The sequence below is a fragment of the Pseudarthrobacter sp. WHRI 8279 genome (assembly GCF_040224115.2).
In the GTDB taxonomy this organism is placed as follows: Bacteria; Actinomycetota; Actinomycetes; order Actinomycetales; family Micrococcaceae; genus Arthrobacter.
Map to the genome: position 1 here is coordinate 801,216 of NZ_CP168162.1, position 57,671 is coordinate 858,886.

General features: G+C 67.0%; 44 protein-coding genes (2 of these 44 cut by a window edge). 24 read left to right on the forward strand and 20 right to left on the reverse strand.

The features are described 5' to 3' along the window. A protein-coding gene (locus ABRP28_RS03595; protein ID WP_350002214.1) for a bifunctional [glutamine synthetase] adenylyltransferase/[glutamine synthetase]-adenylyl-L-tyrosine phosphorylase crosses the window boundary here: on the forward strand, positions 1–1,545 show its 3' portion. The gene continues 1,467 nt to the left of window position 1, outside the view; only the last 1,545 of its 3,012 coding nucleotides appear in the window; its start codon lies off the left edge, out of view; it ends in the stop codon at positions 1,543–1,545. A gap of 21 nt (positions 1,546–1,566) precedes the next feature. Then, complete coding sequence (locus ABRP28_RS03600; protein ID WP_350002215.1) at positions 1,567–2,091, forward strand: GNAT family N-acetyltransferase; 525 nt, start codon at positions 1,567–1,569, stop codon at positions 2,089–2,091. 242 nt (positions 2,092–2,333) lie between these two features. Here the strand turns inward: ABRP28_RS03600 and glnA are convergent, their stop codons facing one another. Further along, positions 2,334–3,758: a type I glutamate--ammonia ligase gene (gene glnA / locus ABRP28_RS03605; protein WP_350002216.1), complete on the reverse strand. Its 1,425-nt coding sequence runs from the start codon at positions 3,756–3,758 to the stop codon at positions 2,334–2,336. A gap of 301 nt (positions 3,759–4,059) precedes the next feature. Between glnA and ABRP28_RS03610 the strand changes: the two genes are divergently transcribed. After that, positions 4,060–4,497: an RDD family protein gene (locus ABRP28_RS03610; RefSeq protein WP_104188642.1), complete on the forward strand. Its 438-nt coding sequence runs from the start codon at positions 4,060–4,062 to the stop codon at positions 4,495–4,497. Here the strand turns inward: ABRP28_RS03610 and ABRP28_RS03615 are convergent. The 4 genes from ABRP28_RS03615 to lipB form a co-directional block, all read right to left on the reverse strand. Further along, positions 4,494–4,853 (reverse strand): DUF3817 domain-containing protein, encoded by a 360-nt coding sequence (locus tag ABRP28_RS03615; RefSeq protein ID WP_350002217.1) that lies wholly within the window; start codon positions 4,851–4,853, stop codon positions 4,494–4,496. The two genes, ABRP28_RS03610 and ABRP28_RS03615, sit on opposite strands and share 4 nt — an antisense overlap. Before the next feature lie 82 nt (positions 4,854–4,935). Continuing rightward, on the reverse strand, positions 4,936–5,688 hold the full coding sequence (locus ABRP28_RS03620) for a DUF4191 domain-containing protein (RefSeq protein WP_188813212.1): 753 nt from the start codon (positions 5,686–5,688) through the stop codon (positions 4,936–4,938). Positions 5,689–5,785: 97 nt separating this feature from the next. Next, positions 5,786–6,793, reverse strand: a complete 1,008-nt coding sequence (gene lipA / locus ABRP28_RS03625; RefSeq protein ID WP_350002218.1) for a lipoyl synthase — start codon at positions 6,791–6,793, stop codon at positions 5,786–5,788. After that, positions 6,790–7,458 (reverse strand): lipoyl(octanoyl) transferase LipB, encoded by a 669-nt coding sequence (gene lipB / locus ABRP28_RS03630; protein ID WP_374152918.1) that lies wholly within the window; start codon positions 7,456–7,458, stop codon positions 6,790–6,792. The genes lipA and lipB overlap by 4 nt, the downstream gene beginning before the upstream one ends. 160 nt (positions 7,459–7,618) lie before the next feature. Between lipB and ABRP28_RS03635 the strand changes: the two genes are divergently transcribed. Further along, on the forward strand, positions 7,619–9,574 hold the full coding sequence (locus tag ABRP28_RS03635; RefSeq protein ID WP_350002219.1) for a serine/threonine-protein kinase: 1,956 nt from the start codon (positions 7,619–7,621) through the stop codon (positions 9,572–9,574). A 108-nt stretch (positions 9,575–9,682) separates the two neighbouring features. Here ABRP28_RS03635 and ABRP28_RS03640 read toward each other — a convergent pair whose 3' ends face one another. Beyond that, a complete protein-coding gene (locus ABRP28_RS03640) occupies positions 9,683–10,576 on the reverse strand; it encodes a TIGR01777 family oxidoreductase (RefSeq protein ID WP_350002220.1) in 894 nt (297 codons plus the stop codon). A 73-nt stretch (positions 10,577–10,649) separates the two neighbouring features. On the opposite strand from ABRP28_RS03640, the gene ABRP28_RS03645 reads away from it, so the two are divergent. Next, entirely contained in the window at positions 10,650–14,177 is a 3,528-nt protein-coding gene (locus ABRP28_RS03645) for a S41 family peptidase (protein ID WP_350002221.1), read from the forward strand. Between the two features lie 77 nt (positions 14,178–14,254). On the opposite strand, the gene ABRP28_RS03650 is transcribed toward ABRP28_RS03645, so the two are convergent. The 5 genes from ABRP28_RS03650 to ABRP28_RS03670 form a co-directional block, all read right to left on the reverse strand. Beyond that, positions 14,255–14,683, reverse strand: a complete 429-nt coding sequence (locus tag ABRP28_RS03650) for an OsmC family protein (RefSeq protein ID WP_350002222.1) — start codon at positions 14,681–14,683, stop codon at positions 14,255–14,257. 190 nt (positions 14,684–14,873) lie between these two features. Beyond that, positions 14,874–15,224: a hypothetical protein gene (locus ABRP28_RS03655; protein ID WP_066275205.1), complete on the reverse strand. Its 351-nt coding sequence runs from the start codon at positions 15,222–15,224 to the stop codon at positions 14,874–14,876. Positions 15,225–15,401: 177 nt separating this feature from the next. After that, positions 15,402–17,144, reverse strand: coding sequence for a 2-oxoglutarate dehydrogenase, E2 component, dihydrolipoamide succinyltransferase (gene sucB / locus ABRP28_RS03660; protein WP_350002223.1), 1,743 nt, complete (start codon positions 17,142–17,144; stop codon positions 15,402–15,404). A 114-nt stretch (positions 17,145–17,258) separates the two neighbouring features. Beyond that, positions 17,259–18,641, reverse strand: coding sequence for a dihydrolipoyl dehydrogenase (gene lpdA, locus ABRP28_RS03665; protein WP_350002224.1), 1,383 nt, complete (start codon positions 18,639–18,641; stop codon positions 17,259–17,261). A 261-nt stretch (positions 18,642–18,902) separates the two neighbouring features. Further along, positions 18,903–20,426, reverse strand: coding sequence for a leucyl aminopeptidase (locus ABRP28_RS03670; protein ID WP_350002225.1), 1,524 nt, complete (start codon positions 20,424–20,426; stop codon positions 18,903–18,905). Positions 20,427–20,684: 258 nt separating this feature from the next. On the opposite strand from ABRP28_RS03670, the gene ABRP28_RS03675 reads away from it, so the two are divergent. The 4 genes from ABRP28_RS03675 to ABRP28_RS03690 all read left to right on the forward strand — a co-directional run bounded on the left by ABRP28_RS03675 (position 20,685) and on the right by ABRP28_RS03690 (position 25,991). Next, positions 20,685–21,623 (forward strand): PAC2 family protein, encoded by a 939-nt coding sequence (locus ABRP28_RS03675; protein ID WP_350002226.1) that lies wholly within the window; start codon positions 20,685–20,687, stop codon positions 21,621–21,623. A gap of 49 nt (positions 21,624–21,672) precedes the next feature. Continuing rightward, positions 21,673–23,019, forward strand: coding sequence for an MFS transporter (locus ABRP28_RS03680; protein WP_350002227.1), 1,347 nt, complete (start codon positions 21,673–21,675; stop codon positions 23,017–23,019). Between the two features lie 92 nt (positions 23,020–23,111). Next, positions 23,112–24,383 carry a DUF4192 family protein gene (locus ABRP28_RS03685; RefSeq protein ID WP_350002228.1) on the forward strand — a complete coding sequence of 424 codons (1,272 nt, stop codon included), beginning with the start codon at positions 23,112–23,114 and terminating at the stop codon, positions 24,381–24,383. Between the two features lie 303 nt (positions 24,384–24,686). Further along, complete coding sequence (locus tag ABRP28_RS03690) at positions 24,687–25,991, forward strand: RNA polymerase sigma factor (protein ID WP_350002229.1); 1,305 nt, start codon at positions 24,687–24,689, stop codon at positions 25,989–25,991. A 203-nt stretch (positions 25,992–26,194) separates the two neighbouring features. On the opposite strand, the gene ABRP28_RS03695 is transcribed toward ABRP28_RS03690, so the two are convergent. Continuing rightward, positions 26,195–26,416: a hypothetical protein gene (locus tag ABRP28_RS03695; RefSeq protein ID WP_013600696.1), complete on the reverse strand. Its 222-nt coding sequence runs from the start codon at positions 26,414–26,416 to the stop codon at positions 26,195–26,197. Positions 26,417–26,672: 256 nt separating this feature from the next. On the opposite strand from ABRP28_RS03695, the gene ABRP28_RS03700 reads away from it, so the two are divergent. Further along, complete coding sequence (locus ABRP28_RS03700) at positions 26,673–28,781, forward strand: DNA topoisomerase IV subunit B (RefSeq protein ID WP_350002230.1); 2,109 nt, start codon at positions 26,673–26,675, stop codon at positions 28,779–28,781. Positions 28,782–28,861: 80 nt separating this feature from the next. Here the strand turns inward: ABRP28_RS03700 and ABRP28_RS03705 are convergent, their stop codons facing one another. Both ABRP28_RS03705 and ABRP28_RS03710 read right to left on the reverse strand, forming a co-directional pair. Beyond that, the gene (locus tag ABRP28_RS03705) at positions 28,862–29,854 is read right to left on the reverse strand and encodes a M56 family metallopeptidase (RefSeq protein ID WP_350002231.1); all 993 of its coding nucleotides are present in this window, start codon (positions 29,852–29,854) and stop codon (positions 28,862–28,864) included. Positions 29,855–29,860: 6 nt separating this feature from the next. Then, positions 29,861–30,247 carry a BlaI/MecI/CopY family transcriptional regulator gene (locus ABRP28_RS03710; protein WP_013600699.1) on the reverse strand — a complete coding sequence of 129 codons (387 nt, stop codon included), beginning with the start codon at positions 30,245–30,247 and terminating at the stop codon, positions 29,861–29,863. Between the two features lie 272 nt (positions 30,248–30,519). Between ABRP28_RS03710 and ABRP28_RS03715 the strand changes: the two genes are divergently transcribed. From ABRP28_RS03715 to cydD, 3 genes are read left to right on the forward strand one after another with little or no spacing between them, the layout of a single operon-like run. Then, positions 30,520–32,124, forward strand: a complete 1,605-nt coding sequence (locus tag ABRP28_RS03715; protein WP_350002392.1) for a cytochrome ubiquinol oxidase subunit I — start codon at positions 30,520–30,522, stop codon at positions 32,122–32,124. Between the two features lie 32 nt (positions 32,125–32,156). Then, entirely contained in the window at positions 32,157–33,206 is a 1,050-nt protein-coding gene (gene cydB, locus ABRP28_RS03720) for a cytochrome d ubiquinol oxidase subunit II (RefSeq protein WP_350002232.1), read from the forward strand. A gap of 1 nt (position 33,207) precedes the next feature. Then, positions 33,208–36,804, forward strand: coding sequence for a thiol reductant ABC exporter subunit CydD (gene cydD / locus ABRP28_RS03725; protein WP_350002233.1), 3,597 nt, complete (start codon positions 33,208–33,210; stop codon positions 36,802–36,804). Here the strand turns inward: cydD and ABRP28_RS03730 are convergent. After that, the gene (locus ABRP28_RS03730; RefSeq protein ID WP_350002234.1) at positions 36,786–37,304 is read right to left on the reverse strand and encodes a DinB family protein; all 519 of its coding nucleotides are present in this window, start codon (positions 37,302–37,304) and stop codon (positions 36,786–36,788) included. The genes cydD and ABRP28_RS03730 overlap by 19 nt on opposite strands. 20 nt (positions 37,305–37,324) lie before the next feature. Beyond that, on the reverse strand, positions 37,325–39,841 hold the full coding sequence (locus ABRP28_RS03735; protein WP_350002235.1) for a DNA topoisomerase IV subunit A: 2,517 nt from the start codon (positions 39,839–39,841) through the stop codon (positions 37,325–37,327). An 89-nt stretch (positions 39,842–39,930) separates the two neighbouring features. Between ABRP28_RS03735 and ABRP28_RS03740 the strand changes: the two genes are divergently transcribed. From ABRP28_RS03740 to ABRP28_RS03755, 4 genes are read left to right on the forward strand one after another with little or no spacing between them, the layout of a single operon-like run. Then, complete coding sequence (locus ABRP28_RS03740) at positions 39,931–42,615, forward strand: GNAT family N-acetyltransferase (protein ID WP_350002236.1); 2,685 nt, start codon at positions 39,931–39,933, stop codon at positions 42,613–42,615. A gap of 42 nt (positions 42,616–42,657) precedes the next feature. Beyond that, positions 42,658–43,398, forward strand: coding sequence for a DUF5998 family protein (locus tag ABRP28_RS03745; protein ID WP_350002237.1), 741 nt, complete (start codon positions 42,658–42,660; stop codon positions 43,396–43,398). 1 nt (position 43,399) lies between these two features. Then, positions 43,400–44,692, forward strand: coding sequence for a nucleotide pyrophosphatase/phosphodiesterase family protein (locus ABRP28_RS03750; RefSeq protein WP_350002238.1), 1,293 nt, complete (start codon positions 43,400–43,402; stop codon positions 44,690–44,692). Further along, positions 44,685–45,410, forward strand: coding sequence for a thymidine kinase (locus ABRP28_RS03755; protein ID WP_350002239.1), 726 nt, complete (start codon positions 44,685–44,687; stop codon positions 45,408–45,410). Before ABRP28_RS03750 ends, ABRP28_RS03755 begins: the two co-directional genes overlap by 8 nt. Before the next feature lie 39 nt (positions 45,411–45,449). Here ABRP28_RS03755 and sepH read toward each other — a convergent pair whose 3' ends face one another. Both sepH and ABRP28_RS03765 read right to left on the reverse strand, forming a co-directional pair. Then, complete coding sequence (gene sepH / locus ABRP28_RS03760; RefSeq protein WP_350002240.1) at positions 45,450–46,787, reverse strand: septation protein SepH; 1,338 nt, start codon at positions 46,785–46,787, stop codon at positions 45,450–45,452. Positions 46,788–46,911: 124 nt separating this feature from the next. Then, on the reverse strand, positions 46,912–47,400 hold the full coding sequence (locus ABRP28_RS03765; RefSeq protein WP_350002241.1) for a DUF3093 domain-containing protein: 489 nt from the start codon (positions 47,398–47,400) through the stop codon (positions 46,912–46,914). A gap of 116 nt (positions 47,401–47,516) precedes the next feature. On the opposite strand from ABRP28_RS03765, the gene dut reads away from it, so the two are divergent. From dut to ABRP28_RS03785, 4 genes are all read left to right on the forward strand, one after another. Beyond that, entirely contained in the window at positions 47,517–48,047 is a 531-nt protein-coding gene (gene dut, locus ABRP28_RS03770; protein WP_350002242.1) for a dUTP diphosphatase, read from the forward strand. A gap of 108 nt (positions 48,048–48,155) precedes the next feature. Further along, complete coding sequence (locus tag ABRP28_RS03775) at positions 48,156–48,884, forward strand: DUF3710 domain-containing protein (RefSeq protein WP_350002243.1); 729 nt, start codon at positions 48,156–48,158, stop codon at positions 48,882–48,884. Beyond that, positions 48,877–49,236 (forward strand): hypothetical protein, encoded by a 360-nt coding sequence (locus ABRP28_RS03780; RefSeq protein WP_350002244.1) that lies wholly within the window; start codon positions 48,877–48,879, stop codon positions 49,234–49,236. The genes ABRP28_RS03775 and ABRP28_RS03780 overlap by 8 nt, the downstream gene beginning before the upstream one ends. Continuing rightward, positions 49,233–50,012, forward strand: a complete 780-nt coding sequence (locus ABRP28_RS03785; RefSeq protein WP_350002245.1) for a DUF3159 domain-containing protein — start codon at positions 49,233–49,235, stop codon at positions 50,010–50,012. Before ABRP28_RS03780 ends, ABRP28_RS03785 begins: the two co-directional genes overlap by 4 nt. Here the strand turns inward: ABRP28_RS03785 and ABRP28_RS03790 are convergent. Together ABRP28_RS03790 and ABRP28_RS03795 are read right to left on the reverse strand one after the other, a co-directional pair. Then, a complete protein-coding gene (locus tag ABRP28_RS03790; RefSeq protein WP_350002246.1) occupies positions 50,009–50,752 on the reverse strand; it encodes a TrkA family potassium uptake protein in 744 nt (247 codons plus the stop codon). The genes ABRP28_RS03785 and ABRP28_RS03790 overlap by 4 nt on opposite strands. Next, positions 50,749–51,423 (reverse strand): TrkA family potassium uptake protein, encoded by a 675-nt coding sequence (locus tag ABRP28_RS03795; RefSeq protein ID WP_350002247.1) that lies wholly within the window; start codon positions 51,421–51,423, stop codon positions 50,749–50,751. Before ABRP28_RS03795 ends, ABRP28_RS03790 begins: the two co-directional genes overlap by 4 nt. A 120-nt stretch (positions 51,424–51,543) precedes the next feature. On the opposite strand from ABRP28_RS03795, the gene ABRP28_RS03800 reads away from it, so the two are divergent. The 3 genes from ABRP28_RS03800 to ABRP28_RS03810 form a co-directional block, all read left to right on the forward strand. Beyond that, positions 51,544–53,520, forward strand: coding sequence for an APC family permease (locus ABRP28_RS03800; protein ID WP_350002248.1), 1,977 nt, complete (start codon positions 51,544–51,546; stop codon positions 53,518–53,520). Then, complete coding sequence (locus ABRP28_RS03805) at positions 53,517–54,902, forward strand: TRAM domain-containing protein (RefSeq protein WP_350002249.1); 1,386 nt, start codon at positions 53,517–53,519, stop codon at positions 54,900–54,902. The genes ABRP28_RS03800 and ABRP28_RS03805 overlap by 4 nt, the downstream gene beginning before the upstream one ends. 179 nt (positions 54,903–55,081) lie before the next feature. Beyond that, positions 55,082–57,671, forward strand: partial view of an aconitate hydratase gene (locus ABRP28_RS03810; RefSeq protein WP_350002250.1) — the 5' portion only. 236 nt of this gene lie beyond the right edge of the window; the window shows 2,590 of its 2,826 coding nt (coding positions 1–2,590); the start codon lies at positions 55,082–55,084; its stop codon lies off the right edge, out of view.

Here is a 57,671-nt window from a genome sequence, read left to right on the forward strand (position 1 = left end):
CGCATTTTCTACCGGCCGCTGCTCAACACGGCTGCCAAACTCAGCAGTGAAGACGCCAAGCTGACCCCGGAAGCCGCAGAGGGGCGGCTGGCTGCCCTCGGGTACCGGGACCCGAAGGGCGCCATGCGCCATATCGAGGCACTGACGGCGGGGGTCAGCCGCCGCGCTGCCCTGCAGCGGCAGCTGCTGCCCATCCTGCTCGACTGGCTGGCCGAAGGCGTGGACGCGGACGCCGGGCTGCTCGCGTTCCGGCGCGTCAGTGAGGCCCTGGGAACCACGCACTGGTACCTGGGGATGCTCCGGGACTCCAACGCGGCCGCAGAGCGGCTGTGCCACATGCTCTCCAATTCACGGCTGATCGCGGATCTGCTGGAGGTCTCTCCTGAGTCGGTGGCCTGGCTGGGCCAGGACAAGGACCTGGCGCCCGTGGGTTTCGACGCCCAATGGCAGGAAATCACCTCCAAGATGTCGCGGCACGCTGATCCGGAAAGCGCCATGCGCCTCATTCGCCTGATCCGGCGCCGGGAGATCCTCCGGATCGCCATTGCCGATTCAGCCGGCCTGCTGGACCAGGACCGGGTGGGGAGGGCCCTGGCGGACACGGACAGGGCCGCAGTGCTGGGCGCCTTGCGCGTGGCTGAAGGCATCGTCTCCGCCAACGGACCGCTGAAGACGACCGTGCTGGTGGTTGCCATGGGGCGCCAGGGCGGCCGCGAGATCGGCTACGGTTCGGACGCGGACGTCATGTACGTGCACAGGGCCCTGCCGGGTTTCAGTCCCGAGGAAGCGCAGGAGCAGGCCGCCCGGATCGTCACCAAGGTCTCCACCCTGCTGACCCAGCCCTTGAAGCCGGCCATTATGGCTGAGCGGGTGCTCCAGATGGACGCCGACCTGCGCCCCGAGGGGAAGAACGGTGCCATGGTCCGTTCCCTCGACTCCTTTGCCGAATACTACCGGCGCTGGTCGCTGATCTGGGAGGCGCAGGCGCTGCTCAGGGCCCGGCCCATGGCCGGAAACGACGACCTGGCCAAGGATTTCCTGGAACTCATCGACCCCATCAGGTACCCGGAATCTGTGGCGGAAACCGACGTCCGGGAGATCAGGCGGATCAAGGCACGCGTGGAGTCTGAACGACTGCCCCGCGGAGCCGACCCCGCACGCCACCTCAAGCTGGGCCGCGGCGGACTGAGCGACGTCGAATGGCTCGTCCAGCTCCTGCAGCTCCAGCACGCCGGCAGCCACCCGGAGTTGCGCACCACGTCCACGCTGGAAGCGCTGGACGCGTCCGCCCGGCTCGGCCTGCTCACGCAGGACGACGCCGGCCTGCTGGCTGCTGCCTGGCGCCTTGCGAGCCGGATCCGGTCTGCGAACGTCATCTGGAGCGGCAAGGCCTCGGACCTTCTGCCCTCATCCCGGCGCGACCTGGAAGCCGTTGCCCGCTGGTGCGGATATGAACCGGGACAGGCAGCGGCGCTGGAGGAGGACTACCTTCGGGTCAGCCGCCGGGCCCGGGCGGTCTTCGAGCGGGTCTTCTACGGCCAGTAGCCCATGGCCAATAACAGCGGCATGAACCAGAGCATCTGGCTGATTTCACTCCAGGACCTCGACGACGATGCCCGCGCCATCCACCTCGAGGCGGTGGCGGGACTCGAAACAGGGCCCGGGCAGGACAGGTTTGTTGGCGATCCGCTCCGCATGGCCCTCGCCGGGCTGGCTGAGGAATCACGCCGGCCCTACGTGATCGAGTCCGCCGGCCGGGCCGTGGGTGTACTCACCTTGCAGGCCGGGGCGGCGCGCCTGGCAGGCTGGCCGGACGACCAGTCCGCGTGGCTCCTGAGGGGCTTCCTGATCGACAGGCGTGAACAGGGGAGGGGGCTGGGTCGGCTAGCGGCGGCCGCCGCTGTGTCCGCCGCGGAAAAACTTACGGTCAGGGACCATACGGGTGAGGCCGGCGTCGTTCTTTCCGTCAATGAAGCGAATGCGGCGGGCCTGTCCGCCTACCGCAGTGCCGGGTTCGTGGACCGGGGCCGGTACACCGGCGGGCAATCAGGTCCCCAGCGGATCATGTTCCGCAGTTTTAGACCACAATGACGTAACGGGCGGCGGGCCGCATTGCGCTGAGAAAGCGATTGCCCGATTATGTGGAATGGCGGTGTTCTTCAACCTTGTTGGGGGGAGGGCTGAAACTGGTCTTCGTCCCGGGGGGCATTCGTCAGGGGGTCCGGCTCCCGGTCTCAGCACGTCTGGAGCCGGGCTCCCACCTTCGGGCCGCACGCAAAAGGCGGCCACCGGATAACCGGTGGCCGCCTTTGGTGTCCCAAGAGACTGTGATGCTAGACGCCGTAGTAGAGCTCGAACTCGTAGGGGTTCGGGCGCAGGGACAGCGGGCGGATCTCGTTCTCGTACTTGTACTCGATCCAGGTGTCGATCAGGTCCTGGGTGAACACGCCGCCGGCCTGCAGGAACTCGTTGTCCTCGCGCAGGGCCTCCAGCGCTTCCTCGAGCGTGCCCGGAGCCTTCGGGATGTCCTTGGCCTCTTCGGCGGGGAGCTCGTAGAGGTCCTTGTCGATCGGGGCCGGGGGTTCAATGCGGTTGCGGATGCCGTCGATGCCGGCCATCAGTTGGGCAGCGAACGCCAGGTACGGGTTGGAGGAGGGGTCCGGAGCGCGGAACTCGATCCGCTTGGCCTTGGGGTTGGAGCCCGTGATGGGGATACGGATACCGGCGGAGCGGTTGCCCTGCGAGTAGACCATGTTGACCGGAGCTTCGAAGCCCTTGACCAGGCGGCGGTAGGAGTTCACCGTCGGGTTGGTGAAGGCCAGGACAGCGTCAGCGTGCTTCAGCAGGCCGCCGATGTACCAGCGGGCGGTGTCGGACAGGCCGGCGTAGCCCTTCTCGTCGTAAAACAGCGGCTCGCCGTTGCTCCACAGGGACTGGTGGCAGTGCATGCCGGAGCCGTTGTCACCGAAGACAGGCTTGGGCATGAAGGTCACGGACTTGCCCCACGCGTCTGCGGTGTTCTTGATGACGTACTTGAACTTCTGCAGGTCATCGGCAGCGTGGGTCAACGTGGTGAACTTGTAGTTGATTTCAGCCTGGCCGGCGGATCCAACTTCGTGGTGGCTGCGCTCGACCTCGAGGCCGGCCTCATCCAGGGCGACACACATGGCGTCGCGCAGGTCAGCCTGCTTGTCGGTGGGGGAAACCGGGAAGTAGCCGCCCTTGACGGGGGTCTTGTAGCCGAGGTTTCCGCCTTCTTCCTCGCGGCCCGTGTTCCAGTGGGCTTCTTCGGAGTCGATCTTGTAGAAGCTGCCCTGCGGGGAGGACTGGTACTGCACGTTGTCGAACACGAAGAACTCAGCTTCGGGAGCGAAGAACGCGGTGTCGGCGATGCCCGTGGAGGCCAGGTAGGCTTCAGCCTTCTCGGCAACGCCGCGGGGGTCGCGGTGGTAGGGATCGCCCGTACGCGGGTTGACGATGGAGAAGTTCAGCGCCAGCGTCTTCTCCATGCGGAAGGTGTCCAGGAACGCGGTGGTGACGTCCGGGATCAGCTGCATGTCAGACTCGGCAATGCCCTGGAAGCCGCGGATGGAAGACCCGTCGAAGAGTTGGCCGTTGACGAAGAAGTCTGCGTCAACGCTCTTGGCCGGCACGTTGAAGTGCTGCTGGACGCCCGGGAGGTCGGTGAAGCGGATATCGACGAATTTAATATCTTCGTCCTTGATGAACTTGAGGACTTCGTCCGCAGTCTTGAACATCTATGCTCCTAACGCATATGTAAATATCTGGCTGGCAAGCCAGCTGATCCAGCGCAATCCGACGGGCAGGGAAACGCAGTTTCCCTGCTGTGAGTACCTGCTGTGTAAACCCTGCCCCGTACTGCGTGGCGGCGGATTGCTTGAAACTGGTAACAGCCTATGGACGCGGCATTTCCCGTCCGTGTCCGCATTGTTTCGGGCAGGTTACATAATGCCCTGATATGGCAACGCTATCTTCCGTCCACTCTGTGGTCTAACCCCATCCACAGTGTGGTCGGCGGGAAGTCGCTAAGCTTGGACCGTGGTAGATCGTAAAGACATCGGCTCGTGGCTCTCCGGCCCCGACACTTCGGGCATCTCGAAATATCCGGGGGAGCGGCTGGGACTGCCGGAATCGGGGCCGGGCTCCATTGCGCGCGCCGGCCGCAGGATCGCCGCCATCATGATCGACTGGGGCATCGCGCTCCTGATCAGCAACTTTGCTTTCGGGGGCGATCCGTGGGCAACCCTGGCGATCTTCGCCGTCGAGCAGACCCTCCTGATCGGAACCCTTGGCTACAGCATCGGACACCGGGCCATGGGCATCCACGTGGTGAAGGCCGGCGGCGGCCCGGCGGGCCCGCTGGCCGCGCTGGTGAGGTCCCTGCTGCTCTGCCTTGTCATCCCTGCGGTCATCTTCGACCCCGACCACAGGGGCCTCCACGACAAGGCTATGGACACGCTGCTGGTGCGCCGCTAGACGGAGCTGCGTTCCCGGACTTCCCCGGCGCCACGCGATGCCGGCGTGCCGTCCAGGTAGTTACGCTTGTCCGCCCAGCGCTCGAAAAGGACAGTGGCGAACGGGAAGACGGCGGAGACGCCTGCGAACAGCGCCACGACGAACGGCCAGCGCTGCAGCCTCCAGAGTGCCAGGGCGGCAACGCCATAGCCCACGAACAGTGCGCCGTGGATGGGGCCTGCAACCTGGACGCCTAATTCAGTGGTGCCGGCGATCCATTTGAAGTACATGCCGATGAGGAGCGCTGCCCAGCTGAAGGCTTCGGCGACTGCCAGGATCCGGAATGCGCGGATCACCGCTGTTTTCTTGAAGGTCACAATAATGTCCTCTCCTGCCGCGAGGGCCGCAAAGAAACGCCCCGGCTGCCGGCCGGAGCCGGAACCGGGGCAGGTTCAGAATTTAGCGTCCGCGGTTGGGACGCGCCTTGTAGGGGTCGATGCCCTTGGGGATCGGGAGGCGGTTGCCCAGTGAGGCGATGCGCTTGGACACAGCGTTCACCTCAAGCTTGGTCAGTTCCTTCTTGAGCTTGCCCATCTTCTTGGCCACCTCGCTGATGGGCACCTGGCCCTCGCCCCGGCCGCTTTCGATGACGTGCACGGTGACGTTGGGAAGGATGCGCGCAAGGCGTTTGCGTTCCGCGTCCAGCAGCGGCTTCACGCGGTGCGTGGGGCCTTCACTGACCAGGACGACGCCGGGACGGCCGATGGCGCGGAACACAGCGTCCTGCGTCCGCGGGTTGACGGCAACAGGCTGTTCCTCGGTGATCCAGCCGCGGCGAAGCGTTCCCAGTGCGGCCCCGGAAGCGCCGGGCTGGTTCTCGATCTGCGCGAAGGCGGCGCGTTCTGCCCGGCGGGAGAGGATGAACGTGGCACCGAGCAGGCCCAGGGGGATGCCGATGATCAGGCCGGTGATCCAGTTATCCAGCCAGAAGCCCACCAGGAAGCTGACAGCCACGACGCCAAGGAAAACCAGCAGCATGAGCCACGGGACCATGGGGTCGTGACGGCGGGTCATGGTGAAGACTTCGCGGATCTGCTTGAGCCGGCTGGGCTTCTTGGCCTTCGCTTCTTTCGGCTTGCGGGAGAAGAGGCCACGCTTGACTGCGCTGGAGCCAGACGGAGTGGAGTTGCTGGAATCAGGGGATTTCGCCATAGTGCCTTAATTCTACGTGACCAAAGCCGAAGGACCGGCACCGGATTATTCAGGTGCCGGCCCTTCGGGGACGGTGTGTTTTGTTCTGAACTGCAGATCAGTGGTGTGCTGCGATGAGCGAGCTGGCTTCCTGGCGGGTGCTGCCGGAGGATTCGATGTGGGCGAGTTCGGCGGGGATTTCCCAGCCTTTCTTCCGCATCGCGGTGGCCCAGAGCCGGCCGGCGCGGTAGGAGGAACGGACCAGCGGCCCGGACATGACACCCAGGAAGCCGATCTCGGTGGCCTCGTCCTGGAGGTCCACGAATTCCTGGGGCTTGACCCAGCGGTCCACCGGCAGGTGCCGCTCGGACGGGCGCAGGTACTGGGTGATGGTGATCAGGTCGCAGCCGGCCTCGTGCAGGTCCCGCAGGGCCTCGGAGATCTCCTCGCGGGTCTCGCCCATGCCCAGGATCAGGTTGGACTTGGTCACCATGCCCAGGTTCCGGCCCTGCGTGATCACATCCAGGGACCGCTCGTACCGGAACGCGGGCCGGATCCGCTTGAAGATCCGCGGCACGGTCTCGACGTTGTGCGCGAACACCTCGGGCTTCGATTCGCAGATCGCGGCGATGTGCTCGGGTTTGCCGGAGAAGTCCGGGATCAATAGTTCCACGCCGGTGCCCGGGTTCAGCTCGTGGATCTTCCGGACCGTTTCGGCGTACAGCCACACACCCTCGTCGGCGAGGTCGTCGCGGGCCACACCGGTGACGGTGGCGTAGCGCAGCTGCATCGCTTGGACTGATCGGGCCACCTTGGTGGGCTCGAACCTGTCCACCGGGGAGGGCTTGCCGGTATCGATCTGGCAGAAGTCACAGCGCCGGGTACATTCGGACCCGCCGATCAGGAACGTGGCTTCCTTGTCCTCCCAGCACTCGAAGATGTTGGGGCAGCCGGCCTCCTCGCACACCGTGTGCAGGCCCTCTTTTTTGACCAGGTTCTTGAGCTGGACGAACTCCGGGCCCATCTGGACCTTCGCCTTGATCCACTCCGGCTTACGCTCCACGGGAACAGCAGAATTACGCTGTTCAACGCGCAAAAGCTTCCGGCCTTCAGGTGCCAATGTCACAGTAGAGCTCCTTCGGGGGTAGCGACCAGGGCGTCTTCATTCTTGCGCAGTTCTTCGGTAATGCGGTCCACCAGGTCGGCCGGGGCAACGTCATGGCCGGTTTCCTGGGTGATGGTAGTCACGCCGGCGTCCGTAATGCCGCAGGCGATGATCTGGGAATAGGGTGCGAGGTCGTTGTTGCAGTTGATGGCGAACCCGTGCATGGTCACGCCCTCATGCACCCGGATGCCGATGGCCGCGATCTTCCGGTCAGGGCCTTTGCTGTCCGCAGTGATCCACACTCCGGCCCTGCCTTTGATCCGGACTGCGGAGATCCCGTAGTCGGCCAGCACCGTGATGATGACGGCTTCCAGGCGCTCAACGTAGTCGCGGATCCCTGCCCGGTTCTTCAGCTTGATGATGGGGTATCCCACCAGCTGGCCGGGGCCGTGCCACGTCAGTTTTCCGCCACGGTCCACGGGGACAACCGGGGTACCGTCGAACGGCTTTTCATGGTCCTCGGTCCGTTTGCCTGCCGTGTAGACGGCTGCATGTTCCAGGAGGAGGACAGTGCTGGGGGCCACCCCCGCGACCACTTTGTCGTGGAGTTCGCTCTGGATCTGCCAACCCTGGGTGTAGTCGACAAAATCGGGAGCAAGACCCAGCTGTGAAAACTCAAGAGTCATGGCATCCAGCTTAGACGCCGTGGCGTCCCTCGCCCGGTTTAGTGCTTAAGCTCACCCCCTCCCAGGGGCACGCCACATGCGGGCAGGGGGATGCAGCCTGCCAGCGGCCGGCCTGTGGATAACTTCTGCACGGGAAAAAGGATTCGACTAGACATGTCCTATGGAGATTTCGGAGGCGCCGGAGGTACCCGGCTTTGTCCTGGGACGGCTCCTGGGCCGCGGAGGAAGCGCGACGGTCTGGTTGGCCAGGGAAAACCGGACCGGTCGGGACTTCGCGGTGAAGTGCTTCCACCCGGTCCAGGACGGTCCAGCAGGCAGTGGCCCGGCAACGGAGGACGCCGTCAGGCGCGAGATCCGCATTCTGTCCGTCCTGGACCACGAGCATCTGATCAAGGCACACGACGCCGTCCGGCTTCCGGGAATGCCGGCCGGCGGGACCGCTCTGGTGATGGACTACGCGCCCGGCGGCTCACTGGCCGCCCTCGTGGCCAGCCGCGGGAAGCTCAGTGTTGGCGAAACGGTGACGGTGCTGACACCCATCGCCCATGCCCTTGGGTATTTGCACAGCAAGGGGTTTACCCATTCGGACGTCTCGCCGGGAAATATCCTGTTCACTGGCCAGGGAAAGCCCCTGCTGTCCGACGTTGGCATAGCTCGCATGCTGGGTGACCCCGGTTCTGCTGCCCCGTCAGGAACACCCGGCTTCGTGGACCCGTCCCCCGTGGACGCGGTGCGTGGCCTGCAGCCCGAAAGGGATGTCTATTCGGCGGCGGCGCTCGGCTGGTTCTGCCTGACCGGCCAGGCTCCACCCAGGACCTCTGCCAGGCCGCCGCTGCCCCTTCTGGTCCCGGACGTTCCGCGGGAGCTGGCGGCTGCCCTGGAAGCAGGCCTGAAGGAGGACCGGAGGGGCCGGCCCACCGCTGCCGCGCTGGCTACGGCCATCTACCGCAGCGCGTCGCCCCGGCCGCTGGACCTCGCCGCCTCTGTCCATCCCACCGTGATTCCGGAGCTGTTGACCCGCCGCCAGGTTGCGGCAACGACCCGGCCACGGGCGGCTGCGGAGAAGTGCAGGGCTGCAGGGAGGTGGATCGTCACGGCCAAGTGGCCCGGTGCGCCTTCCCCCGGGCTGCGGCTGCCATTTCCGCAGCCCGTCAAGGAGCGCCGTCCGTCAGGCGGGGGGAAGCATGCCGGCACAGCACAAGCCGGGGCAGCACAAACCGTCACCGCGCTATCCGGCGCAGCACTATCAAGCACGGTTCAACCCGGCGCAGCACTATCAATTACGGTTCAACGCGGCACAGTTCAACCAAGCACGGCTAAACCCCTCACACCCCGATCCGGTAGGGCCCGAGCCGTCAGAGAACGGCGCCGCCCGCCCTCGCAGCTGCGCGTACGGCGGTTGCGGGGCGTCCTTGCCTCGGCCGCCTTGGTGGGGGCAGCCGCGGCGTGGTGGGTTGCAGGAGCAGCGGGACTGCCGGCGCCGGCTTTTCCGCCGGCGTCCGGCATCACGCCCGAGTCAGCCACCACGCCCGAGCCAGTCACCGAGCAGGAATACGTCATCACGCAGGAACCCGGCCGGGAACGGGGGATCGGCACTGCAGCAGCTGGAACCACGGCGACTCAAGCAGCGCAGGCCGATCAAACGACGCAGGCCGTCAGCGGAAGTGGAGCTGGATCCGGAAGCGCCGGCGGTGACAGCCGCACGGAAGTTGCCAGGCAGCAGGCGAGGGCGTCGGACCCCAGCCAGGCCGTCCAAGGCCTCGCTGCCCTCCGGGACCTGGCCTTCAGCACCGGAGACCTCGGGCTGCTGGACGAGGTAAACGCAGAAGGTTCGCCGGCAGCAGCCGCCGATGCGCGGACAGCCGGACGGCTTCGCAGCTCAGGGCACGTCCTCGCCGGGTTTTCCAGCAGCCTTGAAGACCTCCACACGGAGGACGGTGTTACCGCCGCGCGCGCCGTGGTGCGGGTGCGTTCTTCTTCTTCCGCCTATGAGGAGAGGGATGCAGGGGGCATCGTCGTTGGGGCGGGCCCGGCCGGCACCAGCCGCCAGCTCCGGCTGGTGCTCGTGGCAGTGGACGGTACTTGGAGGATCAGCGAGATCCTTCCTGGCGGCTGAGCCTCGCGTGCAGGCCTGCCCTGGCACGGTTCGCTGTGCCGCCCCCCGCGCGCAGAGGCCAACCGCTGAAAGGAACGCCGCGGAGCCCCAGCCCTTCTTTCGGCCCCGTTAATCCTTGCCGGCAACCCACTGGGCGGCCTGGGCAGCCGTGGGATGCTGCCACGCGAAGCCGGCCTCCAGGAGCACCGCAGGTTCCATGCGCTGGCTGGACAGCAGGAGTTCCTCAGCCAGGTCGCGCATCAACAGCCGCAGCACAGTGCCGGGAACCCGCAAAGCGGCGGGCCGGTGCAGGGCACGGGCAATTTCCCCCACCAGGGTGTCCACGTCAGCCTGCTCGGGGGCGCACAGGTTCACCGGCCCGCTCACCCGGGACTCCACCAGGAAAAGGAATGCCGCCGAGACATCCGGCAGTGTGACCCACGGCCAGTACTGACGGCCGTTCCCCAGCGGCCCGCCCACGCCCAGCCGGATCAGGGGAAGCAGCTTGCCAAGGGCTCCGCCCGACCGGCTGAGGACAACGCCCGTCCGCGTGGTCACCACCCGCACCCCTTCCGGGGCCGAGCGGGCCGCTTCCTCCCACTCGACGCAGATCCTGGACAAGGTCCCTGCGCCCGGTGGCGCCGATTCCCGAAGAACCGTGTTGCCGGCGTCGCCATAGTAGTTCGAGCCGGACTGGCTGATGAAGGCGGGGGGCGGGGAATCCAACTGGCGCATCGCGTGCGTAAGTGTGCGCGTTGAACCAATCCGCGAACTGAACAGCTCCTCCACCCGTTTGCGGGTCCAGGGCCGGTCCCCGATGCCGGCGCCGGACAGGTTGATCACGGCGTCCGCCCCGGCCAGCGCCTGCGGATCCAGTTCCCCGGCCGCGGGATCCCACCTGACCTCCGACGGGGAGGCCGGATTCCCCCGGACCAGGGACACGACGTGGTGGCCCGCCTTCGTGAAGGTTTCTGACATGGAGGTGCCGATGAGCCCGGAGGCGCCGGCCATGACGATACGCATGGTCCATCTCACCACGCGGCAGCACCGGCGGCACCTCCCGACAGGCCGCAGGACGGTTGACTATGATCAAACGATGACCTTTTCGAGCTACTTCCGTTTCCCGCATCTGCACGGCGATCTGGTCACCTTTGTGGCCGAGGACGACGTGTGGATTGCGCCCCTTGGAGGCGGCCGCGCCTGGCGCGTCTCGGCCCTCCAGCTGCCCGCCCGCAACCCCCGCTTCACGCCTGACGGGAAGAGGCTGGTGTGGTCCGTGGTCCAGGGAACGGCGCCGGAAGTAGTGTCGGCAGAGGTCGACGGCGGCGGGTACCGGCAGCTGACCTTCTTCGGCCACAGCACAACGCGGGTTAAGGGTTTCACCGCCAACGGTTCAGTGGTGGTCACCAGCGCGTTCCGCCAGGCCGAAAGCAGGCACACCCACGCCTACAGCGTCCCGCTGGAGGGCGGGTGGGCCGAGGAACTCCCGTTCGGCCCGGTTGAGTCCGTGGCCTTTGGCCCGGAGGTGGGCGACGAACGGCCTGTGGTGGTGAGCAGCGTGCTGTCCCGTGAACCCGCCTGGTGGAAGCGGTACCGCGGCGGCACTGCCGGGAAGCTGTGGATCGACGCCGACGGCAACGGGGAGTTTGAACGCCTTGTACCGGAGCTTGACGGCAACCTCGCTGATCCCATGTGGGTGGACGGACGCATTGCCTTCCTTTCGGACCACGAGGGCTACGGCAACCTGTATTCGGTCCTTCCCGGCGGGAAGGACCTGCGCCGGCACACGGACCACGAAGACTTCTACGTCCGGCACGCCGCCACCGACGGCAAACGTGTCATTTTCGAATCGGCCGGCGAGCTGTGGGTACTGCACGACCTCGGCTCCGACGCCGTTCGGGTGGACATCACCCTTGGCTCCGCCTCCCAGTCCAGGCGTCCTGCACTGCTCAAGACCGCCAAGCACCTTGGTGCGGCGGTGCCGGACAGCACAGGCTCCGCCAGTGCAATCGAATCCCACGGAACCATCCATTGGCTCCGCCACAAAGACGGGCCGTCCCGGATCATCGAGGCGACGCCGGGCGTCCGTGCCCGCCTGCCGCGGCCCCTTGGCGACGGCCGGATTGCCTACCTTGCCGACCACGGCAATGTGGAGGCGTTGTACATCAAGGACATCGCCGCTCCTGTGCCGCATGCCGGGATTGTCGGTGCGGACGCGGGGCAGGATGCCGTGGCAGCCCGCAGCACGGCGGACGTCCCCGCGCCCGTGGCCGCAGGACGGGAAGAGGCAGTGATCCTGCCGCAACCGGTTCCGGCAGCCGGTGCTGCCGCGCTGGCCGGAAACACCGCGCAGGCCAGGAATGCGGTTCCTGCCCACGCCTCGGATGAGCAGGCTGATGTTGCGCCCGAGGCGGGTACCTCAGCTGCGGAGGCGCAGGCGCTTCCGGTTGAGACCCGCATCGAGTTTCCCCGCCCCTCGCGGGCCAGTGCCCTGGAGGCCAGTCCTGACGGAAACCGGCTCGCCCTCGGCACGTCCTTCGGCGAGGTTTACGTGGCGGATACCCGCACCGGGGAACTGACGTTGGTCTCCAGCATCGGCGAGGGCACAGTTGCCGACCTATCGTGGTCGCCGGACTCGCAGTGGCTCGTTTGGTCAGAGCCGGTCACGTCCTTCGGTTCCCGCAGCAGGCTGCGTCTGGCCAACGTGGCTACGCCGGGATCCGCCCCGGTGGATGTCACGGACGGCCGCTTCGGAGACAAGTCCCCGGTCTTTACCCCGGACGGGAAATTCCTGGCGTTCCTGTCGAACCGCAGCTTCGACCCTGTGTACGACGGGCACTCCTTCGACCTCTCCTTCCCCACGCCCATCAAGCCGTACCTCGTGGCACTCTCTGGTGACACGCCGTCGCCCTTTGGCCCCGCGGTGGACTCCGATGCGGGGGAAGCGGCAGCGGCAGGGGGAGACGGGTCGGGGCCCGACGCCGAACCGGCAGTACCGGAGGTCCGGGTGGAGGCCGAGGGCCTGGCGCACCGGGTCATCACCGTTCCCGTGCCGCAGGGGAACTACACCTCCCTCAAAGCCACTGAGGGAGCGCTGCTCTGGCTCGACTGGGCCCTCGCGGGGGTCACCGGCGACGGCAAGGCCAGCCAGGACGACAAGGACGCCCGCCCCAGCCTGGTCCGGTTCGACCTTGCACGGCGCAAGCAGGCCACCTTGGTGGACGCACTGGACAGCTACCGGCTGTCGGGAGACCGCAGCAAGGTGGTGCTGGTCTCCGACAAGCAGGTCACGGTGGTCCCCGCCGACGCCAAGGCAGATGAGGAATCCGGGAAGCTGGTCAAGGTGGACCTGGGCCGGATCCGGGTCATGATGGACCCGCTCAGCGTGTGGGGCCAGGCGTTCGACGAGGCCTGGCGGCTGCAGCGAGACTTCTTCTGGACCGAGGACATGGCCGGCCAGGACTGGGAATCCATCCACCGCCGCTACCGTCCCCTCGTGGAGCGCCTGGGCTCGCATGATGACTTGGTGGACCTCCTGTGGGAGCTGCACGGCGAACTGGGAACCTCGCACGCCTACGTGCGGCCGGCCCTTGTCACCGAGAACGGCAGCCACGGCCAGGGCCGGCTGGGTGCGGACCTGGCCTACACCTCCGGCGGATGGGAAATCATCCGCATCCTTGCCGGCGAGTCTTCCGACCCGCTGGCCACCTCGCCCCTGACACGGCCCGGCGTCGGCGGTAAGGCGGGGGACATCCTGCTCGCCATCGACGGCGTACCGCTGTCTGGAAGCGTCACGCCCGCCATGCAGCTGGTCGGTGCTGCAGGCCGCGCCGTGGAGCTGACCCTCCTGAATGGTGCCGCGCACGGAGCCGCGGCAGGCACCCAGCGCCGCGTCGCCGTCGTGCCCGTCAAGGATGAGGAGCGGCTGCGTTACCAGGAATGGGTGGCCTCCAACAGGCGCACCGTCCGCGAAGCGTCAGCGGGCAAATTCGGTTACCTGCACATCCCGGACATGATGGCGAACGGCTGGGCGCAGCTGCATCGCGACCTTGACACGGAGACCGCCCTGGACGGACTGATCGTCGATGTACGGCGCAACCGCGGCGGACACACCTCGCAGCTGGTGGCAGAGCTCATCGGACGCAAGGTCACGGGGTGGAGCATGCCGCGCGGGGAGAAGCCGCGGACGTACCCCCACCACGCGCCGCGCGGACCGGTGATCATCCTGGCCGATGAGTTTGCCGGCTCCGACGGGGACATCATCACGCAGGTGTCCAAGCTCAGGGGGATCGGCCCGGTCATCGGGACGCGCACCTGGGGCGGTGTGGTGGGCATTGACAACCGCTACGCCCTCGCTGACGGCACCGGCGTGACGCAGCCGCGGTACGCCACCTGGTTCGGCGGCGGGGTGGGCTGGAGCGTAGAGAACTACGGCGTTGACCCGGACATCGAGGTTACGTTCCCGCCCCATGCCTACGCCGCGGGCCGGGACCCCCAGCTGGAGTACGGCATTGGTGCGCTGAAGGAGATGATCCAGGAACTGCCCACGGACCGTCCGCCGGCTCGCGAAGGGTACCGCCGGCTGCGTCCCGCTCCGCTGCCCGCACGCCGCCACAGCAAGTAGTCCCGGCAGCAAGAGCAGCAGCGCAAAAAGCCCTGCCTGGCCGGAATGGCCAGGCAGGGCTTTTTACTGTTGCCGGATCAGGACTCTAGGGTCGCATCCAGGGTGATGTCGATGCTGGCCAGGGCGCCGGAGACGGGGCAGCCCACCTTGGCCTCGCCCGCGATCTTCTGGAATTCCTCCTCGGAAATGCCGGGGACCCTTGCGGACATGGTGAGGTGGCTGCCGGTGATCCCAGTGCCGGGGACGAACGTCACGTCAGCCTTGGTGCGGACTTCCTCCGGCTTGTGGCCCGCCTTATCGAGCTCGTTGCTGAAGGCCATGGAGAAGCAAGCGGCGTGCGCGGCGGCGATGAGTTCCTCCGGGCTGGTCTTGCCGTTGGCCGCTTCGGTGCGGGCCTTCCAGGTGACGTCGAACGTGCCCAGGCCTGAGGTGGCCAGGCTGGTGGTACCGGAACCTTCCGTCAGGTTGCCGTTCCATACTGCGTTTGCTGAACGTGTTGCTGCCATGTTCACTCCTCAGGTCGATGTGTACCGGGGCAGGCTGCTGCCTGGACCCCGCCGTCTCCCATCCTAGGGACAACGCCCGCGGCATGCACTGGCTGTCCGCTGTCAGAGGATTATGACCAGGGCATTAAACAACCACGGCGACGCCCCCGCAGGAGGGAGCGTCGCCGTGGTTGTTTATTGCGCGGAGCGGCTACTGCCAGAGCGTCGCGATGGCGATGTTCAGCAGCGCGAGTCCGCCTACGCCGTGCGCCAGGCCTGCGCTGATGTCCTCGCCCTTCTTGTACTTGCGGCGGCCAATGAAGGCGAGCACGCCAACAGCAAGGGCCACCGCGAACTTGATGCCGAGCTTGAAGTAGTTGGCGTCCATGTCCAGGGCCGGGATAAGCCCCATCAGGGCGACGCCGGTCAGCAGCTGGAGCATGGCGCCGTCGAACTGGCGGGGATGGACGGTGGGCTTCTTCATCTGGCCGATCCAGATGCCCACGATCATGGCTGCGCCGACGATGTGCAGGAAGACCACAATGTTATAGACGATGTTCATGGGACCAGTGTAGCCATTTCTACCAGCCGTAGTAGCTGGCCTAGGGGGTGCCTCCGTCCGCCGTGCTCCGCGGGCCGGCGCCGGCAGCAGCCGGATGGGTTAAATGACGACGGCGGTGCAGGCCGTCCGGCAGGTTTCCCGCCGTTGCCTGCACCGCCGTCGTGCGCGTTGTGGCTGTTACAGCCCCAGGTCCGCTTCGAAGGCGCCTTCTTCAAGGCGTGCCTTCAGGGTCTGGAGGAAACGGCCGGCGTCCGCGCCGTCCACCAGGCGGTGGTCGTACGTGAGGGACAGGTACATCATGGAGCGGATGGCGATCGAGTCGTCACCGTTCTCATCTGCAACCACCACGGCGCGCTTGACGATGGCGCCGGTGCCGAGGATGCCCACCTGCGGCTGGTTGATGATCGGGGTGTCGAACAGGGCCCCGACCGAGCCGATGTTGGTGATGCTGAACGTGCCGCCGGACAGCTCGTCCGGGCCGATCTTGCCATCGCGGGTGCGGCCGGCGACGTCGGCGATCTTGCCCGCCAGTCCGGCCAGGTTCAGGCTGCCGGCGTCGGAAATGACCGGAACCAGCAGGCCCTTGTCGGTGTCCACGGCGATCGCCAGGTGCTCGGCGTTGTGGTACGTGATCTCCTGCTTGTCCTCGTCGTACGCAGCGTTGAGCTTGGGGTGCTGCTTCAGGGCCTCGGCAACAGCCTTGGCGATGAAGGGCAGGAAGGTCAGCTTGACGCCGTTCTGTGCCTGGAAGGAGTTCTTGGCGCGGGCGCGGAGCTTGGCGACCTTGGTCATGTCCACTTCGTGGACCTGGGTCAGCTGCGTGGAGACCTCGAGGGATTCACGCATGCGGCGGGCGATGACCTGCCGGATGCGCGGGGCCTTCTGGGTGGTGCCGCGCAGCGAGGAAGCAGCCTGGCCGGCGGACGCGGAGGCCGCCGGGGCGGAGGCTGACGGAGCGGCAGCGGGAGCTGCCTTTGCCTCGGCGGCGGCGATGACGTCCTGCTTGCGGATGCGGCCGCCGACGCCGGTGCCGGAGAGGGAGGTGATGTCCACGCCGTGCTGGTTTGCCAGCTTACGGACCAGGGGAGTCACATAGCCGGACTCGGATCCGCCTGCAGCTTCGGCGGAAGCCGGCGCTGCTGCGGGAGCCTGGGGAGCGGGCGCAGCCTTGGGGGCTTCCTGCTTGGGTGCTTCCTGGGCGGGAGCGGCCTGCGGTGCGGGTGCCTCAGCCTTCGGCGCTTCGGCTTTGGGCTCTTCCTTGGCCGGCGCCTCGGTGGAAGGGGCTTCGGCCGGGGCGGCTGCAGCGCCTGAGCCGATGACGGCAAGGACGGATCCCACCTCTGCGGTCTCGTCCTCGTTGACGCGGATTTCCTGGAGGGTACCGGCCACGGGGGAGGGAATTTCGGTGTCGACCTTGTCGGTGGAAACCTCCAGAAGGGGCTCGTCCACCTCCACGGCGTCGCCTACGGCCTTGAGCCAGCGGGTGACGGTGCCTTCGGTAACGCTCTCGCCGAGGGCCGGCAGGGTGACCTCGTGACTTTCGCCGCCGGCAGCCGGTGCCTCTGGTGCGGACGCTTCAGGCGCGGGTGCTTCTGCGGGGGCGGGCGCTTCGGTGGAGGGAGCTTCCGCGGGAGCCGGTGCCTCTTCCGCGGGGGCCTCTTCGGCGGGTGCGCCTCCGCCGGAACCGTCTCCAATCCGGACCAGGGGAGCGCCAACTTCGGCGGTCTCGTCCTCGGCAACGAGGATTTCCTCAATCACGCCAGCTACAGGAGAGGGGATTTCAGTGTCTACTTTGTCGGTGGAGACTTCGAGCAGCGGCTCGTCCACCTCTACCCGGTCACCTACCTGCTTGAGCCAGCGGGTGACGGTTCCTTCGGTGACGCTCTCACCGAGGGCGGGCAAGTTAACGGATTCAGACATGTCGTCCCCGTTCTCCTTATTGATCTTTAGTGCGGATGAATGCTGCCTGTTGGCCAGCCTAGTGCACCCGGCATTCCGTGCCGGGCGCACCAGGCCCTTGGGTGTTGGGGGAGACTAGCCGTGAAGGGGCTTGCCCGCGAGTGCCAGGTGGGCTTCGCCCAGGGACTCGTTCTGGGTGGGGTGGGCGTGCAGCAGCTGGGCCACATCCTCCGGGTACGCTTCCCAGTTCACGATCAGCTGGGCTTCGCCCACCTGCTCGCCCATGCGGGCGCCGATCATGTGGACGCCCACCACGGGGCCGTCCTTCTGCCGGACCAGCTTGACCAGGCCGGAGGTGCCCAGGATGGAGCTCTTGCCGTTGCCCGCGAGGTTGTATTCCTGCGTCTGCACCTGGTCCTCGCCGAACTTCTCCTTGGCGGCCTTTTCGGTGTAGCCCACGGTGGCGATCTCCGGCTCGGAGTAGGTGACCTTGGGGATGTTGATGTCCTCGACCACCACAGGCTTCAGGCCGGCGATTTCCTCGGCCACGAAGATGCCCTGCTGGTAGCCGCGGTGCGCCAGCTGGACGCCGGGGACGATGTCGCCCACGGCGTAGATGTTGCCGACGCCCGTGTGGAGGCGCTCGTTGGTGATGACGAAGCCGCGGTCAATGGTGATGCCCGCTTCCTCGTAGCCCAGGTTGGCGGTGACGGGACCGCGGCCCACGGCGACCAGCAACAGGTCAGCCTCGAACGTCTTGCCGTCCACCAGGGTGACCTTGACGCCGTCGTCATTCTGCTCGACGCCCTGGAAGAACACGCCGGTGGAGAACTTGATGCCGCGCTTCTTGAAGGCACGCTCGAAGTTCTTGACGATGGTGGCGTCCTCGTTGGGGACCAGCGAAGGCAGGCCCTCTACGATGGTGACGTCCACGCCGAAGGACTTCCACACCGAGGCGAACTCGACGCCGATGACGCCGCCGCCCAGGATGATGGCGCTCTTGGGGATGAAGTCCATGGTCAGGGCCTGGTCGGAGGTGATGACCTTGCCGCCGAGCTCCAGGCCGGGAAGGGTGCGCGAGTAGGAACCGGTGGCCAGGACGATGTTCTTGCCCTTGTAGGCGGTGCCGTTCACCACGACGGTGTCGTTGCCCTGGAGCTTGCCTTCACCCTCGATGACGGTGATGCCCTTGGACTTGATGAGTCCCTGCAGGCCCTTGTACTTGCCGGCGATGATGCCGTCCTTGTACGCGTTGACGGCGTTGATGTCGATGCTGTCAAGGGTGACGTTCACGCCGTACTTGGCGGAGTCGCGGGCGTGGTCGGCCAGTTCCGCTGAGTGCAGGAGGGCCTTGGTGGGGATGCAGCCGTTGTGGAGGCAGGTGCCGCCCAGCTTTGCCTTCTCCACGAGGCCGACGGTGAGGCCAAGCTGTACTGCCCGGAGCGCGGCGGCGTATCCGCCGCTGCCGCCACCGAGTACCAGGATGTCGAATTCTTGCGCAGTTGCCTGATCGGCCACTAAAACGCTCCCTCGCGTGAACGATGACGCGGTCCTGCGCATCATCTGGTCTTGGAACTTGCACTGCCGTGATTATGCCAGCAGGCCGATTCTCTTGCATTTGTGACTACCGTGGTTCACCTTAGCGAACCACTTATCCATGCTCCACCCTGGCACCACGTTTGTGGAGCGCTTGTGTCGAGTGTCACGCGGCTTTGTGGCACAGGGATCACCGGTCCCGCAAAGCCGCGTGACAGCATGCCGGAGGCGCGGCCAAAGGGGTCAGGCTGCAGCCAGGATGTCCTCCACGTACGCCACGAGGGTACGGACCGTGCAGCCCGTTCCCTGCTTGTGCGTGTAGCCATAGGGGCTCCCGTTGTTAAAGGAGGGCCCGGCGATGTCGATGTGGGCCCAGGGGATCTGTTCCCCGTCCTTGCCCTTACCCACGAACTCGCGGAGGAAAACGGCGGCGGTCATCATGCCGCCGTGGCGTTCGCCGATGTTGGCGAGGTCGGCGACCTGCGAATCGAGGCTGGGGCGCAGTTCTTCTGGGAGCGGCATGGGCCAGACGAGTTCGCCGGCCCGGTCTGCTGCTGCCTTGAGGGGACCCGTCACGCTGTCCGATCCCATGACGCCGGCGGTCCGGTTGCCCAGGGCGATCAGCTGCGCGCCGGTGAGGGTGGCTACGTCGATGATGGCATCCGGGTACTCGCGGCTGGCGGCGACGATGCCGTCAGCCATCACCAGGCGGCCTTCGGCATCGGTGTTCAGGACCTCAACGGTCTTGCCGCCGAACATCGTGAGGACGTCAGCCGGGCGGGAAGCGGCACCGGAGGGCATGTTCTCGGCGATGCAGAGCCACGCGGTGGCCTTGACCGGCAGGCCAAGTCCCGCGAGGGCCAGGACAGTATTAAGGACGACGGCGGCCCCTGCCATGTCGCTCTTCATGTCGCCCATGCCGAGGGCGGGCTTGATGGAAATGCCGCCGGTGTCGAACGTGATGCCCTTGCCCACAAGCGCGATCTTCGAGGTTGCCTTGGCCGGGGAGTACTCCACCTTCACCAGGCGGGGCTGGCGTGCGGACCCCTTGCCCACACCCATGATGCCGCCGAAGCCTTCCTTCTCAAGGCGCTTCTCGTCCCAGACGGTCACTTTGACGGGGAGCCCCTTGGCCAGGTCCTTCGCCGCCTCGGCGAAGGTCTCCGGGTAAAGGTGGCTGGGCGGCTGGTTGACCAGGGACCGGGTGGCGTTGACCGCCCTGCCAATCAGCGCAGCCCGCTTGAGGACTGCGTCCAGTTCCTTCTGGCCGTCCAGTTCAGTGAAGATCACGGCGTTGCGGACGGGGTCCTTCAGGCCGTCCGTGGAGGACCGGAACTCGCTGAAGGAGTACGCACCCAGCGCTGCACCCTCGGCCACGGCCTCGACATCGGCGATGGACGCCGTCGGAAATGCCAGGGCAACGGTGGCAAGGCCGGCGAGCTGGCGGACGGCGGAACCTGCTGCCCGCCGCAGGGCTTCCCCTGCCAGGGGCTGCGAGGCTGACACCTTGCCCACGCCCGCCAGGACCAGCACGCCCGCGCCGGTTTCAGGCAGGCCCGGCAGGCGCACCAGCTGGTCGGCGGCGCCCGTGATACCGAGGGCCTTGAGGGAATCAGCCAGCGCCTCGGCGGACCGGGCGGTCAGCGGGTTGTCCAGGAGGACGGGCCCGTCCGCACCCTGCCCCACACCTATGACGACGGCGTCACTGGGGCTTTTCTTCAGGTCCCGCGAGAGGGTACTAAGGTTGATTTCAGTATTCTTGACCACGCGGATCAGTCCTCGATTCTCGAAAGATGTTCGGGCAGGGGTGCATGTTCGGCGCTCTGCCATGGTTGCCCGGGTACGGCCGTTCGGAACGCAGTCCGGGTGTCTGCGGGCCCGCCTGGCAGGCCAGTTCCGATCGTAGCCCGTCCGTGTCTGAGCTGGTGAATTTCGTGAGAGGTGCGCCACAGCCGGCGCCGGAATGCCCGGCTGTCCCGGGGCGTTGTACAGAATGTCCACCCGCACCCATGAAAGGAACATGCCGTGCTTGAACGGATCTCCGGCTCCCTGCTGGACCCCGATGCGCTCTATGCGAGCAACATCGAGCTGTTCCACAGCCCTGAACTCCGCGGGCTGAACCTGGTGATGGGCTTTACCGGATTTGCCGACGCCGGCCACGTGGTGAAGCAGATCAACGCCGAACTGCTGGATTCCCTCGATGCGGAGCCGGTGGCCGTCTTTGATGCGGACCAGCTCATTGACTACCGCTCGCGCCGGCCGCACCTCACGTTCGTGGAGGACCACCTCCAGGATTACCAGGAGCCCCGGCTGGCCCTTTACCGGCTGGTGGACGGGCTCGGCAAGCCCTTCCTGCTGCTGGCAGGGTTCGAACCGGACCTGCAGTGGGAGAGGTTCGCGCGCGCCGTGGTGGGCATCGTGGAGAAACTGGACGTGAACCTGGTGACCTGGATCCATTCCATCCCCATGCCCGTTCCCCACACCCGGCCGGTGGGCGTGACGGTACACGGCAACCGGCCCGAGCTGATCGAGGGCATCTCAGTCTGGAAACCGACAGTTGAAGTCCCCGCCGCGGTGGGCCACATCCTGGAACTCCGGCTGGTGGAGGCAGGACGCAACGTGGCCGGCTACGTCATCCACGTTCCGCACTACCTGGCGGAGGCGGAATACCCCACCGCCGCCGTCGCAGGCCTTGAATACCTGGGTGCCGCCACTTCCCTGATGCTGCCCTCGGACAGGCTCCGTGAAGCAGGCCGCGAGGTAAGCCGGCAGATTGCGGAGCAGATCGACGCCTCCGAGGATGTCCAGCAGGTGGTGTCGCGGCTGGAGGCCCGCTACGACGAAAAGGCCGAGGGCACGGTGCGCCGGTCGCTCCTGGCCGACGAGAACGATGAGCTGCCCAACGCCGACGACCTCGGCGCTGCAGTGGAGGCGTACCTGGCCAGGGAGAACCCGGGCCAGTAAGAGACTGGACCGATAAAAGCCTGCGGCGTCCGCCCGGCATAATGAAGTGGTGACTGCACCCCGCGCCTGGATCATCTGGACCATCGGAATCTTCGGGTACCTAGTGGCCGTGGCGCAGCGGACGTCCTTCGGCGTGGTGGGGCTGGAAGCCACCGAGCGCTTCCAGGCCAGCGCGTCAGCCATCTCCTTCTTCACCGTCCTTCAGCTCCTTGTCTACGCAGGTCTCCAGATTCCCGTGGGGCTGCTGGTGGACAGGTTCGGCTCCCGTGCAATGATCGCCGGCGGCGCAGTACTTATGGGCCTGGGCCAGCTCCAGCTCGCCTTCGCCGACAGCATCCCCGGGGGAGTGGCCGGCCGGGTCCTGGTGGGCGCCGGGGACGCCATGACGTTCATCTCCGTGATCCGCCTGATCCCGCTCTGGTTCGCTCCCGCCCGGGTACCCCTGGTAACCCAGCTGACCGGCATGTCCGGCCAGCTCGGCCAGCTGTTCAGCGTCATACCCTTTGCGTTCGTCCTGCATCTCGCCGGCTGGACCCCGGCGTTCCTCATGCTGGCCGGGATGTCAGCCCTCGCTGTCGTCCTTACTCTGGTGCTGCTGCAGGACGTCCCGCCGGGAACCGCGCGCCCGCACGCCCAGCAGGGGCTGCGGGCCACCGGATCGTCGCTTGCCCGCGCCTGGCGCCAGCCGGGGACGCGCCTCGGGCTCTGGAGCCACTTCACCATCCAGTTCAGCGGCACCGTGTTCGCCATGACCTGGGGCTACCCGTTCCTGCTCTCCGGGCAGGGCCTGGACGCCGGAACGGTTGCGGCCCTGATGGCCCTCTACGTCGCCGCAGCGATGGCGGTGGGGCCCTTCATCGGCCGGTTCGTTTCCCGCCACCCGCTGCGGCGTTCCACCATGGTCCTGCTCATCGCCGGCGCAACCGCCGCCGCGTGGGCTGCCGTCCTGCTGACCCCCGGCCGCGCACCTCTGTGGATGCTGGCCGGCCTTGTGGTGGTGCTGGCCGTCGGCGGCCCGGGATCCATGATCGGCTTCGACTTCGCGCGCACCTTCAACCCTGCGCACCGGATCGGTACGGCCACGGGAATCGTCAACGTGGGCGGGTTCATCGCCGCCCTTGTTGCCATCTTCCTGATCGGCTTGGTGCTGGACATCCTGTTTGCCAGCGGCTTCTCCCAGGGCGTCCTCTACGGCCTGGATCCCTTCCGCATCGCCCTGAGCGTCCAATTCCTGCTGCTGGGGTTCGGGGCGGCAGCCATGCTGGTCTGCCGGCGCAAAGTGCGGCGGCAGATGGCCGCCCAGGGCGTGGTTGTTCCGCCGCTGCGCAGCGCGCTGGCCCGCCAGCGGCGCGAAAACCTTGCCCGGCGGCGCGGGTCCGCACTCCCCGACGAATGACACTGGTCCTCCACAGGCCGGTGCAGGCGCCGGTTTCCACATAACAGCGGCCCGCACTGTCAAGCGGGCCTTGGTCCGCGAATGCTGGAGCCATGACACCTCCAGAACGGCTCACAGTCCGCGGCCCGGAAGACATCCTGGGTTTCATTCCCCACTCGCTGGGATACTGGCCGGCGCAGAGCCTCGTGGCCATGACCCTGCAGGGCAAGAGTCTTGGCGCCACCCTGCGGCTGGACCTGCCGGGACGCGAAGTCCTGGCCTCACCGGCACAATTCCTGCTGGCCGTCCGGCGCTACCTGGAGGCGGACAAGGAGGCTGACGGCACATTGCTGGCGTTCTTCACCAGCAATGGCAACGCGTCCTCGCCGTCCCGGTATGACGGTCTGCTGGCCGGCCTGGACTCCATGCTGGAAAGGGCTGGGATGCCGGTCCGGGAAGCCTGGTACGTCGGCGAGGATTTCTGGCGGGAGGCGTGGTGCATGGATGCTTCATGCTGTCCGGTGCCGGGCCGCCCCGTCCAGCAAATCCGTGACAGCATGCTCAACACCGAGATGGTGTACCGCGGAAGCAGCGTTGGCCCGCAGCCGGAGGAGCAGCTGCCGTCCGTGCTTCCGGTTTCAAGCCTCCACCTCGCTGCCGTCCGCGAGGCTGAAGCCGCGTGGTCCGCGCAACTGGACCTTCGCCGGGCAAGCAGGCCGCAGTTCGATGCGGTCCTCGGGCTCTGGTGGGCATTGCTGAGCCGCCCCCAGGGGGAAGCCTGGGTGCCTGAAGCGGACCGCGACGGATTCCTGCGGGCGTCGTTGCTGGTCCCCGCTTACCGGGATGCCCTGCTGATGATGGCGGCAGCAGGCGTCCGGGCTGCCGAAGCCGGCGCCGGACAGGGCGGGCTCTTCCGGGGCGGGTGCCCCCTGGACCCTGTAGCGCCCCAGGAGCACTTGCCGGGCGCCGGAGCATCCGCGGACGGGCTGCAAGGCGGAGCAGTGCAGGAAGAACTGTGGGGGCAGGAAGAACTGTGCGGGCAGGGAATGCCCGGTGCGGGCCTACCCGCCTATGGCGACGTCCTGATGGGCGTTGCCCCGGCCGCCCCGGACTGGGACCGGCTCAACGCCCTGGACCTGGCCCTGGAGCAGCTTGCCGCAGCGGGCGGACGGGCGGCGGCCGCAGCGTTCACGGGCAGGGGCTGGATTGCCTGGTGCCGGGGACGCGGCTCCTATTCGGCGGCTTATCTCCGGCAGGCCCTTGAAGCGGAACCCGGATACCGCCTCGCGGAACTGTTGCTGGAACTTGTCCGGCGCGGAACACTGTGCGGCTGGGCGGCGCGCCGGGAAGCCGCCTGGCAGAAGTTCGGCCCGGATGCGGCGTGACGGCCGCCGGAAGAATACCGGCGGCGGCGGATGGGACAGGACCGGCGGGTCCGCCGCGGGCGGGCGAATGACGGGGAGGCCCGATTCGGGGAAAACATGAGACAATGGAGGCCGAGACCCGGTTGGGTCCGTGTATTGAGCGCACATTGGTGAACCCTCCGGGGAACATAACAGCGGCTCCGGCAGTTGTCTTAACAGACTCTGCAGGCCGTGGTGGCGCTTGGTTTTCACCACGGACTTGACAGGGTCATAGTGGTGTTGCCCGTATGGTGATTCCACAGACCACCGCTAGAAAGGTTTTCTGTGACCCCGTCTTCCACGAAGAAGGACCCCGCCGCCCAGGACGAACTGTCCGCCGAGGAGAAGCAGGCGGCGACCAACGCCAAGCGTGCGGCTACGCGGGCAGCCAACAAGGCGTCGGCCGGTGCGGCAGCAGCGGACGGCAAGCCCGAGCCCAAGAAGCGCGGCCCCAAGCCCGGCGCGAAGGCAGCAGCTGCGAAGTCCGTTGCCGGTGACACTGACGACGCAGAAGAAGTCGAGGAAGACCTCGACGACATCGTCCTCGAAGGACCTGAAGTCATTGAGGAGGACGCCGAGGCCGATCCCGCCAAGGCGGTCGCCGGCTCAGGCAAGGGCTTTGTCTACTCGGACGCTGACGACGACGACGCCCCCGTCCAGCAGGTCATGTCCGCCGGAGCCACGGCCGACCCCGTCAAGGACTACCTGAAGCAAATCGGTAAGGTGGCACTGCTCAACGCCGAGCAGGAAGTGGACCTTGCCCTCCGGATCGAAGCTGGGCTGTTCGCCGAAGAGAAGATCAACGCGGACGACGGTTCCATGGATCCGAAGTACAAGCGCGAGCTTGAATTCATCATCCATGACGGCAAGCGGGCCAAGAACCACCTCCTCGAAGCCAACCTCCGCCTGGTGGTCTCGCTGGCCAAGCGCTACACCGGACGCGGCATGCTGTTCCTGGACCTGATCCAGGAAGGCAACCTGGGCCTCATCCGTGCGGTGGAGAAGTTCGACTACACCAAGGGCTTCAAGTTCTCCACCTACGCCACCTGGTGGATCCGGCAGGCGATCACCCGCGCCATGGCCGACCAGGCCCGGACTATCCGTATCCCGGTCCACATGGTCGAGGTCATCAATAAGCTGGCCCGCGTCCAGCGGCAGATGCTCCAGGACCTGGGCCGCGAACCCACGCCCGAAGAGCTGGCGCTCGAGCTGGACATGACGCCCGAGAAGGTTGTCGAGGTCCAGAAGTACGGCCGTGAGCCCATCTCGCTGCACACGCCGCTTGGCGAGGACGGCGACTCCGAATTCGGGGACCTCATCGAGGATTCCGAGGCCGTCGTGCCTGCGGACGCCGTGAGCTTCACGCTCCTGCAGGAACAGCTGCACTCGGTCCTGGACACCCTGTCCGAACGCGAAGCGGGGGTTGTGGCCATGCGCTTCGGCCTGACCGACGGACAGCCGAAGACTTTAGACGAAATCGGCAAGGTCTACGGAGTAACGCGTGAGCGCATCCGCCAGATCGAATCGAAGACGATGTCCAAGCTCCGCCACCCCTCGCGGTCGCAGGTTCTCCGGGACTACCTCGACTAAGAACCAGAACATCTGGAAAAGCGGCCTGCCGGCTGCCTGCCCTTCGCGGGTGCGGCAGCGGGCAGGCCGCTTTTACGTTCCCGGGAGATGTACGGAGCAGGAACAGGTGCCCCTGGCTGGGTCCAGGCGGCCGTCCTCCAGGGAGTGGGCTTAAACGAATTGGGACCCCACCTTCCGGTGGGGTCCCAACAGCTTGGGGGAAGCTAGTCGATTTCTACGGCTGCCTTCTCGTGAAGCTTGCCCGTCTCATCGTGCCAGTCGGAGCTCAAGGGCTTCAGAGTCGCCTCGACTGCACGGGCGTGGTGGCCGCAGAAGAGCAGCTCACCGCCGGAGGACTCCAATACAACCCGGACATAGGCCTGAGCTCCGCAACGATCGCACCGGTCCAGTGCATTGAGTGTGCGGTCTGCCACTGCTGTTGTCATGTCGGCCTCCTTAGTAGATCAGTACGTCTATATAACCAGCATTCGTAACAAAACCATCGCAAGGATGGGGCAAGTTCGCTGTGCGCGTATCCGCAATGTTGGCTCAAGAACGTCCAAGCAGCGTTAGGGGGCGCCGACGTGGCGCGGTCCACACCCTCCTCAAGGTGTGGCAGCCGGACCGCAGGCGCCGCGCCGACTACCCTAGAGGAAGCGACCCCAGCCCGCTGTCTTACGTCCCTGAAGGAGCTCACCACCAGTGGCACCAAGTTCTGATTACACTGCCCGGCACCTGTCTGTACTGGAGGGCCTGGAGGCCGTCCGCAAGCGCCCGGGCATGTACATCGGTTCCACCGACTCCCGGGGCCTCATGCACTGCCTCTGGGAAATCATCGACAACTCTGTTGACGAGGCGCTGGCCGGATTCGGCCACGACATCAAGATCATCCTGCACTCGGACAACTCCGTGGAGATCCACGACGACGGCCGCGGCATTCCCATCGACAAGGAACCCAAGACGGGCCTGACGGGCGTCGAGGTGGTCTTCACCAAGCTGCACGCCGGCGGCAAGTTCGGCGGCGGCTCCTACACGGCCTCAGGCGGTTTGCACGGCGTGGGCGCGTCCGTGGTCAATGCCTTGTCCTCCCGCCTGGACGTCGAAGTGGACCGGGGCGGGAAAACCTACAAGATGTCCTTCCGCCGCGGCGAACCCGGGCGCTTCAAGGACACCGGCTCCAAAACGGATCCCGCCGCACCCTTCACCCCGTTCGTTGACGACTCGGTCCTCGACGTCGTGGGCAAGGCCAAGCGCGGCGTCACGGGTACCCGGATCCGCTACTGGGCCGACCGGCAGATTTTCACCCCGGATGCGAAGTTCTCCTACGAGGAACTGGCCGCCCGCGCCCGGCAGACCTCCTTCCTGGTTCCCGGCCTCAAGCTGACGGTGCGGGACGAGCGGAGGGTCCCGGGAACTCCCGGCGAGGCGGGAGCCCACGAAGAGGTGTTCCACCACGACGGCGGCATCTCGGAATTCGTCGAGTTCCTCGCCGCCGATCCGGCAGTCACCGATGTGTGGCGGCTGCACGGCTCCGGAAAGTTCAAGGAGACGGTTCCCGTCCTGGACGAGCGCGGGCACAGCCAGCTTGCCGAGGTGGAGCGGGACTGTGAGGTGGACGTCGCGCTGCGCTGGGGGATCGGTTATGACAGCACGGTCCGCAGTTTCGTCAACATCATCTCCACGCCCAAGGGCGGAACCCACCAGTCCGGATTTGAGCAGGCCCTGGTCAAGACCTTCCGCAAAGCGGTGGAAACCAATGCCCGCAAGCTCAAGGCCGGCAACGACAAGATCGAAAAGGACGACATTTTCGCCGGCCTGACCGCTGTCCTGACGGTACGGCTGGCCGAGCCGCAGTTCGAAGGCCAGACCAAGGAAATCCTGGGCACATCGGCCGTCCGCGCCATCGTGGCCAAGGTGGTGGAGCGCGAGATCAGCGCCAAGATCAGCTCCGCGAACCGCAACGACAAGGCCCAGTCCGCCCTGCTGCTTGAAAAAATCGTCAGCGAGATGAAGTCCCGCATCTCGGCCCGCGTGCACAAGGAAACCCAACGGCGCAAGAACGCCCTGGAAACCTCCTCCATGCCCACCAAGCTGGCCGACTGCCGCACGGACGACGTCGGACGTTCCGAACTGTTCATCGTGGAAGGCGACTCGGCGCTCGGAACCGCCAAGCTGGCCAGGTCCTCCGACTTCCAGGCACTGCTGCCCATCCGCGGGAAGATCCTCAATGTTCAGAAGGCGTCCGTGGGGGACATGCTCTCCAACGCCGAGTGCGCCGCCCTGATCCAGGTGGTGGGGGCGGGATCGGGCCGCAGCTTCGACCTCGCGGCCGCCCGCTACGGCAAGGTCATCCTAATGACTGATGCCGACGTCGACGGCGCGCACATCCGCACCCTGCTGCTCACCCTCTTCTTCCGCTACATGCGGCCCATGATCGAGGAGGGCCGCGTCTTCGCCGCAGTCCCGCCGCTGCACCGGGTGGAGGTCATCAACGCGGGCCAGAAGGCCAACGAAATGATCTACACCTACTCCGAGGCGGAACTCCACGTCCTGCTGGGCCGGCTGGCGAAGGAGGGCAAGCGGTACAAAGAGCCCATCCAGCGCTACAAGGGCCTGGGCGAGATGGACGCGGAGCAGCTTGCAGAGACCACCATGGATCCCCGCCACCGGACGCTGCGGAAGGTGGGCATCGAGAACGCCAAGCAGGCGGAGGAGATCTTCGACCTCCTGATGGGCTCGGACGTTTCCCCGCGCAAGGACTTCATCATTGCGGGCGCCTCAAGCCTGGACCGGGAGCGCATCGACGCCTGACGGCCGCAGGCGCCAGGACAGGTGTCGGCGCGGGCGCCGGCATGGGCGTCGGCGCCGCAGGGGGAGGACGACGGCGGTACTCAGCCCAGCAGGCCGGGCACCACGAGCAGGGCGGTGGGCAGCGCCAGAAGGAGCACGGATCCCGCCATAACCATGCTGCGGACCGGCGCCGGCAGTTCGGGCCGGGGCGAGAGCAGCCTGCTGACCCGTGAGGCGGTGGTCCGGGCGGAGTCCGCGCCGGACGTGCCGGCGGCGGCGTCAAGTCCGGAGAGCGCCAGGCTGGAAACCTCCTGCCGGAGCTCGGCGCCGCCGGTGTTCCCGGCCGAGCCGCTGGCCACAATGGCGATGGCCTTGATCAGCGTGGCCTTGCTTTCAGTCTTAAGCGCGACGTCGTCGGCCAGCATCTCGATCAGCGAGTTCACGGATTCCTGGGCGAGGCGGGTGGTTGGCAGCCAGGGCAATGCCTGCCGCCAGGCGGCGAAGGCCCACAGCAGCAGGTGGTGGCGCTGGCTCAGGTGGGCGTTCTCATGAATCAGGACCGCACGGAGTTCTGCCGGCTCAAGGGCCGCCATCAGGCCATCCGAAAGGACAGTCACGGAACGGGCGCCGCCGGGAAGGCAATACGCCACGGGGGAGTTGTGGCTGATGACCAGAGTTCCCGTGCCCTCAGCGGACGGCGAGGCCAGCAGGGACAGCAGTTCGCGGTGCCGCCGCCGCTGGCGCTCAATCTTGTAATAGGTCAGCAGGAGCGTGAACACCAGGTGGGCGGTGAGCAGCGCCGCCGCGGACAGGGCGAAAATATGCCAGAAACCCAGAGCCGTGGTGGGGGCGTTGTACAGCACCATGCCCGCCAGCGCCCGCAGGCCTGCGATCAGGTTGTCCCCGATCGGCTCCAGGCCGTACACCAGCATCGCGCCGATCATGGACAGCCCGCCGGCCAGCGCTATCGCCTGCCACAAAATCATGGCAGTGAACGGTGAGCGGGCGGGCCACTGCGCCCGTGAGAGGAGGACAGGCACCGGCCACGCCAGGACTATCGCAAGGACCGCCAGCAGGTACGAGGCCCAGAACATGGTCCGCTAGAGGTGGCCAAGCAGTTTGCGCAGAGTCTCGGCTTCGCCCTCGGACACGGACCCGATAAAGCGGGCCAACACTGCCTCGCGGTCCGGAGCCGAGCCCAGTACCTCGTGCATCAGCTCGGCGGTGTGGTCCTCGCGGCTCGAAACAGCCTGGTAGCGGTGCGGACGGGTGCCGCGTTCGCGCTCCACCAGGCCCTTCTTCTCCAGCCGGGACAACACGGTGAGCACGGTGGTCACGGCAAGTTCCTTGCCCTCGTGGCCGGCCGCGCCGCCCTGCCCTGCGGAGGTCTGCGCGAGCCTGTCCCGCAGGGTGTTGGCTGTGGCTGCTTCCTGGCCCGCCCAGAGCAGATCCATCACTGCCCGTTCCAGTTCACCAAGACTAGCCATTGCACTTTTCCTTTGTTCCCCGCGCCACCGCCGCCCGTGCGGCGGTGACTGCATGCATTGTTTGAACTACAACCTCCAATTTACCCGGTTTTCCCGCGACTTTCTACGTTGGGTAGAACACGTGGCGCGATGCCGCCCTTGCCTGGCGTGGCGGGGGAGTGGAAGCTGGTTTTTACACCGCTGCCGACGTTGTTCTACACTCGGTAGAAGTTGGAGTTCTACAAAACGTAGAAGATCCGCATCCGCCGACACGAGGGACCGCCTTGGACGCTATGGACGCGCTGGAAATCGCACGCTGGCAATTCGGTATCACCACCGTTTACCACTTCATGATGGTCCCACTGACCATTGGCCTTGGCCTGGTTGTCGCGGTCATCCAGACCGCCTGGCACCGCACGGGCAACCCCGAATACCTGCGGATGACCAAGTTCTGGGGAAAGCTGTTCCTCATCAACTTCATCATGGGCGTGGCCACGGGCATCGTCCAGGAGTTCCAGTTCGGCATGGCCTGGAGCGAATACAGCCGGTTCGTGGGCGACGTCTTCGGTGCGCCCCTTGCCCTGGAAGCGCTGCTGGCGTTCTTCGTCGAATCCACCTTCCTGGGCCTGTGGATCTTCGGCTGGAAGCAGCTCAAGCCCGGCATCCACCTGGCGTGCCTGTGGATCGCAGTAATCGGGTCAGTCTTCTCGGCCTACTTCATCATCGTCGCCAATAGCTGGATGCAGCACCCGGTGGGCGTGGAGATGATCGACGGCCGGCCGGTCATGACCGATGCGTGGGCCGTCTTCACCAACAACACCGCACTTGTCGCAGTTCCGCACACCCTCTTCGGCGCCCTCGCAGTGGCCGGCGGCTTCCTGCTGGGCATCGCCTGGTACCACCTTTGGCGGAGGCGGCGCGACGGCGTCGACACGGTGGGTGCCGACGGCAAGGTGATCCCGGGGGAAGCGGAGGATATTCCCGGCCGCGACCGCGACGACCACAAAGTCTGGCTCCGGTCCCTGCGCATCGGCGCAGTGGTGGCCATGATTTCCTTCGCCGGCACCGCCCTCACCGGGGACCTCCAGGGCAAACTGATGTTCGAACAGCAGCCCATGAAGATGGCCGCAGCGGAAGCCGCCTGCCATGACGGCACCGGCTTCTCCGTCCTGAGCATCGGCAACCTCGGTTCACAGGACTGCGATGACATCGTTGCCCTGATCGAAGTACCGGGCATCCTCTCCTACCTGGCGAAGGGCGACTTCACCACCGAAGTCCAGGGCGTCAACAGCCTCCTGCCCCAGTACAAGGAGGCCTACGGGACCCACCTGCCGGACAACCCCATCTACGGCGAACGCGCCGACCAGGAAATTGATTACCTTCCCGTCATGGAGGTCACCTACTGGGGCTTCCGAATGATGATCGGCTTCGGCGGACTCGCCGCCCTGGCAGCCCTCGTGGCGCTGTGGATCACCCGGAAGGGGACCGTTCCCGAATCCCGGTGGCTCATGCGGCTCGCCGTGTTCGGCATCCTGGCGCCGTTCGGGGCCAACGCGGCCGGCTGGATCTTCACCGAGATGGGCCGCCAGCCGTTCGTGGTGGCCCCCAACCCCGATCCCAGCGGCATCGACCAGGTGTTCATGTTCACCGCCGCCGCCGTTTCACCGGGGGTCACTGCGGGAGAGCTGCTGGCCTCGCTGGTCACCCTGACGGCGGTCTACGCAGTCCTGCTGGTGGTTGAGGTCAAGCTGCTGGTGAAGTACATCCGCGGTGGAGTGGTCTCCGCCATGCCGGAGCTGGTCCATGCGCCGGCCGACGAAAACGAGGACGCCACCCCCGGATCCGGTGGCCCCGGCGGCGGCAAACCCGGCGACGACGTCCTGGCCTTCGCCTACTAAGCCGCGCACGAAAAAGCAGAGGAAACAAAGAAATGGAACTGCTGCCAACCGTCTGGTTCATTGCCATTGCGGTGCTGTGGACCGGGTACCTCTTCCTGGAGGGCTTCGACCTCGGCGTCGGAATGCTCATGAAGCTTTTCGCCCGCAACAACACCGAGCGCCGTGTCCTGCTCAACACCATCGGTCCCGTCTGGGACGGGAACGAGGTCTGGCTCCTGACGGCCGGCGGCGCCACGTTCGCCGCATTCCCGCTCTGGTACGCCTCCCTGTTTTCGGCCCTTTACCTGCCGCTGCTGGTGGTGCTTGTTGCCCTGATTTTCCGGGCGGTTGCCTTCGAGTACCGGGGCAAGGTGGACACCGACCAGTGGCGTGCCCGCTGGGACTGGGCCATTGCGCTGGGATCCTTCTTCGCGGCCTTCGGCGTGGGTGCAGCGCTGGCGCTTACCACCACAGGCCTGCCTTTGAACGCCAATGGCGACCGCGAGGGAGGCCCGCTCGCGTGGTTCAGCGGATACGCCGTGCTCGGCGGCCTCGCCGTCGTGGGCTTTTCGCTGCTCCATGCCCTGGCTTTCCTGGCACTGAAGACCGACGGCGACGTGCGGCACCGGGCACGGGCCTGGTTCGTGCGCCTGCTTCCCTCCCTGCTCCTGCCCATCGCGGCCTGGGCGCTCAGCATCCAGTTCCTGGACGGCAAGCCCTGGACCTGGGCCCTTGTCCTGCTGGCTGTTGCCGCCGCTGCCGCAGCCTGGGTGTGGGGCCGCAGGGGAGCGGAGGGCAAGGCCTTTTCCGCCCTTGGAGCGTTCCTGGCCCTGGGATCGGCGTCGATTTTTGCCGCGGTGTTCCCGGTGGTTCTGCCGTCCACCCTCAACGAGGCCTTTGACCTCACCGTTTCCAACGCCTCCTCCTCGGACTACACCCTGGGGCTCATGAGCGTGGTGGCGGCCTTCGGGCTTCCCCTTGTCATCGCCTACCAGGCCTGGACCTACTGGGTGTTCCGCCGCCGCGTCAGTGCAGCGCACATCCCGGAGGCCCACAGCTTCCTGCCGGCCATCGCCGCCAGGGCTTTCACAACGAAGGGCTGACATGCGGCCAAGTTTCCCTCCCGGCCCGGCCACCCGCTCCGCCATCTACCTGCTGGGACTGCTGGCAGCGCTGAAAGCCCTGTCACTGGTCCTCATGGGCCAGGCCGTCGCCTCGGTGCTGGCCGGACTGGTGGCGGGGGACCCGGACTGGGCAGGCCAGGTTGCCCTGGGGCTGGCCGGAGCGGTCCTGCGGTCCCTGACGGTCTGGGGCCAGGCCGTTGCTGCCCGGCGGGCCGCCCTTGGCATCAAGGAGGAACTGCGGGCCGGGCTGCTAGAACGGGCGCTGCGCAACGGTGCCAGGGGAACCGGCCCTGCCGACGGCGGGCTCGCCGTCCTGGCAACCCGTGGACTGGACGCACTGGACAACTACTACACCCAGTTCCTCCCCGCACTGGTGAACTGCGCGGCCATCCCGCTGCTGCTGGGAGCACGTATCCTCTTCGCGGACTGGGTCAGCGCGGTGGTGATTGTCCTGACGGTACCGCTGGTGCCGCTCTTTATGGTGCTCATCGGCCGGTACACCGAAGACAACGTCCGTGAAGCGCAGGCTGCCCTGGGCAGGCTGTCCGCCCACATGCTGGAGCTGGCAAAAGGCCTGCCGGTCCTGGTGGGGCTCGGACGGGCCACGGCCCAGCGGAAGGCCCTCGAGGAGATTTCCGAGGAATACCGCACCCGCACCATGGGAACCCTGCGCACCGCTTTCCTCTCAGCGCTGGCACTGGAACTGATCGCCACGATCTCCGTCGCCGTTGTGGCGGTATTCATCGGCGTGCGGCTGGTGCACGGGGACATGCCGCTTGAGTCAGGCCTGCTGGCACTTATCCTCGCCCCGGACTGCTATCTCCCGCTGCGTGAACTGGGCACCGCCCACCACGCCAGCGACGACGGGCGGGTGGCCCTCGCGGAAACCACCGCAGTCACCGAAGCCCCCGAACCCCGGCCGCTGGCCGCTGCGAGGGCGGGACGGCCCGGCGCCCCGGTTACCGTCACAAACCTGGCCGTTGACTACAGCGAACGGTCCGGCCCCGCCGTCGGCCCCCTTACCTTCACCGCGCCGCAAGGCAGGATCACTGCCTTGGACGGAGCCAGCGGCGCAGGAAAAAGCACGGTCCTGGGCGTGCTCGCGGGAACCATTGGGGACGGAGCCGGCACCACCGTCACCGGCACCATCCAGGGCCTTGACCGCGATGCGCTGGCCTGGGTGCCGCAGCATCCGGTGATGCTCGCGGAAACCGTCCTGGGCGAGGTGCTGCTGTACCTTACCGGGGATATCGAGGGCTCCCGCGGCCACGCCGGGATGGAAGCCGCAGCCCGCGCATGCCTGGCCCGCGCCGCCGCCGGCCACCTGGCCCACCAGCACCCCGCGGAGCTGAGCCCCGGCGAACTGCGGAGGGTGGCACTCGCCAGGGGGCTTGCCCGTATTGAGGCCGGGGCCACGGTCCTGCTGCTCGATGAACCCACAGCCCACCTGGACGATGCCTCGGCCATGGTGGTTGAGGACGCGATCCGCCACCTTCGCGGACGCGTCACCGTCATCCTGGTGGCGCACAACGGGCGCACCCGCAACCTGGCCGACCACCTGGTGCCCGTGGCTGCCCACGCGGAGGCTGTCCACCCCGAGCCTGTCCGGACAGGGCCTGTCCGGGCAGGGGAACCAGGCTTGCGGGCCATGGTGCACGCTGCCGCCGCAGGGATTGCGCCCGGCGCTGAAGCGTCCCCTGGCGGCGCGGCTGCGGGCCCGAAGCAGGCCGGGCACGGCTTCGGAACTGCCCCGGCCCCCGGAACTGCCCCGGCCCCCGGAACTGCTCCGGCCCCCGGAACGGCTCCGGCCTCCGGTACTGCCCCGGCCTCCGGCACCATTGCCGGTGCCCCCGGCGCGTCCGGAGACCGGCAGCCGGCAGCCAGGCTCCTCGCAGCGCTCCTGGCGCCGGTCCGCGGCAAGTTCACGGCCGCTGCCGCCGTGGGCACCCTGGCGGCCGTCTTCGCCGTCGCGCTGTCCGGACTGTCCGGCTGGCTGATCATCCGTGCCAGCGAGCAGCCGCCCATCCTGTACCTGCTGACGGCCATTGTCGGCGTGCGGTTCTTCGGGATCGGGCGGGCCGTGCTGCGCTACTGCGAGCGGCTCCTGCTCCACGACGCAGTGTTTGCCGCCCTCACCCGCCTTCGGGGACGCCTCTGGGAATCCTTGAGCCGCAGGGCCCTTGCGCTCCGCCGCCTGCTCCAGGGCGGCAACGTCCTGGGGACGGTCATTGACGACGTCGATACAGTCCGCGACCTCCTGCCCCGCGTTGTGCTGCCTCCGGTCACCGCGCTCGCGGTGTCCGCGCTGGCCCTGGCCACCACCTGGCTGCTGGTGCCGGATGCATTCCCGGCCGTGCTCGCCGCCGCGGCAGTGAGCCTGTTCCTGGCTCCTGCGGTGGCGCTGCGGGCCGACCGGAAATCCGCCAGTGCCGAGCAGGTCCTCAGGTCCGGGGTCCTGCACCGGATTTCGGCAGCCCTGGATGCCCGCGCGGAACTGCATGCCAACGGTGTTGCGGCTCCGGTGCTGGCCGGACTGCGCTCCCAGGACCGCAGCGCCACCCGGGCGTCCCAGCGGTCAGCCTGGGCCGACGGCCTGGGGCACGCAGTCACCACAGCCTCCTGCTGCGCGGCGGCGTTCGCAGCCGCCTGGCTGGCTGCTCCCGCCGTGCTCGAAGGCCGGATTGCCCCGGCGACGGCTGCGGTGGTGGTGCTGCTGCTCCTCGCGCTGGTGGAACCCTACGCAGCCATGACGACGGCGGTGCGCCAGTTCCCGGCGCTTCGGACAGTCATGCGCCGCGTGGCGGCCTCCGGCGCCCTGGACGCCGCCGCGGAAGGCGCCCCGGATGACGGCCTGCACAAGGTGCCGGCCCGGCGCAACGGTGCTCCCGGCGTCGAACTTGTTGACCTGGCCGTGGCCTGGCCCGGCGGTGCCCCGGTGTTTTCAGGGCTCAGCGCCGTTGCGGAACCCGGCCGGTGGCTGGCTGTCACCGGGCCATCGGGTTCCGGAAAGTCCACCCTGCTCTCGGTGCTGCTGGGCTTCCTGCCTGCCGCGGAGGGTAGCGCCCGTGTGACCGGCCGGGCCGCATGGTGTCCGCAGGAAGCCCACCTTTTCGACTCGACCATCCGCGGCAACCTGCTGCTGGGCAGGCCCCCCGCGAACGGCCCGGCGGGGGACGGCGAACTGCTGGACGCGCTGGCTTCTGTGGGACTGGCAGGCCTGGTGGAGCGCCTGCCGGCCGGCCTGGACACCAGGATCGGGCCGGGCGGAGCGTTCCTGAGCGGGGGAGAGCGCCAGCGCCTGGCGGTGGCGCGCACGTTGATGACAGGCGCGGAGGTGATCCTGCTGGATGAGCCGACAGCGCACCTGGATGCTGAATCGGCAGAGGCCATGCTGGCCGACCTGCGCGCGGGGCTCGCCGGCCGGACGGTGGTGCTGGTGACCCACAACCCGGCTGACATCCTCCCGGAGGATGCGCGGCTGGTGCTGGCCGGTTCCGGGAACGCCGCGGGCACCGGACGGGCCGAAGCACCGGCGTATGCCGTGGTGGCTGAAGGTGGTCAGCCGTCCACGTCGTGAAGGTGGTGGACAACGTCGTGCAGGAAGTACTGGGCCAGCGTCAGGACGGTGAACTCCGAACCGTTGCTGCGCAGCCCCTTCCGCCCCCACTCTGATTCGCGGACCCCGGCGAAGGATTCAGCCGCCTGCTTTCCCTCAGCCGTCAGCTCCGCGCTGACAACCGCCGGATCCGCGTTGGCGTAGTCCTTGTCGATGGCCGTCTGGTCCTGGTCCCAGTTCTCGAAACGTGCATCATCCGAATCGAGCATGAGGTTCAGGCGCCGGTCAAAAAGGCTGAAGACATCCCGGACATGGCAGGCATACTCCAGCGGAGACCAGGTGTCCTCGTTGGGCCGTTCCGCCACGTCCGGCCTGCGCAGCACGGCACGCCAGCGGGGCAGCATGTTTTCGATGCTGCCCGGAACGGTGGAGGGTGTCACCGTTCCGGCGTCGAACGAGCACTCCGGGCAGGGGCGGGTCAGGACCCAGGTCCAGTCCTTCTCATCAGGCACGATAGGCATGCAAGCAGTCTAGGGCCCGATCAGTCGCTCTGCGCGGGATCGGGCCATGCCATGGCGGGACCCACCACGTCCACCGGCTGCGACAACGGGACGCCGGAGCCGTCCCGCCGGCCATGCTCCTGCGGCAGGGACCGTGCAACCCCGGCGGCTGAGGCTGCCTTGGCCGGGCCGTGCCCCGCCCAGGCCAGCAGCAGTGTGTCCTCGCCCTTCAGGAAGCGGTGTGCCCGCACGCCGGCGGTTGCGCGTCCCTTGACGGGGTACTCGGAGAACGCCGTGACCTTCGCCGTTCCCGGGGCAGTCCCGGGAAGGGCGCCTGTTGTCCCGGCGATGGTTACCACCACTGCGGCCTCGTCCTGGGGCTGGACCGCGCCGAAGAACAGCACCCGGTCACCGGCCGCCAGCTTGATTCCCGCCATGCCGCCGGCCGTACGGCCCTGCGGGCGAACGCTGGCCGCTCCGTACTTCAGCAGCTGGGCCTGGCTGGTCACGAACACCAGCTCGGCATCATCAGCTCCCGCCGGCACCACGTTGACCACGAAGTCCTTGTCCTTGAGGGCTATGACCTCCCAGTCCTCCCGGTTCAGGGGGTAGTCAGGCTGCACCCGCTTCACCACGCCCTGGGAGGTGCCGATGGCCAGCACTTCGTCAAGCGGCACAAACGCCACCAGGGTTTCCCCCTTGAGCAGGGTAAGGAAGTCCTTGGCCGGAACCCCGCCTGCGAGGTTGGGCAGTCCGGACATGGGCGGCAGCACCGGCATGTCCATCACCTGGAGGCGCAGCATCCGCCCCAGCGAGGTGACCGCCGCGATCTCGCCGCGCGCCGAGGTTTTGACCACGGAAGTGAACACATCGTGTTTTGCCCGGGGGCCCGCCTCCGCCAGCGGCTCCTGGTTGCTGGTGCGGGCCACCTGCCCCGAGGTGGTCAGGATGGCCCAGCACGGATCGTCGGCGATTTCCAGGGCGAGCGGCGCCGCCTTGCCCTTCTTCCCCGCCGCCAGGGCAAGATCGGCAGCCACGGTGGGTGCCACGGCTTCGGATTCCAGCAGGACGGTGCGCCGCGGAGTTCCATGCTCCTCGGCAATCTCGCCCAGTTCGTCGGACACCAGGGTCCGGAGCCGCTCCTCGGAGCCCAGGATCGCCTCGAGCTCCGCGATCTCGCGGCGCAGCTCGTCCTGCTCCTTCTCCAGCTCGATCCGGGAGTACTTCGTCAGCTGGCGCAGCCGGAGTTCCAGGATGTAGTTCGCCTGGATTTCCGAGAGGTCGTAGATGGACATCAGCCGGGCCCGTGCCGCTGCCGCCTCATCGGAGGAGCGGATGATCTGGATGACCTCGTCGATATCCACGATGGCGATGAGGAGGCCCTCCACCAGGTGGAGGCGGTCCTTCTTCTTGCCCAGCCGGAACACCGTCCGGCGGCGGACAACGTCGATCCTGTGGTTGACGTAGACAGACAGCAGCTGCACCAGGCCCAGGGTCTGGGGCTGGCCGTCCACCAGGGTGACGTTGTTGATGCCGAAGGAGTCCTCCATCGGCGAGTAGCGGTACAGCTGCTGGAGGACGGCGTTCGGGTTGAAGCCGTTCTTGAGCTCAATGACCAGCCGCAGGCCGTGCTTGCGGTCCGTCAGGTCCACGATGTCGCTGATGCCGGTCAGCTTCTTGGCGTTGACGGCGTCCTTGATCTTCTCGATGACCTTCTCCGGGCCCACCATGTAGGGGAGTTCGGTGACCACCAGGCCGGTCCGCCGTGCGGACAGCTGTTCCACCTCAACCTTGGCCCGGGTCTTGAACGATCCACGTCCCGTGGCGTAGGCGTCGCGGATGCCGTCCAGCCCTACGATCCGCCCCCCGCTGGGCAGGTCCGGGCCCGGCACGAACCGCATGATGTCATCCAGGGTGGCGTCCGGGTGGGCAATCAGGTGCCGCGCGGCGGAGATGACTTCCACCAGGTTGTGCGGGGCCATGTTGGTGGCCATGCCGACGGCGATGCCGGTGGCCCCGTTGACCAGCAGGTTGGGGAACGCGGCCGGAAGGACGTCCGGCTGGGTGAGCTGGTTGTCATAGTTGGGGACGAAGTCCACCACGTCTTCGTCGAGGTGGTTGGTGAGCGTCAGGGCAGCCGCCGCGAGCCGCGCTTCCGTGTACCGGGGGGCCGCGGGGCCGTCGTCGAGCGATCCGAAGTTGCCGTGCCCGTCAATCAGGGGCAGCCGCAGCGAGAAGTCCTGCGCCATGCGCACCATGGCGTCGTAGATGGCGGTGTCGCCGTGCGGGTGCAGCTTGCCCATGACCTCGCCCACCACGCGGGCACTTTTGACGTGGCCGCGGTCCGGGCGCAGGCCCATGTCGCTCATCATGTAGAGGATGCGCCGCTGCACCGGCTTGAGCCCGTCGCGCGCGTCCGGAAGCGCCCGGGAGTAGATCACCGAATAGGCGTACTCCAGGAAGGAACCTTCCATTTCGGAAGTGACATCGATGTCCACGATGTTTTCCGTGTAGGGGGTGGTGTCTTCGGGCGGGGCTGAGCTTTGGCGGCGGGCCATGGGGTTGGTGAATCCTTCTGCAGAGCTGTGCAATGGGTTTGTTGGGCGCAAGCGGCGGTGCCGGGGGAGTTTTTGGCTAGGCTAAGCCTATGGTGGAACAGCCCGTGGACGGCGAATATCCGGAACATTGGGAAGCCGATGTCGTGCTGCGGGATGGTGGAACGGCCCATTTGCGGCCCATCCACCCCGCGGACGCGGACGCCGTCCAGAAATTCCACATGGGGCAGTCGCAGAATTCAATCTACATGCGCTTCTTTGCCTTCAAGGCCAAGCTTTCCAGCAAGGAGCTCAAGCGGTTCACGGAGGTGGACTACCGGGACCGGGTTGCGTTCGTCATCACCATCGGCGGTGAGATCGTGGGGATTGGCCGGTATGACCGGCTGGACGACCCCACGGAAGCCGAAGTGGCGTTCAACATCGCCGATTCGCACCAGGGGAGGGGAATCGGCTCCATCCTGCTCGAACATCTTGCCGCTGCCGCCCATGAGAACGGGATCCGCCGCTTCAGCGCCGAGGTCCTGCCGGAAAACCGCAAGATGCTGATGGTCTTTTCAGACGCCGGCTATGACGTAAAACGGCATTTCGACGACGGCGTGGTCAGCCTGGAGTTCAACATCGACCCCACCGAGAAATCACGGGCCGTGATGGAATCCCGCGAACACCGCGCGGAGGCGAGGAGCGTCCGGGACCTGCTGACGCCGTCGTCCATTGCCGTGATCGGCGCGAGCCGCAAGTGGGGGACCGTCGGCTACCAGCTGCTGGAGCACATTATCGAAGCCGGCTTCCACGGGCCCGTGTATGCCATCAATCCCGAGGCATTGGAACTGGCCGGCATGATCTCCTACGGCAAGCTCTCGGAGGTTCCGGAACCCGTGCAGCTGGCCGTCGTCGCCGTTCCCTACGAGGAAGTGCCCGCCGTCGTGGCTGACTGCGCAGCGGCAGGGGTGAAGGGCCTGGTGATCGCTTCGGCAGGTTTCGCGGACGACGGCGAACGCGGCCTGGTGCGGCAGCGCGACCTGGTGCGGCAGGCACGCGCCAACGGGATGCGGGTGATCGGACCGGCGTCCCTGGGGATCGTGAACACGCACCCCGCCGTGTCGCTCAACGCCTCGATGGCGCCCGCACTGCCGCTGCGCGGCGGGCTGGGGTTGTTCTCCCAGTCAGCGGCCATCGGCGTCTCCCTCTATGCCGCTTCCAGCCGGCGCCGGCTGGGCCTGTCCACCTTCCTCTCCGCCGGAAACCGCGCGGACGTGTCGGGCAACGACATGATGCAGTACTGGGAGGACGACGCCGACACCTCCGCCGTGGGCCTCTACCTGGAATCGATCGGCAACCCGCGTAAATTTTCCCGGCTGGCACGGCGGCTGGCGCGCATCAAGCCGGTCATTGTGGCCAAGTCCGATGCCATGGGGCTGCGGCTCCCGCCCGGCCACGCCGTGCGCACCACCCAGGCGCCTGCGGGAGCGCTTGACGCGATGCTCCGCCAGTCCGGCGTCATCCGGGTGGAGACCATAGAGCAGCTTGTGGACGTGGCGCAGGTGGTGTCCAACCAGCCGCTGCCCGCCGGGCCCGGGCTGGCCATCTTCAGCAACTCCCAGGCCCTGGGGAAGGTGGTGGCAGACAGCGCCTCGTCGCATGGGCTCAGCGTCGCCCGGCTGGTGACAGGAGTGGACCTCGACGCCGGCCAGTCAGTCGCCCTTCCCGCCCTGCGTTCGTCCCTGCTCGCCGCCCTGGAGTCCGATGCCGTCCATGGGGCCGTTGCCGCGCTGCTTCCGGCCCGCGGGCTCACGGTGGACAACCTTGCAGAAGTGCTTGCCGAATGTTCGGTGAAGTCCGGAAAGCCGGTGGTGGCCGCTTTCACCGGAATCCTGGATCCCTCCATCTATGTGGAGGGCATGGTGGGGTCCGCGGAGCAAACCGTTCCCTGTTTCTCCAACCCAGGCGCTGCTGTGGCCGCGCTCGCGGCCGTAGTGCGGTACTCCGAGTGGGTCTCGCGCGACCACGGGCACTTCGTTGAGCCCGAAGGCTGCGATCCGCAGCGCGCGCGGGCTGAACTGGAGGGCCTCCTCCGTGACGTGAAAGGGGAGCAGCTCAAGCAGCTGGACCCGGCGGCCACGCGCTCCCTGCTGGGCCACTACGGCATCTCGGTGCTGCCTTCCGTTGGCTTCGACACCCCGGACCAGGCCGTTGAAGCGGCGGACATGCTGGGCTGGCCGGTGGCGCTGAAAACCACCGACCCCTCGCTGCGCCACCGGCTGGACCTCGGGGGAGTCCGCCTGGACATCCAGGACGCCGAGTCGTTGCGCCTGAACGTGCTGCAGATGCGGCGGACCCTGTCCCGCTACGGTGACCCGGCGCTGGAAGTGCAGAGCATGGCGCCGGTGGGGCAGGCCTGTACCTTCCGGGCCATTGAGGACCCGCTCCTTGGGCCGGTCATCTCTTTCGGCCTGGCCGGGGATGCGGTCAACCTGCTGGACGACTGGGCGCACCGGGTGCCGCCGCTGTCCGCCGCAGACGTGCACGACTTCATCCGCGGGCCGCGGGCAGCCCGGAAGCTGTTCGGCTACCAGGGCCTGCCGGCAGTGGACGTAGCCGCCCTTGAGGACCTGGCCGGCAGGCTCGCCTGGCTCAAGGACAGCCATCCTGAGATTGCGCTGGTGGAATTCAACCCGGTGCTGTGCGGCGTGTCCGGGGCGGTGATCCTGGCCGCGGATGTCCGGATCGGCAACGCAGCCCAGCGCACCGACAGCGCCCGCCGGGCCATGCTGGGCTGACGCGGTTAGCAATGTGGAGGGCCGATCTGTGAAAATGGGGTAATGAGCTCACAGCCTCCCGCGTCGGCGCCCGAAACGCCCGGCAATGAAAACCAGGCAGTCCGCCACAGCTCACACAGCCACAGCGCCGAGGGCCAAAGCCTGGACGGTGCGCTCCAGAAAGCGGGTTTCTACCCCCGCCTGGTGGCTGACGTGGTGGACGACGCACTGGACGGCCGCGAGTGCGTCGCCCACCTGGTGCACCTGGAAACCCACTTCGACCGCGCCGAGGTGCGCCGCCACATCACCGTGCTGGTGCTGACCGCTGACATGCTGGTCATCACCCACGTGGACGACCAGCAGTTGGATGAGGCCGGAGAACAGATCGTGGCCCAGATCTCCACCGAGTCCGTGCCCGTGGCGCAGATCCGCTCCGTGGTCCTCAGCTACATGTACACCCAGCCGCAGGACTACAAGCCCTCAGACCCGGTCCGCGAAGTGACGCTGTCCATAGCATGGTCCGGCGGCCAGCGGCTGGACATGGGCCCAGCCAGCTGCGGGGATCCTCAGTGCGAGGCGGACCACGGGTACACCGGCACCATTGCCCAGGAAGACATCGTCCTGCGGATCAGCGCTGAAGCGGACGGACTGCAAGCTGTCCAGGACGCCAAGCTTTTTGCCCGCGCACTGCGCGCCGTTAACACGGGCTCCGCTGCTCCGGCGCCGCACATCCAGTCACTCCCGGCCCGGCCGCGTTCCGGCGTGTTCGGCAACCGGCTCAGCCGCGGGCACCAGCAGCGCTGAGATGCCGGACGAACGACGAACAAGCAGCAACGTCCCACCTGCCGGCAGCCTCACACCAGCCCCTTCCAGCGACGCGGCTGTCCCTGCCGGCGCCTCCGCCAACCAGCCAGGACAGGCGCCTGACCTGCCGCCCGCTCCCGCCTATGGACGGCGGTCCGTGGCGGACGTGCTGTCCAGCGCCGCAGCCAGCCTTGGCCTGGACGGGTTCACCAACACCCTTGGCCTTCCCGCCGCGTCCCGCGTGTGCGTCGTCGTCGCAGACGGTCTTGGCCGGAACCTCCTGAAGCAGAAATCGGCCCACACGCCGTTCCTTCGGTCCGTCATCCAGGCCGGCCAGGGCGCTGTGCCCGTATGGCTTGACTCGGCGTTCCCCTCCACCACCGCCGCCGCCCTGGCCAGTTTCGGCACCGGACTGCCCCCGGGCCAGCACGGCATGGTGGGCTACGACGTGCTGGATCCGGAACAGGACAAGGTGGTCAACCTCCTTGGCAACTGGGACCCTGGCGTTGACCCCCTGGCCTGGCAGCCGTTCCCCACAGTTTTGGAGCGCGCCGCCGACCAGGCCGCAGTGACCACCGTCAGCCTTCCCCAGTTCGGGGACTCGCCCATGACCCGCGCCGCCCTCCGCGGAGGCACGTTCCTGCCCGCCACCACGTCCCACGCGCGGACCGCTGCCGCCGCCGAGGCCCTGGCCGCGCCGGGTCCCGGCCTGATGTACTTCTACCTCAACGAGCTGGATAAGGCCGGGCACCGGTACGGCTGCCAGTCGCAGGAGTGGGAACACCAGCTGGAGGAGCTGGACGCCGTGATGAAGCGGCTGAATGCGTCCCTGCCGGCGGGCACCAGCATCCTGCTGACGGCGGACCACGGCATGCTCGACGTGCCCGAGCAGCAGCGCATCGACTTCTCGGCGGATCCGCAGCTGGTGGAAGGAGTCCGGCACACCGCGGGCGAACCTCGGATGGTGCATCTGTACCTGGAAAACGCGGCCGATCCCGGTGCCAGGGACCGGCTCCTCGCGGCCTGGCGCGCCCGCTTCGGCAACCGCATCTGGGCTTTCACCAGGGGCGAGGCCATCGCCGGGGGCCTTTTCGGTCCGGTCCGGCCCGCTGTCGAGGGGCGGATTGGAGACGTGATGATCGCGGCCCGGGACGAGCTGGCCCTCTACGACACGAGGCGTGTCCGGCCCGCCGCAATGGAAGTCGTGGGCCAGCACGGATCGCTGACCAAGGCTGAGCGGGAGGTTCCGCTGCTGTGTTTCACCGCTGAGGGCAGGAGCGGCCGCCGTGGCTGAGCTCGTTTTCTTCTCCGGCACCATGGACTGCGGAAAGTCCACGCTCGCGCTGCAAATGGACCACAACCACCGGGTCCGGGGCCGGGGCGGCGTCCGCTTCAGCCGCAACGACCGCGCAGGGGAGTCCCGTATCTCCAGCCGCCTTGGACTGGAAACTGACGCCGTGGAAGTGGTGGACGGGACGGACTTCTGGGAGGAAGTCATGCGGCGGCGCACCCAGGGCCAGCGCGTGGACTACCTGATCTGCGATGAAGCGCAGTTCTACACGCCTGAGCAGGTGGAGCAGCTGGCGAAGGTCGTGGACGAAATCGATGTGGACGTCTTTGCCTTTGGCATCACCGCTGACTTCCGGACCCGGCTGTTCCCCGGCTCCCAGCGCCTGATCGAACTCGCGGACCGGGTGCAGGTCCTGCAGGTGGAGGCCCTGTGCTGGTGCGGCCGCCGGGCAACGCACAATGCGCGCACGGTGGACGGCGTGATGGTTACCGAGGGTGCGCAGGTTGTGGTGGGGGACGTGGACATGGCAGTTGACGGACCGGCTGCCACGGCGGCAGGTTACATCCCCGTTGTGGGATACGAGACACTGTGTCGCCGCCACTTCATGCGCCGCGTTACGGCGCACGGCGCCAACCTTATGGCCGAACAGGACCAGCTGCTGCCGTTCGAGGTGGACGCCTGCCTCTGGCGCGGCACCGGCGGTAACGGCGCCGACGCCTAAGGCCCGGTTCCGGGCTGCCCCCGGCGCTGTCCCGGGGAGTCAGTCTCCGCGGGTACCGAAGACGATTTCGTCCCAGGACGGAACGCTGGAGCGCTTGGGCCTGGCCGGCTGCCGCTCGGGAGCCCCAGCCTCAGGCAGCTGCCCGGTGGTGGGGGAGGAATCATCGTTCCGGGCCGGGCGCTTCGGGGTGCCGCCCAACAACTCGTCCAGTCCCGCACCACCCGACGTGCCGTTGCCGTTGCCGTTGCCGTGCGCCGCATCCGCCGGGCCGGTGGCCCGCTGCGGTGAGGCCACAATGGTGATCTCCCGGGTATCGGTGCTGACACCGTTATGCAGCCGCAGGTTTTCGTCGGCGGGCTCGTGCTGCGGAGGCAGGAGGCTGAGCCTGGACAGCATGGACGGCCGGGCATCCCGCCGCCGGACGAAGGAATCGCCCTGGGCGGCAGGAGCGTCGGTGCGGTCCGGCTCGGTGCCAGCGGCCTGTTCTTCCGCTTCGGGGGTCACCTCAGAGGGCCGGGGGTGGGCGGCAGGCACACCGTTCGTCAGGAGCAGCGCCAGGGCGTCGTCGGAATCCTCATCCACTCCAAGCCGCTGGCCCCGGCGCGAGCGCAGCATGTCCAGGAGGCCGTCGGATTCCTTGTCCTTGGCGGCTGCCTGGCCGGGGGTGCCGCCCTGGTTCCCGGGAGCGGAGTCGGCATCAGTCTCAAAATCGAAGGGCCGGTCCGAAACGGCGGACAACCTGCGGGCCGGAACCGGACCGTCCAAAGGCTCCAGCTCACTGAGCTGCTGTGCCCAGCGGGTGGCATTGTGCAGGGCCTTCCGGGCGGGGTTGAACGTCCACAGCGCCGGCGGCTCCTCGCCGATGCCCGGAGCGCCGCCGTTCTTCGTCTCGAACATGGCAGACACGGTCCAGGTTCCGTCCTGGCGGCGCCAGGAATCCCACTCCACGGAAGCGGGGTCGATGCCATGCGCAGAAAGACGGTGGGCCACCATGTCGTTCAGCGTCGCCGGGTTGTCGCCAAATGCCGAGCGGTAGATGTCGTGTCCGGGCGAGGGGGCTGCCACTTCCACCTTGCGGGCCTGCTGGGCAACGTATTCCCGTTCCGCAAGGACCGGGCCCTCGTACCGTTCAACCTTGGCCAGCGGCAACCCGGAAGCCTCGGCAACGTCCGCCGCCGTGGCCCCTGCCCTGATCCGGGCCTGGATGTCCCGCGGGGACATGGGAATGGCAGGCCGCTCGACCCGCGGCTTAACCGCAGACCTGCTTGCCGTCCTCAGCGCTTCATCGATCGGCAGCTGGAACATCTCGCCGCCGGCCCCGCTCAACAGGAGGTGAGTCCCGTCGTCGTGTACGCCTACAAGCCGTAGATCCTGCATACAAATCCTCCACCCTGGCATTACTATCACTCGAAACTTTGCCATCCGGGGGCCGTGTTTTGGCTCAAGGGACAGGGCGCGCCGCGATATTCCGGGACATCCGTCCGAATGGAGGCGCCAAAGGCTACTGCCGCGTGAGGGCTGCGGTCAGCTCATCCGGGCGGCGGGTGGAGGCCAGCCAGTACGGCGTCGGGTCTGAGGGATCCGTGATCTCGACCTTGACCACCGGATCGATCCAGCCCCGGATGCAGAGGTAGGCCAGCCCGTTCAGCCGTGTGCCGCGTTCCGCCGTCGCTTCCTGGCCGCGGAACGGCTGGGCGGCGCCCACGTAGCGGCGCTCGATGGTGGCCCGCCCCACCGTGAGTGTTTTGTGGGTAACAACGATGCTCGGGGTGGAAACGACCAGGAGTACGGCGATGATGGCAAAGAGCACCACTGCAGCCGTGTACCCGGCGGCCGCGCTGATGGGAGCGAATACCAGGATTCCCGCGCCGGAAACGCCTGCGGCGATGATCCAGATCCACGCGTTCGGCCACAACTTCTCGCGATAGATCACGGCAGCCTCTGCGGAGGGTGTGCTGGGAACGGGCGCGGCTGAGCTGGATTCGGGCATGGACCAAGCTTTCCACCTTTCCGTGGCTATTTCATCCCGGCGGCGCCGACTGCACGCCGTCGGCAGTCGGACGCGGCCTAGGCTCCATCCGCGGGCGCGGGTTAGAGTGAGTGACTGTGACTGATCAATCCGCAGCAGTAGACACCTTTCCCGCGGCTCACCCTGCCGGGGATGCGCCCCTTGCCTCAGCCCCTACCCTGCAGGTCCAGCTGAAGATGCTGGACCCTGGCCTGGAAGCGCCGTCCTACGCGCACCCGGGCGACGCCGGCGCTGACCTTCGCGCCAGGGAAGACGTTGTCCTGCAGCCGGGGGAGCGCAAGCTCGTGCCCACCGGAGTGGCAATCGCCCTGCCTGAAGGGTTCGTGGCCCTTATCCACCCACGCTCAGGGCTGGCCACCAAACACGGGCTGACCATCGTCAACGCCCCTGGAACTGTGGACGCCGGGTACCGTGGGGAAATAGCAGTCACGCTCCTGAACACCGACACCACCGAGGCCATTGAGCTGCACCGCGGCGATAGAATTGCCCAGATGGTCATCCAGCGCGTGGAATACGCGCAGTTCATCCCCGTCAACGACTTGAGCGGATCCGTGCGCGGTACCGGGGGATTCGGATCGACCGGCGGTTTCAAGCGGCCTGGGGCCTGAGGCAAAACATTTTCCGTTCCGGCAGCTTGCTGCCGGCAGCGGCAAAGCACGACGGCGGGACCCCCTGAGGCCCGGACCGGCACAATTCATAACTAAGGAGACACCCTCATGGTCTTTGGGCTCGGCAGGAAAGCCAAGAAGGAAGAAGCATCCGCACCGGATGGTTCCCTGACCACCGCGGAGTCCCCCGAGGACGTGGAGGCCGGCTCCGGCGTCCGCGCCAACGGACCGTTTGATGAATCCGAGATCAGCAGCCGCGACGGCTACGTGGACCTTGGCGCGCTGCTGATCGCACCCAGCGAGGGCCTGCAGCTGCGGCTCGAGGTGGAAGAAGCCACCCAGCGCGTAGTGGCCGTTACCTTGGACCTCAACGGATCGAGCCTGCAGCTGCAGGCATTCGCCGCCCCCAAGACCGAAGGGCTGTGGGATGAAATCCGGGAGCAGATCGGCCAGTCCGTCGGGGCGCAGGGCGGCCAGGTCGAGGAAGTCGACGGCGGCTTCGGGACGGAACTCGTAGCGAAACTCCCGGCCGGACTGCCCGACGGCAGCCAGGGCTACCGGGTGGCGCGCTTTGTGGGCGTCGACGGCCCCCGCTGGTTCCTCCGCGGCGTGCTGGGCGGTCCGGCAGCCCTGGAACGATCGGCTGCCGAGCCGCTCGAAGCCCTTTTCAGGCAGGTTGTGGTGATCCGCGGCGGCAGTCCCATGCCGCCCCGGGACCTGCTGCAGCTCCGCCTGCCCAAGGACGCAGCCGCCACCCCGCCGCCTTCCGCCACCCCGCCGGCGGCCTCCTCGCTGCAGGAACCGGAACGTGGTCCGGAAACCACACAGATTGGCTGATTCTGCACCGGAGGGCGAGCCCCGAAGCCACGGCGGCGCGCTTCCCATCAGCCAGCTTCCTGACAAGGGCCGGGTCACCTGCCAGGGGCGCGTCGAATCGGTGACTTTCCTCCCGGCGGACCAGGCTGCCGCCTTCAGCGCCATGGTGTCCGACGCCGAACCGGGAAGGCTTGCCGCCCGGGCCGGTGGACGGCGCGGGAGGCTCCGGGTTGTGTGGCTGGGACGCCGGCGCGTGCCGGGCATAGAAGCCGGCGCGCAGATCCGGCTGGAAGGAATGCTGTCCCTGAACAACGGACTGCCCACCATGTTCAACCCACGCTACGAAATACTGTCCCGCCAGGAGGACGAATGACCTCGCCCCAGCCCGACCCGTCCGCCGGATCGCAGGGCCCGGATTCTCCAGGCCACGCAGGCAAGCCGGCCCCTGGCCAGGAGCCGTCTCCCATGGCGGGCCTTGCAGCGGAATATGCTGCCAAGGCCGGACTGCACCGCACCCACGACGGCCGGGTGGACGTCCTCCGAAGCGCCGGCGGGGTCCAGGGCATTGCCGAGAGCATCGCCCCCGGGCTGGTCTTCCTGGTGGCGTTCACCGTTACCCGGGAACTCACGTTGTCCCTCGTGGCGGCACTTGCGTCCGCAGCAGTCTTCACAGTAGTCCGGCTGGTCCAGCGCAAGCCGCTGACGCAGGCACTCGCCGGTGTGGTGGGCGTGGGCATTTCCGCCTGGCTCGCCAACACCACCGGTAAAGCGGAGGACTTCTACCTGCCCGGCTTCTTCACCAATGCCGGTTACATCCTGGCGATGGTGCTCTCCATCTTCCTTAAGTGGCCGGTAGCGGGCCTGCTCTTCGGATTCATCCGGAACGAGGGCCTCGACTGGCGCAAGGACCCGGCGCGGGTCAAGGCGTACCAGCTGGGCACCTGGATCATCGTCGCAGTCCTTGCCCTCCGGCTCGTGGTGCAGGTTCCGCTCTACCTCATGGGTCCGGACGGGCTGGCCGCCCTGGCCACCACCCGGCTCATCATGGGTGCGCCGCTCTACATCCTCGGTGTCTGGATCGCCTGGCTCGTCACCCGCCCGGCCCCGGCAGGGTCCGGGCCGGAGCACACCAAGGCTGCCGGAAACTAGCCGTCGAAGCCGTCGTCCTCCGGGCCCTGCTGCTCCAGGTGGCCGGCGTCGTCGGCGGGCCGGGGCTGCGGCGGTTCCGAGGAGTCTGGAGAGAGCAGTGCGCGCAGGTCGTCCTCCGCGGCGATAGTTGTCACGAAGAACAGCTCGTCCCCGCCGTCGATCACGTCATCGCGGCTGGGCGTGATGGGGGCGTGGTCCCGAAGGATGGCCACCAGCGTGGAGTCCTCCGGCCACCGGATCTCGCCCACGGTGCTGCCGATAACGTGGGAATCGTGCGGAACGGTGAACTCCACCAGTGAGGACACCCCGGTCTGGAGCGTGAGGAGCCGGACAAGGTCGCCGATCTCCACGGCTTCCTCCACCAGGGCGGTCATGAGCTGCGGGGTGTTGACCGCAACGTCCACTCCCCAGGAATCGTTGAACATCCAGTCATTCTTGGGGTTGTTGACCCGCCCCACTGTGCGGCCCACCCCAAACTCGGTCTTGGCCAGCAGTGAGACCACCAGGTTTACCTTGTCGTCACCGGTGGCGGACACCACGACGTCCGCGTCTTCAACCCTGGCTCCCTGGAGGGTGCTCAGTTCGCAGGCGTCGCCCACCAGCCAGTGCGCCCCACGGAGGCCGCTCCGTCCGATCACTTCCGGTTTGAGGTCGATCAGGAGGATCTCGTGTTTGTGCGCCAGCAGTTCCCTGGCGATGGACGATCCGACGCTTCCCGCGCCAACGATCACGACTTTCACTGGGACTCCTTGGCAGGGGCTTTGGCCAGGATCTGGGCGACCCGCGAGCTGCGGTCCACCTGGAGCATGGCGTGCACGGTGTCACCGTCCTGGTACGCGGTGCCCGCGGCCGGCAGGATTCCCTCACCGAAGCGGGTGAGGTAGGCGATCCGGATGTCCGCGGCTTTTTCGATGCTGCTGACCGGTTGCCCGATCCATCCGGGGTCGAGGTCGAGTTCGGCCAGTACCAGGCGGCCCGAGGGTTCGCGGAAATCACCGGCGAGGTGCTGTTCGGGCAGGATGCGCCGGAGCACCTGGTCCGCGCTCCACCGGACCGCCGCCACAGTGGGAATGCCCAGGCGCTGGTAGATCTCCGCACGGCCGGGATCGTAGATCCGGGCCACCACATGGGGGACGTGGAACGTTTCCCGGGCCACGCGGGTGGCGAGGATGTTGGAGTTGTCACCGCTGGACACCGCCGCGAATGCGTACGCCTCAGAGACCCCAGCCTGCTTCATGGTGTCACGGTCGAAGCCGACGCCGGTGACCTTGCGGCCGGTGAACCCTTGCCGGAGCCGGCGGAAGGCGCGGTCGTCCTGGTCGATGATGGCCACAGAATGCCCGGCGTCCTCCAGCGTGTGCGCCAGCGTCGCCCCCACCCGGCCACATCCCATGATCACGAAATGCGCCACGGTGTTTCTCCTCTGTAATCCTGTCAAGGTCCTGCTGCTAGAACTCTACCGCCAGCATCGGGGCTGCAGCCGTCCGGCGCCCGTCATGACATAGTCCGGGAATCAGACTAGCTTTGTGGGGTGCTGACAATATTGAACGCCGCCAAGCGTGTGCTGGTGGGCCGGCCATTCCGAAATGACCGGCTGGCCCACACGCTGCTTCCCAAGCGGATCGCACTTCCCGTCTTCGCCTCCGACGCCCTCTCGTCCGTGGCGTACGCACCCGACGAGATCCTGCTCACCTTGGCGCTGGCGGGCGTCAGCGCCGTGGCGTTCTCGCCCTGGGTGGGCCTGGCGGTCATGGTGGTCCTGCTCACCGTTGTGGCTTCGTACCGGCAAAACGTCCACGCCTACCCCTCCGGCGGCGGCGACTACGAGATTGCCGGCGAAAACCTTGGCAAGTACGCCGGCCTCACCGTTGCTTCAGCGCTGCTGGTGGACTACGTCCTGACTGTTGCAGTGTCCATCTCCTCGGCCGCCACGTACCTCACCACCGCCGTCCCGTCCCTGCACGGCAACCAGGCGGCCATTGCCGCCGTCGGCGTCGCCGTCCTCGCTCTGGTGAACCTGCGCGGAGTGAAAGAGGCAGGCACGATGTTTGCCCTTCCCACCTACCTCTTCATGGTTTCCATCCTGGGCATGACGGCCGTGGGCATCTTCCAGGCGGCCACCGGACAGCTGGGGGAGGCGCCCTCCGCCGCGTTCACGATCGTCCCCGCCCCCGGGTTCGACGAAGGGCTGGTAGGGCTCGCCGGGGCCTTCCTGCTGCTGCGCGCGTTCTCATCAGGCGCCGCGGCGCTGACCGGCGTCGAAGCCATCAGTAACGGCGTGCCCAACTTCCGGCCCCCGAAAAGCAAGAACGCTGCCACCACCCTGCTGCTGCTGGGCGTTATCGGCGCCACCATGCTGGCGGGCATCATGTACCTGGCCAATGCCACCAAGGTACACATCGTCCTAGACCCCGCCACGGAGTTCCTGCTCGATGGCAGCCCACTCCCCGAGGGGTATATCCAGACACCGGCCATCAGCCAGATCGCCCACACCATCTTCGGACCGGGATCCATACCGTTCTATATCGTGGTGGCCGCAACCGGCGTCATCCTTGTCTTCGCGGCCAACACGGCCTTCAACGGCTTCCCCGTGCTCGGCTCGATCCTCGCCCAGGACGGATACCTTCCCCGCCAGCTGCGGACCAGGGGTGACCGGCTGGCCTTCAGCAACGGTGTCCTGGCCCTCGCCGCGGGTGCGCTGGTGCTCATCCTGGCGTTCAACGCGGACGTCACCAAGCTCATCCAGCTTTACATCGTGGGCGTGTTCATCTCCTTCACGGCCAGCCAGCTGGGAATGATCCGGCACTGGGGACGCCAGCTCAAGCTGGCCAGGGACAAAGCCGTCCGCCGCCGGATGTTCAAGTCACGGATCATCAACAGCATCGGCTTCGGCATGACCGCCACGGTCCTCGTCATCGTCCTGGTGACCAAGTTCGAACAGGGCGCCTGGATCGCCCTGCTCGCCATGGTCATCCTGTTCCTGATCATGTGGAGCATCAGGGCCCACTACGACAATGTGGCCAGGGAACTGGCAGTGGATGAGGATTCCTCGCCGCGGGCCCTTCCCACCCGGGTGCACGCCGTCCTGCTGGTGTCCCATGTCCGCAAGCCCGTGTTGCGGGCACTGGCCTACGCCAGGGCGTCCCGGCCCTCCCGGCTCGATGCGGTGACGGTGGACATCGACACCGAGGAGACCGCACAGACCGTGGCTGACTGGGAAAAGCTGGAGATTCCCGTGCCGCTGACGGTACTGGCGAGCCCCTACCGCGAGACTGTCACGCCCATCATGGAGTACGTCAAGCAGATGCGGCGGGACTCGCCACGGGACCTGATCGTTGTGTACATCCCCGAATACGTGGTGGGCAAATGGTGGGAACAACTGGTCCACAACCAGACAGCCCTCCGCATCAAGACCCGGCTGCACTTTGAACCAGGCGTCATGGTGGCGAGCGTTCCCTGGCAGCTGAAATCATCCGAAGAAGCCAAGAACCTGCAGGACGTCCAATGAGCGCGAAGACCCAGTTGCAAACCAACCACCAGGCCCCGGCGGGAGCGTTGGGCACTGAGATAGTGCTCGACGTCGGCCCGGTGGCCCATGGCGGCCACTGCGTCGCCAGGCACGAGGGACGGGTTATTTTCGTCCGGCACGGCATACCCGGCGAGAAGGTGCGGGTACGGCTGACGGACGCCGGGGAAAAGGCCAAGTTCTGGCGGGCGGATGTGGTTGAGGTCCTGGAAGCCTCCCCGGACCGCGTGGACCACTTCTGGCATGCGGCCGATTCGCTGCGGGCGTGGGGCCACGGGCATCCGCCGGTGGGCGGGGCGGAATTCGGGCACATTTCCCTTGCCCGGCAGCGGGCCCTGAAGGCAGAGGTGCTGGCTGAACAGCTCAGGCGCCTGGCCGGCGTCGAACAGGTTCCCGATTGGGCCGGCACCAGCGTGGAGGCAGTGGGTGGAGCTTCCGACGGCGGGGACGGCCTCGGGTGGCGGACGCGCGCCAGCTTCTCGGTCACCCCGGGCGGGAAGCTGGGAATGCACGCACACCGCTCCACCCACATCGTGCCCGTCAGGGAAATGCCGCTGGCTGTTGATGCCATTAATGCCCTGCGCCTCTGGGACATCGACCTGCAGGGCATCGACCGGGTGGAAGTGGCAGCCCCCGCCAACGGTTCACGTCCGCTGGTGCTCCTGGCGCCGGCCCCGGGGACCAAGCCCAAGCGGCTCAACGCCGTCGCAGCACAACTGCCAGGCGAAGTGTCCGTAGCCTCATTCGACCCCGAGACCGAAGCCGTGCAGCAGCTGCGTGGCCGCACGTGGGTGCAGGAAACAGCGGCCGGCCATGACTACCGGGTGACCGGCGCCGGGTTCTGGCAGATCCACCGCGACGCGCCCGAAGCCCTTGTGGGGGGCGTCACAAAATTCCTCCAGGACGGCGGCTTCCTCCACGCCGGCGCGGTGGTGGCAGACCTCTACGCGGGAGCAGGATTGTTCACAGCCGTCCTGGCGGACGCCGTGGGGGAGACCGGCTCCGTCCTGTCGGTGGAGGGGGCCGCCGGAACCAGCCGGGACGCGCGCAAGAACCTGCACGCAGCGCCCCAGGTGGAGATCGTCCAGGGCAGGGTGGAGCGGGTCCTCCGCCAGAAACCGCGGAATTTCGACGCGCTGATCCTTGATCCGCCCCGTGCCGGTGCGGGAAAGGCCGTGGTCCGGCAGCTGGTCGATGCGCAGCCGCGCGCCATTGCCTACGTGTCCTGCGATCCGGCGTCGTTCGCACGGGACGTGGGGTACTTCCGCCAGGCCGGGTGGGACGTGTCAGGACTCCGGGCCTTCGATCTGTATCCCCACACCCACCACCTGGAGACAGTGGCCCTGCTTACGCCGCGCGATTGAGGAAACCGTCCATGATGCCACCGGGGTTTTCGACTACGATGGCCGTAGTAGTCCCACGTCGCGCTCCGTAATCACGGCCGGCCGTGTGCAATTTCGGGCCCGAAACTAATTAGGGCTTCCTAACTAGCAGGCGGTCTACCGCGCGACAAAGATGAAACTGTTGCGAGAGGAGTCCTGCGATGAGCACTGTGGACAGCTTCGGTTCAAAAGGCAAACTTAATGTAGCCGGAACCGAATACGAAATTTTCCGGTTGAACTCCGTTGAAGGTGCAGAAAACCTTCCGTTCAGCCTCAAGGTATTGCTTGAAAACCTGTTGAGGACCGAGGACGGCGCGAACATCACTGCCGATCACGTCCGCGCCTTGGCAGGCTGGGATCCGAATGCCCAGCCCGATACAGAAATCCAGTTCACGCCGGCACGCGTGATCATGCAGGACTTCACCGGCGTTCCCTGCGTGGTTGACCTGGCGACGATGCGCGAAGCGGTCAAGGAACTGGGTGGCGACCCCAAACGGGTCAACCCCCTGGCGCCTGCCGAGATGGTCATTGACCACTCGGTCCAGATCGACGCCTTCGGCAACTCCGGCGCACTGGAGCGCAACATGGAGATCGAATACCAGCGCAACGGGGAGCGTTACCAGTTCCTGCGCTGGGGCCAGACTGCGTTCGACGACTTCAAGGTCGTCCCGCCGGGAACCGGCATCGTCCACCAGGTCAACATTGAATACCTGGCCCGCACGGTCATGACCCGCGAAGTTGACGGTGCCCTGCGCGCCTACCCGGACACCTGCGTCGGTACCGACTCGCACACCACCATGGTCAACGGCCTGGGTGTCCTCGGATGGGGCGTCGGCGGCATCGAAGCCGAGGCCGCCATGCTGGGCCAGCCCGTCTCCATGCTGATCCCGCGTGTTGTGGGCTTCAAGCTGACCGGCTCCATCCCCGCCGGCGCCACCGCCACCGACGTGGTGCTCACCATCACCGAGCAGCTTCGCAAGCACGGTGTCGTGGGCAAGTTCGTGGAGTTCTACGGCGAAGGCGTTGCCGCTGTGCCGCTGGCCAACCGCGCCACCATCGGCAACATGAGCCCGGAATTCGGTTCCACGGCTGCCATGTTCCCGATCGACGACGTCACCCTGGACTACCTGCGCCTCACCGGCCGTTCGGACCAGAACGTGGCACTCGTGGAGGCCTACGCCAAGGAACAGGGCCTCTGGCACGATCCTTCCCGCGAGATCAAGTTCTCCGAGTACCTGGAACTGGACCTGTCCACGGTTGTTCCGTCCATCGCCGGCCCCAAGCGCCCGCAGGACCGCATCGACCTGACCGAGGCCAAGGACGAATTCCGCCACGACCTGAAGAACTACGTCTCCCACGACGCCAACGCCGGCACCCTGGACGAGTCGCTCGAGGAAACCTTCCCGGCTTCGGACGCTCCGTCCTTCACCGGGGGAGCGACCCACGTCTCCGATACCGACCGCGAGCCGCCGAAGTACTCGGCGGGCCACGGGGGAGCGGGACGCGTCTCCCAGCCGGTCCCGGTAAAGATGGCTGACGGCCGCGAGTTCGAGCTGGACCACGGTGCAGTCACCATCGCATCCATCACCTCCTGCACCAACACCTCCAACCCGTCGGTCATGCTGGCCGCGGCAGTCCTGGCACGCAACGCCGTGGACATGGGCCTGACCTCCAAGCCGTGGGTCAAGACCTCCGTTGCCCCGGGCTCGAAGGTTGTCACCGACTACTACGAGAAGTCGGGCCTGACGCCCTACCTGGAGAAGCTTGGCTTCTACATCGTGGGCTACGGCTGCGCCACCTGCATCGGCAACTCCGGCCCGCTGGAAGCCGAAGTTTCGGAAGCCATCCAGGCCAACGACCTCGCCGTCGCTGCTGTCCTGTCGGGCAACCGCAACTTCGAAGGCCGCATCAACCCGGACGTGAAGATGAACTACCTGGCTTCCCCGCCGCTGGTCATCGCCTACGCCCTGGCCGGGTCCATGGACTTCGATTTCGAAACCGACGCCCTGGGCCAGGACCAGGCCGGCAACGATGTCTTCCTGAAGGACATCTGGCCCAACCCGGTTGAGGTCCAGCAGGTCATCGATTCCTCGATCGACAAGGAAATGTTCGCCAAGGGCTACGAAGGCGTCTTCGAAGGTGACGACCGCTGGAAGTCGCTCGACACTCCCGCCGGTGACACCTTCGCCTGGGATCCGAGCTCCACCTACGTCCGGAAGCCCCCGTACTTCGAGGGCATGCAGGCGCAGCCGGAGCCCGTCAAGGACATCACGGGCGCACGCGTGCTCCTGAAGCTGGGCGATTCGGTCACCACCGACCACATCTCCCCGGCCGGTTCGTTCAAGTCCGACACCCCTGCCGGCCAGTACCTGCTGGCCAATGGCGTGGAGCGCAAGGACTTCAACTCCTACGGTTCCCGCCGCGGCAACCACGAGGTGATGATCCGCGGAACGTTCGCGAACATCCGCATCAAGAACCAGATCCTGGACGGCGTCGAAGGTGGCTTCACCCGCGACTTCACCCAGGAAGGCGGCCCGCAGGCCTACGTTTACGACGCCGCGCAGAACTACCAGGCAGCCGGCACCCCGCTGGTGGTCCTGGCCGGCAAGGAATACGGATCCGGTTCCTCCCGTGACTGGGCTGCCAAGGGTACCGCCCTGTTGGGCGTCAAGGCTGTCATCGCCGAGAGCTACGAGCGCATCCACCGCTCCAACCTCATCGGCATGGGCGTCCTGCCGCTGCAGTTCCCGG

Coding starts and splice junctions, on each gene's coding strand:
- glnA (WP_350002216.1), bottom strand. CDS start 3,758: ATGTTCAAGACTGCGGACGAAGTCCTCAAGTTCATCAAGGACGAAGAT.
- ABRP28_RS03710 (WP_013600699.1), bottom strand. CDS start 30,247: ATGGCTAGTCTTGGTGAACTGGAACGGGCAGTGATGGATCTGCTCTGG.
- ABRP28_RS03655 (WP_066275205.1), bottom strand. CDS start 15,224: ATGAACATCGTCTATAACATTGTGGTCTTCCTGCACATCGTCGGCGCA.
- cydD (WP_350002233.1), top strand. CDS start 33,208: ATGCGGCCAAGTTTCCCTCCCGGCCCGGCCACCCGCTCCGCCATCTAC.
- ABRP28_RS03620 (WP_188813212.1), bottom strand. CDS start 5,688: ATGGCGAAATCCCCTGATTCCAGCAACTCCACTCCGTCTGGCTCCAGC.
- ABRP28_RS03650 (WP_350002222.1), bottom strand. CDS start 14,683: ATGGCAGCAACACGTTCAGCAAACGCAGTATGGAACGGCAACCTGACG.
- ABRP28_RS03735 (WP_350002235.1), bottom strand. CDS start 39,841: ATGGCCCGCCGCCAAAGCTCAGCCCCGCCCGAAGACACCACCCCCTAC.
- ABRP28_RS03730 (WP_350002234.1), bottom strand. CDS start 37,304: ATGCCTATCGTGCCTGATGAGAAGGACTGGACCTGGGTCCTGACCCGC.
- cydB (WP_350002232.1), top strand. CDS start 32,157: ATGGAACTGCTGCCAACCGTCTGGTTCATTGCCATTGCGGTGCTGTGG.
- ABRP28_RS03750 (WP_350002238.1), top strand. CDS start 43,400: ATGCCGGACGAACGACGAACAAGCAGCAACGTCCCACCTGCCGGCAGC.
- ABRP28_RS03775 (WP_350002243.1), top strand. CDS start 48,156: ATGGTCTTTGGGCTCGGCAGGAAAGCCAAGAAGGAAGAAGCATCCGCA.
- sepH (WP_350002240.1), bottom strand. CDS start 46,787: ATGCAGGATCTACGGCTTGTAGGCGTACACGACGACGGGACTCACCTC.
- ABRP28_RS03645 (WP_350002221.1), top strand. CDS start 10,650: ATGACCTTTTCGAGCTACTTCCGTTTCCCGCATCTGCACGGCGATCTG.
- ABRP28_RS03685 (WP_350002228.1), top strand. CDS start 23,112: ATGACACCTCCAGAACGGCTCACAGTCCGCGGCCCGGAAGACATCCTG.
- ABRP28_RS03705 (WP_350002231.1), bottom strand. CDS start 29,854: ATGTTCTGGGCCTCGTACCTGCTGGCGGTCCTTGCGATAGTCCTGGCG.
- ABRP28_RS03765 (WP_350002241.1), bottom strand. CDS start 47,400: ATGCCCGAATCCAGCTCAGCCGCGCCCGTTCCCAGCACACCCTCCGCA.
- ABRP28_RS03600 (WP_350002215.1), top strand. CDS start 1,567: ATGAACCAGAGCATCTGGCTGATTTCACTCCAGGACCTCGACGACGAT.
- ABRP28_RS03715 (WP_350002392.1), top strand. CDS start 30,520: ATGGACGCGCTGGAAATCGCACGCTGGCAATTCGGTATCACCACCGTT.
- ABRP28_RS03805 (WP_350002249.1), top strand. CDS start 53,517: ATGAGCGCGAAGACCCAGTTGCAAACCAACCACCAGGCCCCGGCGGGA.
- ABRP28_RS03635 (WP_350002219.1), top strand. CDS start 7,619: ATGGAGATTTCGGAGGCGCCGGAGGTACCCGGCTTTGTCCTGGGACGG.
- ABRP28_RS03695 (WP_013600696.1), bottom strand. CDS start 26,416: ATGACAACAGCAGTGGCAGACCGCACACTCAATGCACTGGACCGGTGC.
- ABRP28_RS03745 (WP_350002237.1), top strand. CDS start 42,658: ATGAGCTCACAGCCTCCCGCGTCGGCGCCCGAAACGCCCGGCAATGAA.
- sucB (WP_350002223.1), bottom strand. CDS start 17,144: ATGTCTGAATCCGTTAACTTGCCCGCCCTCGGTGAGAGCGTCACCGAA.
- ABRP28_RS03740 (WP_350002236.1), top strand. CDS start 39,931: ATGGTGGAACAGCCCGTGGACGGCGAATATCCGGAACATTGGGAAGCC.
- lipB (WP_374152918.1), bottom strand. CDS start 7,458: ATGACTCTTGAGTTTTCACAGCTGGGTCTTGCTCCCGATTTTGTCGAC.
- ABRP28_RS03640 (WP_350002220.1), bottom strand. CDS start 10,576: ATGCGTATCGTCATGGCCGGCGCCTCCGGGCTCATCGGCACCTCCATG.
- ABRP28_RS03785 (WP_350002245.1), top strand. CDS start 49,233: ATGACCTCGCCCCAGCCCGACCCGTCCGCCGGATCGCAGGGCCCGGAT.